Origin of the sequence: Paenibacillus sp. FSL H7-0357 (genome assembly GCF_000758525.1) — a bacterium.
Taxonomy (GTDB): domain Bacteria; phylum Bacillota; class Bacilli; order Paenibacillales; family Paenibacillaceae; genus Paenibacillus_AQ.
Genome location: NZ_CP009241.1, coordinates 230687 through 288357 on the forward strand (window position 1 = coordinate 230687; position 57671 = coordinate 288357).

The 57671-nt window shown below is 51.3% G+C and carries 40 protein-coding genes and 1 tRNA gene (2 of these 41 running past the window's edge); 21 read left to right on the forward strand and 20 right to left on the reverse strand.

What is annotated here, in order from left to right; all coding sequences use genetic code 11:
• Window positions 1–539: the 3' end of an alpha-L-arabinofuranosidase C-terminal domain-containing protein gene (locus H70357_RS01130; protein ID WP_038584781.1), read on the forward strand. Its footprint begins 3202 nt before the window's first position; only the last 539 of its 3741 coding nucleotides appear in the window; its start codon lies beyond the left edge, outside the window; its stop codon occupies window positions 537–539.
• Window positions 540–780: 241 nt separating this feature from the next.
• Here H70357_RS01130 and H70357_RS01135 read toward each other — a convergent pair whose 3' ends face one another.
• A complete protein-coding gene (locus H70357_RS01135; RefSeq protein ID WP_038584784.1) occupies window positions 781–1188 on the reverse strand; it encodes a DUF6855 family protein in 408 nt (135 codons plus the stop codon).
• A 130-nt stretch (window positions 1189–1318) separates the two neighbouring features.
• On the opposite strand from H70357_RS01135, the gene H70357_RS01140 reads away from it, so the two are divergent.
• On the forward strand, window positions 1319–2236 hold the full coding sequence (locus H70357_RS01140) for an AraC family transcriptional regulator (RefSeq protein WP_038584787.1): 918 nt from the start codon (window positions 1319–1321) through the stop codon (window positions 2234–2236).
• 195 nt (window positions 2237–2431) lie between these two features.
• Here H70357_RS01140 and H70357_RS36845 read toward each other — a convergent pair whose 3' ends face one another.
• The 4 genes from H70357_RS36845 to H70357_RS01160 form a co-directional block, all read right to left on the reverse strand.
• Window positions 2432–4231 (reverse strand): helix-turn-helix transcriptional regulator, encoded by a 1800-nt coding sequence (locus H70357_RS36845; RefSeq protein ID WP_052091743.1) that lies wholly within the window; start codon window positions 4229–4231, stop codon window positions 2432–2434.
• A gap of 123 nt (window positions 4232–4354) precedes the next feature.
• Entirely contained in the window at window positions 4355–5344 is a 990-nt protein-coding gene (locus tag H70357_RS01150; protein ID WP_038584790.1) for an NHL repeat-containing protein, read from the reverse strand.
• A gap of 4 nt (window positions 5345–5348) precedes the next feature.
• On the reverse strand, window positions 5349–5786 hold the full coding sequence (locus tag H70357_RS01155) for a DUF3788 domain-containing protein (RefSeq protein ID WP_038584793.1): 438 nt from the start codon (window positions 5784–5786) through the stop codon (window positions 5349–5351).
• Window positions 5783–6796: a DUF4037 domain-containing protein gene (locus H70357_RS01160; protein WP_038584796.1), complete on the reverse strand. Its 1014-nt coding sequence runs from the start codon at window positions 6794–6796 to the stop codon at window positions 5783–5785. Before H70357_RS01160 ends, H70357_RS01155 begins: the two co-directional genes overlap by 4 nt.
• A gap of 200 nt (window positions 6797–6996) precedes the next feature.
• Here H70357_RS01160 and H70357_RS01165 point away from each other — a divergent pair.
• From H70357_RS01165 to H70357_RS01175, 3 genes are all read left to right on the forward strand, one after another.
• Window positions 6997–7080, forward strand: a tRNA-Leu gene (locus H70357_RS01165).
• 129 nt (window positions 7081–7209) lie between these two features.
• Window positions 7210–7563, forward strand: coding sequence for a hypothetical protein (locus H70357_RS01170; protein WP_038584799.1), 354 nt, complete (start codon window positions 7210–7212; stop codon window positions 7561–7563).
• 89 nt (window positions 7564–7652) lie between these two features.
• Entirely contained in the window at window positions 7653–9044 is a 1392-nt protein-coding gene (locus H70357_RS01175; RefSeq protein WP_038584802.1) for an MATE family efflux transporter, read from the forward strand.
• Between the two features lie 106 nt (window positions 9045–9150).
• Here the strand turns inward: H70357_RS01175 and H70357_RS01180 are convergent, their stop codons facing one another.
• The 7 genes from H70357_RS01180 to udk all read right to left on the reverse strand — a co-directional run bounded on the left by H70357_RS01180 (window position 9151) and on the right by udk (window position 17085).
• Complete coding sequence (locus H70357_RS01180; protein WP_038584805.1) at window positions 9151–10485, reverse strand: 6-phospho-beta-glucosidase; 1335 nt, start codon at window positions 10483–10485, stop codon at window positions 9151–9153.
• Between the two features lie 6 nt (window positions 10486–10491).
• Window positions 10492–11487, reverse strand: coding sequence for an N-acetylglucosamine kinase (locus H70357_RS01185; protein WP_038584807.1), 996 nt, complete (start codon window positions 11485–11487; stop codon window positions 10492–10494).
• A 163-nt stretch (window positions 11488–11650) separates the two neighbouring features.
• Window positions 11651–12640: a LacI family DNA-binding transcriptional regulator gene (locus H70357_RS01190; protein ID WP_038584810.1), complete on the reverse strand. Its 990-nt coding sequence runs from the start codon at window positions 12638–12640 to the stop codon at window positions 11651–11653.
• An 82-nt stretch (window positions 12641–12722) separates the two neighbouring features.
• The gene (locus H70357_RS01195) at window positions 12723–14111 is read right to left on the reverse strand and encodes an ABC transporter substrate-binding protein (RefSeq protein WP_038584813.1); all 1389 of its coding nucleotides are present in this window, start codon (window positions 14109–14111) and stop codon (window positions 12723–12725) included.
• 55 nt (window positions 14112–14166) lie between these two features.
• Window positions 14167–15045, reverse strand: a complete 879-nt coding sequence (locus H70357_RS01200) for a carbohydrate ABC transporter permease (RefSeq protein ID WP_038584816.1) — start codon at window positions 15043–15045, stop codon at window positions 14167–14169.
• Entirely contained in the window at window positions 15042–15899 is an 858-nt protein-coding gene (locus H70357_RS01205; RefSeq protein ID WP_052091744.1) for a carbohydrate ABC transporter permease, read from the reverse strand. Before H70357_RS01205 ends, H70357_RS01200 begins: the two co-directional genes overlap by 4 nt.
• A gap of 544 nt (window positions 15900–16443) precedes the next feature.
• Window positions 16444–17085, reverse strand: coding sequence for a uridine kinase (gene udk, locus H70357_RS01210; protein ID WP_038584819.1), 642 nt, complete (start codon window positions 17083–17085; stop codon window positions 16444–16446).
• A 192-nt stretch (window positions 17086–17277) separates the two neighbouring features.
• On the opposite strand from udk, the gene H70357_RS01215 reads away from it, so the two are divergent.
• Window positions 17278–18369 carry a threonine aldolase family protein gene (locus H70357_RS01215; protein ID WP_038584821.1) on the forward strand — a complete coding sequence of 364 codons (1092 nt, stop codon included), beginning with the start codon at window positions 17278–17280 and terminating at the stop codon, window positions 18367–18369.
• A 158-nt stretch (window positions 18370–18527) separates the two neighbouring features.
• On the opposite strand, the gene H70357_RS34045 is transcribed toward H70357_RS01215, so the two are convergent.
• The 5 genes from H70357_RS34045 to H70357_RS01240 form a co-directional block, all read right to left on the reverse strand.
• Window positions 18528–19844 (reverse strand): glycosyltransferase family 2 protein, encoded by a 1317-nt coding sequence (locus H70357_RS34045; RefSeq protein ID WP_052091745.1) that lies wholly within the window; start codon window positions 19842–19844, stop codon window positions 18528–18530.
• Window positions 19845–20267: 423 nt separating this feature from the next.
• On the reverse strand, window positions 20268–21803 hold the full coding sequence (locus tag H70357_RS01225) for a lipopolysaccharide biosynthesis protein (protein WP_038584826.1): 1536 nt from the start codon (window positions 21801–21803) through the stop codon (window positions 20268–20270).
• A complete protein-coding gene (locus H70357_RS01230; RefSeq protein ID WP_038584828.1) occupies window positions 21793–22935 on the reverse strand; it encodes a polysaccharide pyruvyl transferase family protein in 1143 nt (380 codons plus the stop codon). The genes H70357_RS01225 and H70357_RS01230 overlap by 11 nt, the downstream gene beginning before the upstream one ends.
• Window positions 22932–23987: a glycosyltransferase family 2 protein gene (locus H70357_RS01235; protein WP_038584831.1), complete on the reverse strand. Its 1056-nt coding sequence runs from the start codon at window positions 23985–23987 to the stop codon at window positions 22932–22934. The genes H70357_RS01230 and H70357_RS01235 overlap by 4 nt, the downstream gene beginning before the upstream one ends.
• 30 nt (window positions 23988–24017) lie before the next feature.
• The gene (locus H70357_RS01240) at window positions 24018–24923 is read right to left on the reverse strand and encodes a glycosyltransferase family A protein (protein WP_038584833.1); all 906 of its coding nucleotides are present in this window, start codon (window positions 24921–24923) and stop codon (window positions 24018–24020) included.
• 336 nt (window positions 24924–25259) lie between these two features.
• On the opposite strand from H70357_RS01240, the gene H70357_RS01245 reads away from it, so the two are divergent.
• Window positions 25260–31523: a cadherin-like beta sandwich domain-containing protein gene (locus H70357_RS01245; protein WP_231578446.1), complete on the forward strand. Its 6264-nt coding sequence runs from the start codon at window positions 25260–25262 to the stop codon at window positions 31521–31523.
• A gap of 146 nt (window positions 31524–31669) precedes the next feature.
• On the opposite strand, the gene H70357_RS01250 is transcribed toward H70357_RS01245, so the two are convergent.
• Window positions 31670–32545, reverse strand: a complete 876-nt coding sequence (locus tag H70357_RS01250) for an aldose 1-epimerase family protein (protein WP_038584839.1) — start codon at window positions 32543–32545, stop codon at window positions 31670–31672.
• A gap of 215 nt (window positions 32546–32760) precedes the next feature.
• Here H70357_RS01250 and H70357_RS01255 point away from each other — a divergent pair, with 215 nt between their 5' ends.
• The 4 genes from H70357_RS01255 (at window position 32761) to H70357_RS01270 (ending at window position 37782) form a co-directional block, all read left to right on the forward strand.
• Window positions 32761–33987 carry a Zn-dependent hydrolase gene (locus tag H70357_RS01255; protein WP_038584842.1) on the forward strand — a complete coding sequence of 409 codons (1227 nt, stop codon included), beginning with the start codon at window positions 32761–32763 and terminating at the stop codon, window positions 33985–33987.
• 315 nt (window positions 33988–34302) lie between these two features.
• Window positions 34303–35436 (forward strand): alanine dehydrogenase, encoded by a 1134-nt coding sequence (gene ald, locus H70357_RS01260; protein ID WP_038584844.1) that lies wholly within the window; start codon window positions 34303–34305, stop codon window positions 35434–35436.
• Window positions 35437–35681: 245 nt separating this feature from the next.
• Window positions 35682–36950 carry a PucR family transcriptional regulator gene (locus H70357_RS01265; RefSeq protein ID WP_052091746.1) on the forward strand — a complete coding sequence of 423 codons (1269 nt, stop codon included), beginning with the start codon at window positions 35682–35684 and terminating at the stop codon, window positions 36948–36950.
• Window positions 36951–37059: 109 nt separating this feature from the next.
• Window positions 37060–37782, forward strand: a complete 723-nt coding sequence (locus H70357_RS01270) for a hypothetical protein (RefSeq protein WP_038584845.1) — start codon at window positions 37060–37062, stop codon at window positions 37780–37782.
• Between the two features lie 5 nt (window positions 37783–37787).
• On the opposite strand, the gene H70357_RS01275 is transcribed toward H70357_RS01270, so the two are convergent.
• Complete coding sequence (locus H70357_RS01275; protein ID WP_038584848.1) at window positions 37788–39413, reverse strand: response regulator; 1626 nt, start codon at window positions 39411–39413, stop codon at window positions 37788–37790.
• On the reverse strand, window positions 39388–41241 hold the full coding sequence (locus tag H70357_RS01280) for a cache domain-containing sensor histidine kinase (protein WP_038584849.1): 1854 nt from the start codon (window positions 41239–41241) through the stop codon (window positions 39388–39390). Before H70357_RS01280 ends, H70357_RS01275 begins: the two co-directional genes overlap by 26 nt.
• 148 nt (window positions 41242–41389) lie before the next feature.
• Between H70357_RS01280 and H70357_RS01285 the strand changes: the two genes are divergently transcribed.
• The 10 genes from H70357_RS01285 to H70357_RS01330 form a co-directional block, all read left to right on the forward strand.
• Window positions 41390–42856, forward strand: a complete 1467-nt coding sequence (locus H70357_RS01285) for an ABC transporter substrate-binding protein (protein ID WP_038584851.1) — start codon at window positions 41390–41392, stop codon at window positions 42854–42856.
• Between the two features lie 400 nt (window positions 42857–43256).
• Window positions 43257–45362: a collagen-like triple helix repeat-containing protein gene (locus H70357_RS01290; protein ID WP_052091747.1), complete on the forward strand. Its 2106-nt coding sequence runs from the start codon at window positions 43257–43259 to the stop codon at window positions 45360–45362.
• 211 nt (window positions 45363–45573) lie between these two features.
• Window positions 45574–46560: an ABC transporter permease gene (locus H70357_RS01295; RefSeq protein ID WP_038584853.1), complete on the forward strand. Its 987-nt coding sequence runs from the start codon at window positions 45574–45576 to the stop codon at window positions 46558–46560.
• A gap of 23 nt (window positions 46561–46583) precedes the next feature.
• The gene (locus tag H70357_RS01300) at window positions 46584–47477 is read left to right on the forward strand and encodes a carbohydrate ABC transporter permease (RefSeq protein WP_038584856.1); all 894 of its coding nucleotides are present in this window, start codon (window positions 46584–46586) and stop codon (window positions 47475–47477) included.
• A gap of 55 nt (window positions 47478–47532) precedes the next feature.
• Window positions 47533–49083, forward strand: coding sequence for an ABC transporter substrate-binding protein (locus H70357_RS01305; RefSeq protein ID WP_052091748.1), 1551 nt, complete (start codon window positions 47533–47535; stop codon window positions 49081–49083).
• Window positions 49084–49223: 140 nt separating this feature from the next.
• Window positions 49224–52745: a carbohydrate-binding domain-containing protein gene (locus H70357_RS01310; RefSeq protein WP_038584858.1), complete on the forward strand. Its 3522-nt coding sequence runs from the start codon at window positions 49224–49226 to the stop codon at window positions 52743–52745.
• Window positions 52746–52930: 185 nt separating this feature from the next.
• Entirely contained in the window at window positions 52931–54658 is a 1728-nt protein-coding gene (locus tag H70357_RS01315) for a glycoside hydrolase family 3 protein (protein WP_038584861.1), read from the forward strand.
• Window positions 54645–55715: a glycoside hydrolase family 88/105 protein gene (locus H70357_RS01320; RefSeq protein ID WP_052091749.1), complete on the forward strand. Its 1071-nt coding sequence runs from the start codon at window positions 54645–54647 to the stop codon at window positions 55713–55715. Before H70357_RS01315 ends, H70357_RS01320 begins: the two co-directional genes overlap by 14 nt.
• Window positions 55716–55775: 60 nt before the next feature.
• Window positions 55776–57491 carry a DUF8769 domain-containing protein gene (locus H70357_RS01325; RefSeq protein ID WP_038584864.1) on the forward strand — a complete coding sequence of 572 codons (1716 nt, stop codon included), beginning with the start codon at window positions 55776–55778 and terminating at the stop codon, window positions 57489–57491.
• A 40-nt stretch (window positions 57492–57531) separates the two neighbouring features.
• Window positions 57532–57671: the start of an alpha-mannosidase gene (locus tag H70357_RS01330; protein WP_038584867.1), read on the forward strand. Its footprint extends 2659 nt past the window's final position; only the first 140 of its 2799 coding nucleotides appear in the window; it begins with the start codon at window positions 57532–57534; its stop codon lies off the right edge, out of view.

Consider the following 57671-nt stretch of genomic DNA (forward strand, 5'->3'; position numbering starts at 1 on the left):
GCGGCAACGCTACCGGTGTGAAGGTATACAAGCAAGGCGTGGAAGCCTATACCTTGGGCGACTACTCTTCCAGCACGGCGGCAGGCAATCTTAGAGCAGCCAGCTATGAAGAGATTTCCGACAACACGGAATACACGATTACAGTGAATTACGGTGGTGAAACCGGAGAGAGCCTGATCTGTTCGTATACGGACGGCAGAGCAGCCAGCAAGGTGCTGGACTACAAGCTGGAGGCCTACAACAGAGAGATCTTCAACTCGGTTACAAAAGATGCGAAGCATGTGTATGTAAAGCTTGTGAATGCCGATGATGTAGACAAAATAACGCAGCTGCAGCTTGAAGATTTGAAGGTCGGGGCAGCCGCGAAGCTGATCACCTTGACTGGCGAAGCCCAGCTTGTACATGTGCCTAATGTAAACCAGAAAAACAATGAGCAAATCGTGCCTGACGAGCGGGAGATTACACTGAACAGCAGCAATATTGTTCTTAATCTGCCTGCTAACTCGGTGAGTGTGCTGGTGCTGAATCTTAAGGCATAAAGAAGCGTCTGCTCTGTACTATGCAGGCTTTAGCAGCAGCAGGTGCAAAATAATATGCAGTACTGCACAGAAGACACCCTTAGGGGTGTCTTCTGCTATATCTCATGCCAGTATCAAATGCAAACATCACAGCCCAAGAATAGCTGATTAATGAATAATGTGTTCATACGGAATGCAGCGTGCTGTTTAGTCGGATCGTGTTGAAGGGCTTGATTCGGGTAAAAGGTAGGGATTCCATCCCTTACAGTGCCTTCATACGGTTGTTCCTTGGCTGATGCTCGACTTCTGCAAGTCCTAATGCCTCCATTAAGGGAGGGATATACATACCGAATCTGCCGCGCAGACCCTTTTTCAAGCCGTACCAGCCGCCGACCGGGTTGTCAGGAGAACGCCCCCAGGCTTCGACCGTGCCTGCTTTTGCCGGCTTCTGCTCATCAGCGCTGCCCAGCTCCATCCACTCCCCATGCTCCTTAAGCATGGCGTACAAGTCATTGATGCAGCGATAGTCGTAATGCAGCACGGTTTTACCTACCGTGCAGACGATAATGGGTTTGCCGTCTTTTTCATCTTTATACATTTCATATTCAGAGGTTAGCGGAGGCGTCTTTAATTTCCAAGGATTTTCTTTTGTCCCTGCATCTGTTGGCATATCGTTTCTCCTTTGCGCTGCAATATTAGCTTCCGTGTATTATAAAGAATACAAATACTGATTGCAATTCAGGTCAAATATACAAGCGCTGCCTTTGCTAAGATCATCAATGAGAGGAAGGGAACCTTCAATGGTGGAATGGAATGAAATGGTTCAGCTCATGATTGATTGGATTGATGCTGATCTTACAGCAGCGCCAACACTGCTGAGAATGTCGGAACAGCTTGGGTATTCCCCTTATTACTGCACCAAGCAGTTTCACGCGCTGACCGGGACGACACTCAGGGATTATATCTGGATGCGCAGAATCAGCCGTGCCGCCCTGGAGCTGCGCGACACGGATACGCGAATTCTGGATATTGCCGTAAAGTTCGGGTTTTCGTCGCAGGAGGCATTCTCCCGGGCTTTTTCGAAGGCTTTTAACACGACCCCGTCTGCCCACCGGAAAGCACCCTGTCCCATTCCACTGACCATTCGTGCCGAAGTGTTCACTCCTTATCATTATCTGATCAAGGAGCGGGATAAAATGAGAGAAGTGCATTTGCAGGAAGCGGAGATTAAGCTCGAAGTCATACCGGCCCATAAATTCATCGGGATCTGGGACCTTGCTTCCCATAACTACGCCGGGTTCTGGGAGAACGGGCATGATTGCGATGAAATCTCCGGAACGCTGGAGAGCATGTCTCATCATACGTTAGCTGGACAACTGGGCCAGACGGCCGGATGGTTCTATAAGAACGGCCAAAAAGGTTACTTGTACGGAATCCCTGTTTCATCGGATTACAACGGGAAGATCCCTGAGGGGATGGAGTGCAGGGATATTCCGGAATCGGAGTATCTGGTCTTTTTTCACCCGCCATTTGATTACCTGAAGGATAATGGTCAAGTGATGCGGACTGTTGAGCAAGTGGCCTGGAACTACGATCCCAAGGTCATGGGTTATGCCTGGGATGAAGAAACGAAGCAGGACTATCAGCGCCATTTCCCCGAGGGCTATGGCTATGCGGTGCTGCGGCCAGTGAGAAAGTTAACTGGAAACGAGGAGTAAGCAGCGGGCTGATCTCGAAGAGAATTTTCCCCGATAGGTGCATAGTGCAAAGAAACAGTCTACAGTGCAGGCTTTCGCCAGGATTTGCCCACGTGATCCCTCCAAATAAGCTGAACAAAAGAACCTGTCACCCAGTTCAAGGGCCACAGGTTCTTTTATCATTTGTTCCTATACTTCAATTTATGAAGAAAGTCTTTAAGCCTCTGCATGGCGCTGGCTGTTCTCCAGTATCTCTTTAGCCAGCCCATCTCCACGGTGTTCGAGCATGCTTACGGTTTGCAGTAGCTCCGCCTGCCGGCTTCGGTGCTCATTCGTCCAGAACGGGCGGGGGGAAACGCCCGGCTCTATAGAAGCTGGATCGGTCATTCCCTTGTAAAAACCTTCAAGTAAGGCGTCGATCTGTTCATACACCCCGGCCATCTCAGCCAGCGCGCCGGCTTCGGCAGGATGCTGCAACAGCGGCAGCGATGCTTTTAAGTAAGCTGCGGCGCTTCTACGGGCATCGGTTAGTGCCATCATGCAAAAGTAGTTTACGCTGAACCTGCGTTCAAAATCAGAGGTTTCTGCATCTTGGTACCACCGGTTGCTGAGCAGACCTTCGCACCAGGTATCCAAAGCCTTATAGCCGAGCTGGTAACCTCTATTGTCATCCGCCCTCATGGAGTCCAGCTTGACCCTGAGTGAAGCATAGAAGTTGTCCAGAGCTGACGGTACATGAGCCTGGCTGTCAAAGCGCATTAGCATATAAGGCCAATGGTCCACATATAAATAGCCCTTGCTGACCTTCATATCGCTCTGAAACTCTGGATCGTCGTGCAGACTCTCGAAGGTTTCGCCGTCAAAATAGCTGCGGCACAGCAGGGTATCCCCATTGTCCAAGTACCCTGTAATTACGCCCCACTCGGGGGCAACCCTGAGGTTGATCGCTATCGGCAGCTGATGCTTTCGAATGCTGTCCATTAGTTTTTGCTTCTCCTGTTTGCGCTCTTCCGGTGTAAGCCGGTTCGCCCGGCTGGCTGTAAGACCATAGGCTTTATGGGCAGCAGCTGAATAATCATAGGCTACGAGCGCATCGGCTGAGCTATAATCCCACATAGGTGTAAAAGAAATTCTCCAGCATGCCCCGGACACCCCCATTACCTGCTCATAGGTAGTCTCAATCCCCCTTGTGCTCAAAGACAGATAGAAGGCTCCTGCCCATGAGCAGTCCATTCCTTGGCCGAAGCCAAGTCGGCCTACATTCTCAACAATATAATGCTGCCGGGACGGTTGGATGGCGAAGAGGCGGGTCCGGTCCGGGCTGTAGTGAATCTGCTCACCTTCGGCACAGCTTACCGCATGAATACCCTCGGCATTCAAGTAGAGGAGCAGCAGATAATCGTTGCCATCATTGTCGATAAGGCTTGGGAAAAGCTCGTGGCTGACCGTGAAATGCTCCCACTGAAAGAACTCATAATGCTGCATCTTCTTCAAAACATTCCGGTGGATCAGCTCATTTCCATAGGAGGCGTACACAAATTCCAGTCCGCTTTTGCCGGAGGTATACCCTTTGGAATGGACATCAATCGTCAGAAGCTGTTCTTTCAGCGCATAGGCTGAATAGATTCCCGCAGGCGTCTCATATCTGACAATCAGCACCTTGGAGCGGTCGCCGGACAGACAGCCGGGGAAGATATGATCGCTGACGGTGAAGGACAGTTTGTTGCCGGCCACGAACTGGTTCACAAAGTGGGTGACATCATGGGAATCCCGGCCATCTGTGTATACGGCGGAAAGTACGACTAATTCCTGGGGCAGCAAAATACCGTCAATGGGGTGGCCTAGTACACTGGACAGCAAAGGCAGGGTGGCGGTTTCGGGCAGGGACTTCCCCGTTTCCCATTTGGAGACGGCTTGAGCCGTGACATTGAGCTGTTCGGCCAATTGTTCTTGGGACAGCTGTTTTTCTTTACGGAGCATGGCGATGCGTTTGCCGACTTTTTCGCTACTGATCATAGTTACCTCTCCCGAAATTGAATTCGACGTCGTAATTTCATTATAATCCCGGACTATGGAATAACCATGGATTCAAGGAGGGGAGAGGGGCGGCGTTTTCCAACCGGCAGTTGAGCCGGACAGTCATGGGCATTTTTCCAGAACAATCAGCTCCCCGTCCCATTCAGGAACAAACAGCTGACCGTCATAATAATCGAGGCTGCATATTCTCGGCAGCTGAAGGCTGAAGGGATCTGGAGTATCCAGAACATGCTCCGCTGGAGAAACGATGTGCGGGGTTCCGGCAATGGTGGTGATGATCCCGGAGCGATGGTCAACCCTGCGGACGACATGATTTTGCGTGTCTCCGATATACAGATTGGAGGCTTCGTCGAGAGATAATGACCATGGCCCGTCAAAATGTTCTCCGCTGCTTGAACCGAAGGTAGCCTGGATCGCAGATCCCCCATCTCCGGTGTAACCGCCGCGGCCCGTTCCCGCAATCACCGTGACTTCTTCATTAACGGGATCAATCTTGCGCACACAGTAGTTTTTGCTGTCCAGCACATACAGGTTTCCATCCGCTCCCCGTCTTAAATCATAAATCCAGTTAAACTGCACCTGTGTAAAAGATACTGTGCCCGCCTGAAATCCTGGTTCACCCGTTCCTAGCGTAGTCATTAAATTACCTTTCAGATCAAATTTATGGACCCGGCATCCGGTCACTTCATTGATCCACAAGAAGCCGGCAGAATCATACTCACAATTCCCAATATCCTTAAATCCACAAGCCGCTCCGTCTATCAGCAACCGGGCTTCTCCGGCAGCAGGGTTAATTGCGAATACTTTGTTATTCCCGCTGCTGGCGACGATAACGGTCTCCTTATCCGGAAAGGTAATATAAGTAGGGTTGAGGATATCCGCATAGATATGCCTCACATGCTCTCTGACGATCTGATTACCGGCCGTCCAGTTCAGAGTGTCCGTATCCGTCGCGATTTCCCCAACCCAGTGCGTATCATGGTCTAGAATATAGCGGGTACCCTGTGGATTATGAAAGCCAAAGTGGCAGTAGCCGTCGATAAGCTTCAGTTCTTTCCCGAATTGCAGCCGCTCTTTAATTCTCCAGTTCATCCAATCACCCCCGCTTCTTGGGTTTTTTCTTGATCAGGATCATTTGCACAATATCTTTAAGTTCATCTATAGAATGCACTTTAATCCATAGCCATCGTCCATCGTGGAATTGAGCAGCAGCTTCATACACCGACTTAAAATATGCCCCGAACTCTTCCATCTTGCCCGTATACGCTTCGATCTCCTTTTTCCCGAGTACAAGCAGAACGGTAAAGCCCTCTTTTTCCGGAAACATAGCAAATAAGGTCTTCCCGCTCTTGCGGTATCTCACATTCCAGCCATAATTTTTTCCGCCAAAATTGAGTTCTGGCTGGTGATCGTAATTTTGTTCGGCAAAGCGGCTGAGTTCGATCCATGCTTGCTTGGCCTCTGCGCCAATAAACGTATAGATCTGTTCTTCCGTAGGAACAACTTCTTTATCACATAATCGCTGGCTATTCACTCTGACTCCTCCTTAATTTGTTCTACTAAGGCCGCAAACCACGAGTCTAGTTCCTCCGGTTGAATGGATAGAAGTTTGTGCTTATCTACAATGATTTGGTCTTTGGTGACGGAGGTAAAGCGGACAAAAGGTTCTCGCGACAACATGGATAAACCCATGCGATCCGTCCATTCCTTGATGGGGAGACTGTCTTTAGGCAGCAGAAATTTCAGCAGATCATAGAAGGTTTTGTGCATTACATTCAAGTTGTAGCCCGGACATTCCTTGCTGATGATATAAGAATCGACTTCCCGCCAAAGATGCTCGATTATGGCCTGTCTTACAATCAGACTCTCCTTGGAGAGGTCCCCGGTGCTCATCATCTCCTTGAGTCTTGTTTCCCAGCAGGCCGGAGTCCATGGCAGCGTTCTGCTCATGTGGACCAGCCATTTCTCATGCGGCACATATTCACGGTTGGCAATAAATAAGGCCTCCAGCAAGCGGGTCGCTGCCATATTGAGCATGGAGTGGCCCTGCACGGGATCACCTCTGTGAATCCAGATATCCCCGGCCAGCCGAAAATACCACCAGCAATTGAATAACAAGCCTTCGGCATGCAGCGGCTCTGGTGTATGCGCCAGCTTTTCTGACATCATTTTGGCGATTTGCCCCGTGGGATCGTACAGGACTTTTGCATAGGATAAATCCCACAGCGCCACGCTCTCCCATGACCGCTGCAGCTCTTCTTCCAGATCTGAGATCTTGATGTCATACAGATAGCTGCCGATCCTGGTAATACCTAGGGGGATAGGGGATTGTCCGCTGTTCCACAGCTCATACGGGGAGGACTCCAAGTAGAAAACCAAATCGATCTCCGATAACTCGTCGGCATACCCGCGGGATAATCCGCCGTTCAAGGTGATGCCCTGGACGCCGTCCAGAGATTCAAAATCCTTCATTCTGCTATCCAGTTCCGCGAGGAATAAATGAAGCTTGTTGGTGCTTGTTGCCGTTACATAAGGCCTGCTCATACAAAATCACCTCGTTATTGATCTGTGACCAAATGGGAAATCGTTAGTAATAATATATAGCTATGAAAACGGTCTACCTATGATATTAGTCTTAAACGCCAGGCCTTACATTGGAGAATTTAAATGCTAAATAAAAATTAACTTGCCCTATTGTTAAAATCATGATATATTAATTCCTGCACTGCAATAAACAATACTTTGCGGTCATGGCGGAATTGGCAGACGCGCTGGCTTCAGGTGCCAGTGGTAGCAATATCGTGGAGGTTCGAGTCCTCTTGACCGCATACCAAGAAAGAAAGCTTCTGAATTGTCCCTACGGACAGCTCAGGAGCTTTTTTTCATTGGGTTCAGCTGCTCAAATGAGCTTCAGCTTAGTAGGACAACAGGGTTGAGCTTGGACTGGACGAGGCCTGATGCTTACGGAACGCGGACGGAGACATGCCGCTAAGCTTATTGAATACGCGGTTGAACTGGGAGAAGCTGTTGAATCCGCACAGCTGTCCTTCATTTTTGGACAGGAAGGAAAATTCACTTCAGGAGAGCTTCAGACTGTAGAAGAGGACTGCTATCTCTGGAGCGGCGGCGACCTTCGTTATACCTGTAGTGAGGACTGGATTGAACTAACGGGGGGCGAGTCGGGCCATCTGGCGACTTCGGTACGCGAGGCGAAACTGCAGAACAACTGCAAGGCGGTGCTGGTTAACATTATGACCCCGTTCGATAAGACGTTCACTCTGACTCTCTCTCCTTCTATGATAAGAGGATAACAGCTGCAACAATCGGCAGCTTCCTTGACTTCTGTACTTCATATGTTAGAATTACGAGGCCCAAATTCTAATATAAAGAAGTGAAGTTTATGCTAGAGCCTAAGGTAAAGGTGAAACAGGGCAGCCTGTTTCTCGACAAGCATTTTTCCGGAGAATCCATTGACTATCGCCAGATCATCTCACTATTTATTCCTCTTCTGGTTGATCAGGCATTTGTAGTTGGTCTGAATCTAGTGAATACGGCGATGATCAGCTCGTCCGGTGTGGCGGCGATCAGCGCTGTGAATATGATAGACTCGCTTAATATTTTTCTGATCAGTGTATTTATTGCAGTTTCAACAGGGGGGACCGTTGTGGTCGCCCAGTATAAGGGGAGCGGTAACGAGCTTATGGTCTCCAAGGCCACTGCAGGTGCGGTATCCTCCGTATCTATGATGGCCTTTTTCATCGGCCTGTTCGGGATTGTATTTCACGGTCCGCTGCTGAATGTACTGTTCGGTGCAGCTTCGCCGGAAGTTATGGACAATGCGAGAACGTACCTGATCGGGAGCAGCTTGTCCTATTTGGGCATTGCTGTTGTAGAAGCCGTATGCGGCGCCCTGCGCGGAATCGGAAGGACGAGGGCGTCGCTGGTGCTTTCGCTGATTATGAACCTGGTCTATGTGCTGCTGAACTTTGTATTTATCAACGGACTGCATATGGGTGTATTCGGCATGACCGTTGCGATTAATATATCCAGATATTTGGCGGCCGTCTGCGCGCTGGTCTATCTGTTCCGGCTGGATAGCAGCCTGCATGTGAAGATCCGCGATCTGCTGGCCTTGAACTGGACGATGCTCAAAAGAATCATGTCGATCGGCCTGCCGTTTGCCGCAGAGCAGATGTTTTTTAACGGGGGGAAGATTCTGACCCAGATCTTCATTGTCAGCCTGGGCACCTATGCGATTGCTACGAATGCCATCTCATCTACCTTGGCCGGGGTCATGCAGATTCCCGCCAATGCCTTGTCTCTGACGCTCATTACGGTGGTGGGTCAATGTATGGGCAGCAGGAATGTAAAAGACGCCCGGAAATTCGTCAAATCGTTTCTCTGGTTGTCTTCGGCATCCTTTGTCCTGATGGCCTTGCTTATTTTTCCGTTTTTTCATCCGCTGGTGTCGTTGTTTCATCCACCCGCCGAGATTGTCGGGGATATCTTCCTTGTCTTTCTGATTAATTCGCTGGCGCAGATCCCGCTGTGGTCGGTCAGCTTCATTACGCCTTCGGCGCTTAGAGCGGCAGGAGACTCGAAATTCACCTCCATGGTGTCGATGCTGTCCATGTGGCTGTTCCGCGTAGTGCTGGGATATGTCCTGGGTATCGTACTGAATATGGGCATAGTCGGGGTATGGCTGGCGATGAACTGCGAGTGGGGCGTGCGGGGCTTCATCTTCCTGCGGCGTTTCCTTGGAGAGAAGTGGGTGAAGCACCGGGTCATCTAGATAGACATTGAAACCCTGCTTCCATCTTAAAAAAATGAAGAGACTGCTTCACCCGCTGCATCATACGCGGGCGGAGCAGTCTCTTCTGAGTTAGGGGAGGAGTTGCTTATTGCGCCGGAGCGGGAACCGCTGCAGAGGGGAAGAAGTTGGGCAGATACTCCTTATTCGCTTCCAGCATTTCATCGAGCATAGCGATAGCTACCTCGACCGAAGGGACCAGCGGATGGTGAGCCATCGCCTGGATAGCCAGGCTGCGGTCACCGCTTACGGCGGCATCAATTGCAAGCTGCTCGTAGGTTTTGACGGCATGGATGAGCCCTTTGGCCATCTGCGGAATTCTGGTCAGCGGCAGCGGCAGCGGTCCGGTCTTGGTCACGACACAGTTGACCTCGATACTGGCATCCTCCGGAAGAAAGTCAAGGATACCGCGGTTGGCGACATTAAGGGTCTGGATGTCATTCGTGCCGTTGTGCAGCGAACGCATCAGGTTCACCGCCGCCTCGGAGTAAAAGGATCCGCCGCGCTGCTCCAGCTGCTTCGGCTTCTCCTTCAGCTCCAGATTGCTGTAGATCTCAAACAGCTCTTCTTCCACACGTTTTACCACTTCGGCGCGATTTCCGCCTTCCTTGAACGATTTCTGCTGCTCTTCAAGCATCGCATCGGTCATATAGAAATATTTCAGATAATAAGAGGGCACGGCGCGCAGCGATTGCAGGAATTCGGGATTCCACTCCCGTGCGGGCACATTCTTTGCACTGTAGCCGGCGGTGTCGGCCAGCATGTCATCCAGCTTGTCTTCGCCTTCGACATCAATGCGGGTGATCCAGTGCAGATGATTCAAGCCGACAAATTCGGCATAGATCCGGTCAGGTGCGGCGTTATATTTGGCCGATACCTCCTTGATCAGCCCGATGGGGGCATTGCAGAGGCCGATGCTCTTCACGTTCGAATATCTCAGTACGGCTTCGGTCACCATTCCTGCCGGGTTGGTGAAATTCAGCAGCCAGGCGTCAGGCGCTAGCTCTTCGATATCCCGGCAGATGTCCAGGATGACGGGGATCGTGCGCAGCGCTTTCAGCATTCCGCCGGGGCCGGTCGTTTCCTGGCCGATGACGCCGTATTTCAGCGGTATGGATTCGTCGCGTCCCCGGGCATCCAGCATGCCGACGCGGATTTGTGTGCTGACGAAGTCCGCGCCTTCTATGGCTTTGCGGCGGTCGGTGGTGAGATGGACTTCAATCGGCAGGCCGGACTTTTCGACCATGCGTTTAGCCAGACTGCCGACAATGTTCAGCTTGCGTTGTCCTTGTTCAATATCCACGAGCCAGAGCTCGCGGACCGGGAGCTCCTTGTAATGCAGAATGAATCCTTCTACCAGTTCCGGTGTATACGAAGAGCCTCCGCCGATAACGGCGATTTTCAGTCCTTGCTTAGCTGTCAAGATAAATCACTCCTGTCCTGTTGTGATAGGGATAAGTTCGAAATCCTGAAACACACGCATCTTCTCATAAATATCGCTGGTAATGGTGAGGCCGTCACTTTCCAGGGCTGACCAGACAGCACCGACCACAGGCTCAGTGGATAGGGTGACTACAGCGGCAAGAGGAGCCGCTTCTTGTACGGCCTGGTTGATAGGTCCACGGATCCAGCCGCGGTCGCCCCGGGTGAGCAGGCTTCCTACAAGCACTACGTCGAAGGTGTCATTCTCCATGCCCAGCTTGTGAATGACTGCTGCGGCAGCTTTGCCCAGCTCCATGCCTTGGTGCTGCAGAATCGCTAGCGCCGCAGCATCTCCTTCGGCGGCCGCCGGGAACAACAGGCGGGCAGCGTCAAGTGGCACATGCTTGCCGTGATCAAGAAAGTCATTGTACATATCTTCCACTTGCTGATAGCCGAGCAGCTTCAGCAGCGGCGCAGTCAGAAGGGTGGGGGATTCCCGGCCGTCCCAGGCGCGGATAACGGTGCGGAACACTTCGATATTCAGCGAGCCGCCGCCGCCGAAATCGCCGTACATATAATCGAAGCCGCCGCATTGATAATGCTGGCCCTGCGGATTGCGTCCGGCGGCGTTGGTGCCTGTGCCGCAGATCAGCGCGACCCCGTAAGGCCGGCCTGTACCCGCCCTTAGTCCAATCATCGGGTCGCCGCTGAGTGTATAATTTGTAAATCCGATCCCGCATATCATCGGGTGGAGGATATAATAATCCGTCTTCCGGTCGGCGCCGGCAAGCCCGAGATAAGCATGCTTGATATCGCCTAGCTGCAGCCCGGCTTCCGCCAGTGCGGCGAAGGAGGCTTCGCGAATGCTCGCAGCGGCTTCCGTAGCGCTAATCTGGTGATTGCCGTTGCCGCTCCTGCCCTTGCCAAGCACATTGCCGTGCTCATCGCAGAGCAGGGCATAGGTTTTGCTTCCTCCCCCATCGATCCCCAAGTAGTAAGTCAATGGTCGTCACTCCTAAAGTTTTGTGAGCATCACTTCTCTGAATCTCTTCGTACAAAACTGGCTTCGAAAGCATTTGCTTAGTTTTGTGAGCATCACTTCTCTGAATCTCTTCGTACAAAACTGGCTTCGAAAGCCCGCAGGCGGAATGATTGCAGGTGCGGTTCTACCTGGAAGAGGTGGAGTCACGTACAATCAGCTCCGGATCAATCCGGATGTTAGCACCGCGTTTCATATTTCCGTTGATGCGTCTGAGCAGCATATCGGCGGCGGCAAGCCCGATCTTATCCGCCGGCTGGCGCAAAGTTGTCAGATGCGGGCGCAGCTGTGAGGCGATATAGTGGTCGTCATATCCGACGATGGCCACCTCTTCCGGCACAGAGATGCCGGCCTCCATCAGCGCGTTGATCAATCCCAACGCGATATTGTCATCCCCGGCGAATACAGCCGTGGGCAGCTTGCCCGCCTGCAGCCAGCGTTTGCCGGTGTCATAGCCCATGCCGATATCGAAATCGCCATGGACAATCTCAAACGGCTCCAGCCCTTTCTCCTGCAGGGCCTGCAGGAAGCCGCCGCGCCGCTCCCGTGTGCTGCGGAACATCTCATTGCCGCAGAGGTGGGCGATGGACGTATGGCCAAGCTCAAGCAGATGGCTGCCCGCCGCATAGCCGCCCTTGAAGTTATCAATGGTGATGGAATAGGCGTCATTCCCCTCCTGCTGATTATCAATCAGCACATAGGGGATTCCGCGCCGTTTCAATTCCACAATATAATTGTCTTCTTGCATCGGGGAGAGCAGAATCAGGCCATCTACCCGGTCCTCCTGAATCAGATAGTGGTTCTCATTGAAGTCGATGCCTGTCGAGATGGAGATGGCCAGGTAGTAGCCGTGCAGGGCAAGCACGTCATTCAGCTCCTTGACCACGGCATCGAAGAAGGAATCCTGCAGTGTCGTTACGATAAGGCCGATAATCCCGGTCTTGCCGCTGGCAAGGCTGCGCGCAGCCGCATTGGGCCGATAATCCAGCTCCTTGATTGCATCCAGCACCTTCTGGCGGTTATTCTCCCGCACCGTCCCGGCACCATTCAGCACCCGGGAGACGGTGACAACGGACAATCCTGATTTTTTGGCTACATCAAAAATACTTACTTTCATCGCTAGCGCTCCTTGCGGCGGATTTTCCGAAGCTATATTCTATCTCCAGTATACAAGGCTTACGGAATATCCGCTAAACGTCTTATCTCTTAATAATTTCGGTAACTTTCTTCTGAATGACCGGCATCACCTCTTCAAGGGTTTTGTGTCCGGTCTCGACAGGCTGCAGCTCATTGATGAACATATCATTGATCTGCGAATATTTAGTGATGAGGTGGTTGTAGGATTCATAGCCATATTTAACAGCGCCTTCGTATACCTTCTTCACATCCTCGGGATCAATGCCGTCAAAATGTTTGTAGTAGGCTTCTGCTGCTTCGGTGTTCACAGGCGGGTTGCCGCCGCTCAGCTCAATCGATTTCTCCTGAACTTCAGTCGTCAGCAGGAATTGAATCCATTCAAAAGCTTCCTTCGGATGTTCGGAGTCCTTCAGAATCATTAGCGGGTCGACGAACAGGGTGCTGCGCACCTTGTCATTGCCGCCCCATGGCACTGCGGCCACGCCGATGTTGAACGGGAAATCATTGGCTCCCGCGAGGTTCCACGAGCCGCCGATCGACATGCCGATTTTGCCTGCGACGAATGGATCGCCGTTCTGGCCGGCTACGCTTTTGCTCCACTCGGAGTTCGGTGAGACTTTATCCTTGAAGATCAGATCGAACAGCTTTTGGTATGCGGCAATAACCTCCGGAGAATCAAAATGAGTTTCGGAAGGAACGCCGCCATTGGTCCAGGTGTCCTCGGAGTAAGGCTCCGCCCCAAAATACAGCGGCCGCATATCCCGCTCGGCCCAGGTAAAGTCGACACCGTATTGTGTTTTAGCGATATCGTCGGAGATGAGCGTCATTTTTTTTGCTTCCTCGACCATCTTTTCAAACGTCCAGCTCTTATCTTCATAGTCGCTTGGCGGATAGGACAGCTTCGCAGCATCGAACATATCTTTGTTATAGAGCATCAGGGTGACATACATATTGACCGGGATGCCGTAGGTACGGTTGTTTACGGTGTAGATCTTCATCAGGTTATCCGGTATGTGGTAATCTCCGGCTTTGAAGCCTTCCTCCGCGATCAGGTCGGTCAGATCAAGCAGCATGTCTTTGTTGTAATATTCTGCGAACCCGCCGTAGCCGTAGTGGCTGGTGACATCGGGAGATTTGCCTCCGGCAATCAGCGTCTGGAGCTTGCTGTCAAACTGCTCATACGGCGCTTTTTCCACCTTGACCTTGATGTTCGGGTGCTCCTTCTCGAAATCGGGAATCAGCTTTTCGATAAAGGTGCGGTCTTCCGAATCAATCGTGTAATGGGTAATGGTCACTTGTTTCTCTGAACCGCCGGAGTCTCCGGTATTTTTGTTTCCCGGGGCCACATTGCTTGCCGACTTGCCTCCTCCGCAGCCTGACAGCATCACCATCAAGGCCATGGACGCTGCAAGCAGCAGTGCGAATGACTTCCTTGTACTGTTCCTTTTCATGAGCGAATCCCTCCATCATTTCAAGTATATTTGGCCGCCAAAAGTACAGCGGAGATTACTTGATGCCTGTCAGTACTATGCCTTCCACGAACTGCTTCTGGGCCACGGCGAACAGGGTGACGATTGGAACCATAGCCAGCACGGAGGCGACCATCAGCAGATGCCAAGGCGGGATGCGGAACCGCGACGAGGTGAGCGAGGCCATGCCGACCGGCAGTGTGAATTTGTCCGAGGAGCTTAAGTAGAGCACCGGTGTGAGCAGATCGTTCCAGCTGTAAATAAAAGCGAAGATGGCGACGGTCGCCAGTGCCGGTGCGGACAGCGGCAGCGCAATGGTACGCCACATCTTCAGTTCGCCGCAGCCGTCGATTCGTCCGGCGTCGAACAGCTCTTCGGGCAGCGTAGAGAAGAATTGCCGCAAGAGGAAGATGTTGTAGGCGGAACCGAAGAATGCAGGCACGACCAGCGGCAGGAAGGTATCGATCCAGTTCATTTTGGAGAAGAGCACGAACTGCGGGATCATGATCGCCGGATAAGGCAGCATCATCGTGCTCAGCAGCAGGGCGAACCAGAGCTGGTTGCCCCGGCCTCTGTATCTGGCGAAGCCGTAGGCCACCAGTGCCGAGGAGAGCAGGGTGCCAATGACGGTGAGTCCGGCGATGATCAGGCTGTTCTTATACAGTGTACCGAACTGCAGCGTATCAAAAATCTCCGTGTAATTGCTCCAGGCCCAGCTCTCCGGGAGAAAGGTCGGCGGAAATTTCAGCATTTCCCGCTTCGATTTCAGGGAAGTCGAGACCATGAAGAAGAGCGGAAGCAGCATAAGGAAGGTTGTAATCAGCAAGGTAATGAAGCTGGCGATCTTTACGGGATCCGCTTTCCGCCGGGAATGGGAAGTTGGCACCCGGGGACTGGTGGCCTTGACGGTACTCATCGGCGTTCCCCTCCTTCGTAATGAACATAACGGTTGGACAGCTTCATAATGATGGCCGTGAACACCAGAACGACGATCAGCAGCACCCAAGCCAGAGCTGACGAGTACCCTGCCCGGTATTCCTTAAAGGCGGTGTTGTACAGATTGTAAACATAGAACCAGGTGGAATAATTGGGACCGCCCTGCGTCATGACGAACGCTTGGGTAAAGACCTGGAAGGAGTCGATCAGGCCCATAATCAGCTGGAAGAGCAGCACGGGAGAGATCATCGGCAGCGTAATGTTCTTGAAAATTCTAAAGCGGCCCGCGCCGTCCAGTCTGGCGGCTTCAATTAGGCTGGACGGCACGCCCTGCAGCCCTGCAAGGAAGAGAATCATACCGGATCCGGCTGTCCAGAAGGACATGATGATCAGGGCATACAGTGCGGTGTCCGGACTCATCAGCCAGGCCGGGCCGTGAATGCCAAACCAGGAGAGCATGTAGTTGAAGAGGCCGATCTGTGGATTGAAGATCCAGTACCAGAGTAGAGACATCGCGACGCCTGACACCATGCTGGGAAAATACATTGCTGTCCGGAAGAAGCCCCGCAGGGGAATCGTCTGGTGCAGCAGCAGCGCAAAGCCGAGAGCCAGCAGCATCTGTACCGGAACACTGATAAAGGTGTATCTAAGCGTGACCGTTACCGACTTCCAGAACAGATCATTGTGAAACATTTCTGTGTAGTTGGCCAGGCCGATAAACCTGGGAGGGTGAATAATGTCGTAATCGGTGAAGCTGTAGTAAAGCGATGATATGATGGGGTACAGCGCGAAGACCAGGAAACCGATAAGCCAGGGCGAAATAAACAGATACATGTAGAACGTCCGACGCCTGCTCTCACTCTTAATCACGGACACACCAACCTTTCGATCTTAAAAGTATAAGCGCTTTAACTTTTGTCGTAAATAAATGTCGTAAAAAGGCAATATTACTGTATTTATTATTTATAAAGTTTAACCGCTTTAACTTTTAAATCCACCTGATGACATTATCATAGTGGAAGAACCAGAAATAATCAACCCTTATTTTATTGAATAAAGCGCTACCAGTCAAATAAAATAACATTCGGTATGGTTTTTTTATATTTTGTTGCTGAAAAAACATGAAAATTTCATATGAGTGTAAGGTTATATAACTCTATAGTGTGAATTGGGGGGGGGTTGTTTGATGCCGATTTGCTTTCCTGACTAGAATCCACTGTCAAAGTGGAGCTTTCATTCCATGGATTACTGATGTTACTTTAAAAAACAGGTACCCTCCCTATAAAAAGGACGGTACCTGTTACGTATCATTTCAAAATTCTATTTCTCGCCGAAACGGATACCGTCCTGTTTGAGGACGATATCCGTTTCCACTTGTTTACCGCGTGTTTCCGTTCCACTGCTCATCGCCCGAAAGATATTTCTCGGTCAATACGGACAACAATTCGATGCCAACCTGATTCTGTCCGCCTTCAGGGATGATGAGGTCGGCGTATTTCTTGGAAGGCTCGATAAACGCCTCATGCATTGGCTTTACCGTCGTCAGATATTGCGTGTGAATGGAGCGGATGGTCCGGCCGCGTTCTTCAATATCCCGCAGCACCCGGCGGAGAATACGCACATCCGGGTCTGTATCTACAAATACCTTAATGTTCAGCTGTTCCCGCAGCTTCTCATCGGAAAGCACATGCAGCCCTTCGAGAATAACAATGTTGTTGGGCGCAAGCTCAACCGTCTTGTCAGTGGAGCGGGCATGAACTGTGAAGTCATACACTGGAGCGTACGCAGCTTGTCCGGCTTTCAGACAATCCAGATGCTCAATCAGCAGTTCCGTATCGAAGGCCAGCGGATGATCGTAATTGATTGCTCCGCGCTCAGCCATGCTGAGGTAAGAATGGTCTTTATAGTAGTTATCCTGAGATATGAACGTCACTTTGTCTGTTCCCAGACGGTCAATGACGGAGCGAGCTACTGTCGTTTTGCCGGAACCGGTCCCGCCGGCGATACCAATAATAAGCATGGTGTTATAATAAACCTCCCTAAGCGATTGCCTTTGCAATTTCAATATTGTAGCACAGCGGTCAATTTATTTCATCTCGGTACGGGGAATAAAACGTGAACATTCAAAAAATTCAGGAGTTTTGGCCTGAAATGATATAATTTAAGGTATTCGATGCAGATGTAGGTATAGATGAAGGGAGAATTTACCGGGATGAGTGAGACAAAATCACTGCTTGAAGCCTTTAACGCCACGGCTATGAAGTTGGCCGGACACGGGAAACGCGAGATTGAAGTGTTGAAAGAGGCCTTTGCCGGAGTGGATGGACAGACGGACAGCGATATTTACGGAGGGGGCGGGCTGATCGAGGATTTCCAGGCCGAAATGGCGGAAGTTCTCGGGAAGGAGACGGCGGTCTTTTTTCCCAGCGGGACCATGGCCCAGCAAATTGCTCTAAGAATCTGGTGCGACCGTAAGGGAATGAAGACGGTAGCATATCATCCTTTATGCCATCTGGAGATTCATGAGCAGGACGGGCTTAAAGAGCTGCATCATATCGAGCCGCTGCTTCTTGCGGATAAGGACAGCTTAATTACACTGGATGATGTGAAGAACATCGGAAAGGACATTGCTTGTCTGCTGCTGGAGCTGCCGCAGCGCGAAATCGGCGGCCAGCTGCCCGAGTATGCCGAGCTTGAAGCCATCTCCGCCTATTGCCGCGGGCAGGGCATTATTCTGCATCTCGATGGCGCGAGATTGTTTGAGGTGCTGCCGTATTACGGGAAGACGGCGGCTGAGGTATGCAGCCTGTTTGACAGCGTATATATCTCCTTCTATAAAGGGATTGGCGGCATCGCCGGTGCCATTCTCGCGGGCAGCAGGGAGTTTACAGAGGAATCGAAGATCTGGAAACGGCGGCATGGCGGCGACTTGGTCAGCCTCTACCCGTACATCGTCCCGGCCCAATATTATTACCGGCAGAGAGCCGGCAAGATGGGACAATACTATGAGGAAGCCAAGGAGCTTGCTGCTTTGTTGGGTGGCTGCCATAAGGTGTCTACACTTCCGCAGCAGCCGGTCTCGAACATGTTCCATGTCCATTTTGCCATGGCCAAGGAGCAGCTTGAGCCGATACTGGTTACAGTGTATGAGCAAACCGGAGTGGGGCTGACTGCATCGCTGAGGGAAACAGGGGAAACCTCCTGCTTTTTTGAGATGCATATCGGTGACCGCTATGGCAGTATCCCCAAAGCAGAGCTTGGCGCAGCGGTAGAACTGCTGGATCAGCTGATAAAACAAGCGTAACAAGGTTCAAATGGCATCCTCCCGATGAAGGAGGGTGCTGTTTTTTGTCTTGCAATAGTTTGTTTTTGTCTTATACAGGGTATTGGTTACACGAAAAAAAGACACCCTGTGAGGTGTCTGGTTACTACGTTACTACATTAGTATGGGCGCAGTCGAAGTTACCGGTTGAGCAGCGAACGAACGAAGGATACCCGCAACAGCTGCTTTTTCATCAGCTTGGTGCGGAATTGGCGTTTCAGCTGGCTGTAAGCTTTGGGGGAATGGCTGCTGGCCCAGTTATACATGAACTTAAAGTCGGTATGACTTTTGGCCGAATTCATCAGGTAGTAAGAGATCGTGTCATACACATTGTGGTTGAACCACTCGTTCATTTCCTGCTTATTGTAGCCGTAGCGTTCAATCGCCATATTGCGGATAAGCCGCTTCTCCTCCAGGTTCTCGATCAGGAACGACTGGCTGAGATGAAAGGTGATGTTATTGCCATGAATCCGGTACACCCCGGCCAAACAATCAATGAACCCGGCATCGCCGATCAGCAGGGCACGCAGGTAAATCGACGCATCGTTGACCATGTTCATGCTCAGAATGTCCATGCTCATCAGCGCTTCGCGTTTGAAGACTGTGGTTAGTGTAGAGGCAGGCTTGGGATAACCCTTCTGCTCGAAATTCATGAAATAATCCTTTTTGCCGGTAATGCTGGCCAGCTGCAGGCTGGAGATCGTGAGCTTCCGGCTTTTGGAGTATTCCAGAAATACGTTTGCGGCCACAAATGATGCCTCAGGATGCGTCAGGTGAAAATTCACAGCTCTGCTTAAATAACTGGAGTCAATCAGATAGTCGTCATCATCGAGGAACAGAATATATTCACCGTCTCCATGAGCGGCAAAAGCCTTGCGCCGGTTATTCCCCGGCCCGCTGTTGGTTTCATTCTGCATGAAGATGACACGCGGGTCACCGCCAAAATTCGTGTGCATCATCTCGCCCGTGCCATCGCTGGAACAGTCGTCAATGACGGTAATTTCTTTATGGGGATAATCCTGCCGCAGAATGCTCTGAATCGCCTGATGCAGGAAGTCTTTTCTATTATAAGTAGTGATAATGACGCTGACCTTCGGATAAACAGCCGGATCGGCGGATTCAGGCAGCAGGTTCTCTGTTTCCCCGGTTCCGCTGCTGAGTCTGGCAAGCTGCGTAAGCAGTCCCTCAATCGTATTCAATTCAATATGAAATTGGCGCAATAAATAGTACTCCAGTGCATCCTCAGACGCTCTCCCCGCCAAATAAGCCTCGATCACTTCAGCCAAGGTTGCCAGATGTTCCTGGATCGCGGGTGCGCTTTCCTTGCTGCTAATCTCCCGGCCCCGGCGTACAATGGCTTCGCGTGACAGCTCTTCGGCGGAGAAATGCTGAATATCGTCATGGAGCTGATGGAGTAATCGGTAGCCGGCCTGTTGCAATTCCTCGCTGTGATCCATATTCAGCCCTCCTCAAAGTTTTGTTAGCATCTGCTTCATTGATGTACTTCGTGCAAAACTTGCTACGGAAGCATACGCTTATGTTTTGTCATAAATATCGAACCGGAGGATAATCCTGCAGCGCCGCCGCCGTCTGTATAAGTGTATTTAGTGCAACTATAGGGTGCTTACACAGGGACTTTTGAGTAATAACTGCATTTTGTGCAGTTAAAACTAGCGATGCGGTTCGTTTTACCCGAAGTCAGTCTATTTAAGTGTACGGAATACAACTACTTCTCTTTTCGCCCCAAAATACCCGATTTTAGTTGTATAAAGTGCGATTAAAGCGTGGCATTCAGTAAATTAGCGCTCATCTTACGCAACTCCCGCATCCTGCGCGCCCCCACACATCACACATCACACAGCTCATACATTCCACTCTGCTTAAGCCTGCCCGGCCGTAACTTTACGCTTCAGCTTGAGCTTCGTACGGAAGCCTTTGAGATAACCCCAGGTATAAAGGAATACCTCGCGTTCCATCAGCGATCCGACCAGGAAATAGATGGGCAGGATGATGATGCCGAGCAGCACGGCCCACAGAATCACACCGGTGTATGAGGTAATGCTGAGGTTGAGCTTGGTGGTGACAAAAACGATGGCAGCGAAGACCGCAACGTTGGTCAGCCATCTGCGGAAAGTGATCCATGGACTGCGCTCCAGCAATACCCGGCTGGCATAGACAACAATATCAATGGAACGGTACAGCAGCGCGGCGATGGTGCCCATCAGCACGCCATAAATTCCGAAGAAGATGACGAAAATGATCGAAGCCCCCAGATTGATCGCCGACTCCATAATAGAGCGGAACTGGGTGTTTCTGAAATGTCCGGCAATCGTAATGATATTGTTGGAGGTGGTGCGGGCATTGGTCAACAATTTAATCACCACGAATAGAACCGGCAGCCAGGCATTAATATAGTTCACATCGTTGACGCCGGCCGTGTACAGTTTCATGAACGGCAGGATGATGATATAGACAACGGTCAGAATGGCAAAGATGAGACCCATGAAATAGACCTCGTAAGCATCATAGAACTTCACGAAGGCCTCTTTGCCCTCATGGTAGCTTTGGCCCAAGGCGGCCTTTATGCTTCCGTTGACCGTCTGGACGATATTGTCGACAATGGTGAAGATCATGTTGTACATCACGTAGATGCTGACGATCTTCAGGTTCGTAAATATAGTCAGAATCAACACGTCCGTATTGCGGAAGATGAGATAGGAAATCTCATGCACCATAACCGAATTCTTCTGGCCAATGGCTGCAAAATCCGGCTTGTGGCTGAGGTCGATCCACTTATAATATTTCTTCGAATAGAAATAGAAGGCGACGATCTGCAGCAGGGTGAGCACGAAGAACGAAGCCTGCACGGCAATGATGTTCACGCCCTGCAGCAGCAGGATGATCCGCACGACATTGTTCAGAATATTTGCGATGGTGACGATGGACGTCTCCACATAGCTTTTACCCTCGGCGATCAGCAGAATTCTGAATTTGCCCTGGAAGTAATAGTTGATGGCTCCGCCCAGACCCGAGAATAAAATAATCGCCATGATGCTCACTTTGTTGATCTCCGAGTGGATGACCAGCGGATAAATGACTGCAAGCAATACGACGGAGATAAAATAGTACATTCCCGTTTTTTTATAATAGCTGGAGGTTGCCGCGAGAATCGAATTGATATGACCCCGGTCATTGTTGGCTATCGGCTTATACAGAGCCTGCAGCGAAGCTGCACCGACCCCGGCTTCAAGCAGGGCGAAGTAACTGATGATCTGCACGATGGATGCAATGAGACCATTGGCTTCGGAGCCGTAGTTGACCATAATCAGTCTTGGAATGAAGAAGCCGAGAATAATTGTGATCACCTGGCTGGTAAGGCCAAAGCCGAGGTTCAGCAGACTCCGTTTAGCTTTCATAGCTTCTTCTCCCTTCCATCAACGGTGCCGGTGACAGATAAGCGTCCAATTGTTCAAAATGCTTTTCTGCCTGATTTGCCTGCAGCGTCACGTCAAGCCGGTTAGTGGCCATGCTGTCATACACCTCTTCCGGCGTAAGCTCGGCCAAATGGGCGAAATCGGTGTATTTTCCGGTAAAATAGGCATCCTGCATGACATTGACCATCTTGCTGCTGTAGGCCACCGGGAACACAGGCTTGTCAAACACCCAGCCCAGAATCATCGCATGGAACCTGGAAGCGACAATACAGCTGGCACCTGCCAGCGCGGCGAGGATGTCATCTATGTTTGTTTTATAGAGGTGAACATGGGTCTGCTCCTGAAATTCTGCCGGAATCAGACCGATAATCTGCCCAATGGCTTCCTGGTCGCCTTCATGCTGGCAAAATGACATGAAATGCACGGCATAACCCTGCTTGATGAAATAGATTGCAACATCATTCATTTTTTCATAATAGAGGTTGTCAAAACCGCTTAAGTTCTTGGACGACGGCTTAATCACCGAAATCGCAATCGTTTGGCCCGCTGGAGGTTTTTGTCCGGATGAGGTTTCGTTTGCGTTATATTTCAGCTGGAAGATAATATCCGGAGCCATTCGGACATTGCCCAAATCCTTAAATAAATCATAGGAGTATTGCTCTCTGAAAGAGACGTCGGTATATTCCGGAAAAATCCGCCGGTGCACCTGGTAATACTCATCATCCGTAAAGGGACCGAAATTGGCGCCCATCAAATAATACGGCTTGCTCTTGTTGCGCATGGCTTCCGCGTTCGCCACATATTCCGCCCAGTGTTCTCCCTGCATAAAAATAGACCCGCCGATATGTACGGTTCCATCTGACTGATCACCCAGAAATCTCTGCAGAAAGTTGTTATGCAGCTTTAATTTTCTGAAGACATAATTAATTCCCCGGAACAGGACGGAGTCCGAAGCGTAGACCTTGAGGTTCTTGATGTCCTTGAATACCAGCTTGTATAGACGGGGAGCGATGATCATAAACCGGGTATCCGGATACCGTTCGCAGAGTACCTTGATAAACAAATCATCGCCCAAATTGAATTCTGTATATGCGCTTATCATCATCTTCTTCATATCTTAATTTCCTTTCTGGTGATCATGGTTTTGAGCTTATGTTTGAACTGGAGCCAGCTTCTGTCCATGTGGATCAACCGCGCATATAAAGGCGGGGAAATTAAGAAGGCTTTGATTCTAAAAGCGAGCTGTCTGTCATCCCCGCTGTAGCGTTTCATAATGAGCAGCATCTCGTGGTTCAAATGAGGGTAGGTCTTCTCAATGTCATGAAGCAGGTCACGCATGCGGATTCCCGAGGTGCCGTTCAGGCAGGTCTTGAGATTGTAAAAGTAGTTCTCCGTCATCTCCCGGGTCAGGAGGAGCTCCGAGATGGTGCTGGCCTCACTGAAGGGATGGGCTTTGAAGTATTCATCCACCCGCTTGAAGGCAGCGACGACATCAAATTTGTTCACATTATACGTGCCTGTAATGGATGACGTCCTTTGCACATAATAGGATAATACGTCGGGGATCGAGATCACCCGGGACGCTCTGGATAAGGCTTTATAGATAAATTCCTGATCCTCTCCGTTCACACAGCGCTCCGTGTAGCGGATGTCGTTCTCCAGGAGAAAGCTCCGCTTGAAGGCAATGCTTCCGGTCCAGATTCTCAGGCTTTTGTGTACAAAAATATTCTGCAGCGCCTCGCTTCCCGTAGTGTCGGACTGACCGGAAGTGAAGCTTACAATTGTCGACTGATCCTCCCGGACGAGGTTGTAGCCCCAGCAGACCACATCGGGATCCGTGGTCCGCGTGGCGCCCTCAATACTCAGCACCAGGCTGCTGTCGGCGTAATCGTCTCCGTCCAGGAACAGCACGTAATCTCCTGTAGCTGAGGCCAAACCGGTGTTTCTTGCGGCGCTCACTCCGGAATTGGGAGTGCGGATCAGCTTCGAACGCAGATCAGGATGCTTCTCCAGGAAGTCAGCGGCCACCTCATACGTCCGGTCTGTTGAGCCGTCATCGACCATAATCAGCTCGAACCTCTTCCCGCTCTGTTCCAGGAGTGAGAGCAGCAGAGGTGTTAAATAACGTTCTAAATTGTACATGGGCACTACAATGCTCACACTCATGCGGCCACTCCCTTCCTGAGGTTTGATGGATTAACCGGCGGTTTGCCTGGAAAATATTTCTCTCAGCCCTTTTTTGTAGCCGCTGATGGCAGCTGTATTCTTCTTGGGCTGTTCCCGCAAAATCAGATAGAGCGTCGTCCAGACCAGGGCGAGATAACCGACAGGTCCCGAACGTTTATCCTTGAGCAAATGCACATGGTTCAGCACTCTCATATAAGCTACATTCTCAAGATTGTCTCTGGAGGCCGGGGACTCATGATGCAGAAGTTTAAGTTCGGGATTGATATAAAGGGGGCCGGAACCTTGCGCGATCCGGGACATAAGAATGTCTTCACCGACGCTGTAGCTTTGGAGCCAGGGGACGGGTTTGAGGTCTTGAATGGCCTCTTTCTTGAAGGACATGTTGCAGCCGTGCTGGAACTCTGTCTTGAAGATCTTCCGTGCCTTATGCCAATTGTACATGGAGCCGGCCTGGCCGCTTAAGGAAAGCTTGCCGCTCGATAGAGATTGCTGGAAGGAGAGCAGACAGCGGATCGTGCCGAGGAAGCTGTTGCGCATCCCGATGGCGACCCCGCCGACACCTGCGCAGTTCGGATGGTCGAGGTAGGTTTGGATTAAAGTGGCCAGATAATGATCGGGGATTTCGACGTCGTCATCAAGGAAGAGGATCTTGTCCATAGTAGACAGCTCCACCGCCTTGATTCGGGACAGCCATAATCCCCGTTCAGTTTTGCTGTGGTACAAAAGGGGATAACCGCAACCGGCCAATAAGGCTTCGAACCCCTTGAGGGTTCCTTCGGGAATCTCTCCGTCATCAATGATAATGACCTCTATAGGATACGTCCGGCCTATGCTTTGTTTAGTTATAGAATGAATGCACCGTGTCAGGTCCTGTACCCGGTTCCTCGTGCAGATAGCCACTGACAATCCTTGCATATACTCCACTCCCTTATCCGATTCTCCCATCTATATTAATCATAATAATCTTGGGATTATAAGCTAACTTAAGCTTACTATTGGCAGAGAAAGGTTGTATATACTACTTTAGTTTACTTATTGACCACCATGGAGCAGTAACAATTATTTTGAAATTAACAATAAATTCTATAAATTCGACATAATCAGCGCTACCTAAAATTCCGATATATTAGATTATAAGCGTTTTCCAGACAAAGCCAGGGAGGGCAGAACAGACATAGTTGAACAGCAAGGACATCTTAGAAAAATGGGGCTGAATTTGTGGGAATAAAAAGAGGATCAAAACACTTGATCATGGCTTTGGTTGTCATCCTGATCATTAGCAATTTTTACGGTATACCCTATGTTGCTCAGGCACAGACTTCAATACCGCTGGATACCATTCTCGAGGACACGCTGGAACCTGCGGGGAAAAACATTTCAGATTTAAATCAAAGCGGAGTTGGCATCACCGAGGTGGATAACACCAACGGGCAATGGCAGTACAAAAACAACTCGGGCGTATGGCTGTCGATTGTAGCTCCTGATCCGGGCAAGATTGTTGTGTTAGGCAGCGGTGTAATGATCCGGTTTGTTCCGAAGAAGGATTGGAACGGAACTGTAGGCATCAAGTACCGCGACTGGTTGATTCCAGCGGAATCCAGCGGAAATCCTCCAAACTATGTAAATGTGAATGAGGCCTATACAGGAAAAGAATCGGCTTTTGGGGAATTTGAGGAAACCGCGCAGGTCAAAGTGCTGCCTGTTAACGATACTCCTTATATTTCCGAGTCTGGGGGCAATGATTACCTTGATTTTGACGGAAGGGGATACGTAACCCTTCCGGATCTGGACATATATGCTAATTCCCTCACGATTGAAACGTGGGTGAACGCCAGCAGTGCTCCGTCATGGGGGCGTATCTTTGATACCTCTCACGGTCCTGATAACTTTAATTTGCATTTTACGTTTGAAGGAAATACAGGGAGAATAGCACTTGAAGCGTTGCCGCAAAAGGGTACCAGAGTTAAAGCTTACCTGGTGCGGACAACGGAGCGATTGCCCTTGAATCAATGGGTCCATGTGGCCGCCGTATATAATCATGTGGAGAAAAAGGCTTATATTTACTGGAACGGGATTCTGAAAGGCAGCGGATTTATGGATCTGACGGACATGGCTAAAGCCAAGGCGCAGAATTCCAATCTGCCGAGAGCTTATAACTATATAGGTGAGAGTACATGGTCCCAGGATGCCAATTATACGGGGGGCATGAGAGACTACCGGATATGGAATAAGGCAAAGACCCAGGCGGAGATTGAAAGTCAGATGAACACCAGTCTGAGCGGATCTGAAGCGGGTCTGATGGCCAACTACAAATTCAATAATCCAAGTGATGGAGCGGTCGCCAAGGATTCCTCCACGGGAGCAAGAAATGGCAGCATCGTAAGTGGCAGATGGCAGTCCGACACAGGGTTCAACACCAACGTGGTAACACCGGTGAATACCCCTGTATCCAAGCCGTTTAAAGTGACCGATGTGGATGACGGCGACATGCTGACGCTTTCTGCGGTCTCGTCGAATACGGCCCTTTTGACGAATGGCAATATTACCTTTTCAGGGGAAGGCCCGGAAAGAAGTATCCATCTTACTCCGGCAGCAAACATGACAGGCACCTCCACCATCAAAGTCACAGTAAACGATGGAACTACTTCAAGCAACAGCAGCTTTTTGTTGAGTGTTGTGGCCGGGAAATTTGATCTTAAATTCATTTCGCCCTCTGTGGGTGTGATGGCACCTGCTTTTAACCGGGGGATTATCTACAATAAAGTGCATGTTCCCAACAAAAGTGGAAGCAGTCCGAACAACAGTATCGATATAAATGTAGGAGCGGTGAATCCCGCTGATGTAAATGTAACAGCGTACGCAGACAATGGATCTGGCGTCACGGTAACGGGCTCCTACCCTACGTTTACTGTCAGCGGCCTGACTGTGGGTGTATATAAGCCCATAAAGATTAAAGTAGCCGATAAATTCTCATCCAATTTCAAGGAATATCAGCTTGATATCATCCGTTATCCGGGAAATGATGCCAATCTGGCTGCGGTGAATGGACTGGCCTTGTCCAGCGGCGGACAAGCCATTGCGCTGTCCCCAAGCTACAGCAGTAATACGTCCAACTATACCGCTACCGTCGAAAATGATGTAAGTTCGGTTAAAGTGGACGTGAAAAAGTCGAATCTGTTCTCTACAGCGACATTAAACGGTGGAGCTATTGGTTCTACGGAATCTGTTGATGCCACTGGGAATGTCAGCTTGGCCTACGGGAAGAATCTGATTTCCGTTGTAGTAACGTCAGAGGACGGGAAAACAAAGAAAACCTATGACGTTGTGATTGTGAGAAAGCTGTTGGGGGATGCTTCTCTGACTAATCTGACCGCTTCGCCGGGCGGACCGTCGCCAGTCTTCGATACCAATCAGGCGGACTACACAATGGAAGTCGCAAACGCAGTAACGACTGCGGAATTTACTCCGACAGCCGCATTAGGTGCAAGCATTAAGGTGAATGGCATGGATCATCCGAGCGGTACGCCTTTTCTCATTACGGGTCTTGCAGCAGGAAATAACAAGTACTTGATCGAGGTAACGGCACAGGATGGAGTGACGAAGAAGTCTTACAGTCTGGTTATTCTGCGTGCACCTTCGGATGTGGCAGATCTTTCGGGATTGACCGTCTCTTCGGGAACGTTGTCGTCTGCCTTTAATAACAATGAGACGGGGTATTCGGTTGAGGTTGCTAATGAGGTGTCCTCGCTGGAGCTTACTCCGAAGCTTTTGGATGCTGCGGCAAGCCTCGTAGTGGACGGCAATATTCATATCGATGATACTGCCTATACTAAGAACTTAAATGTTGGTTTGAACACGGTTGAGATCGTGGTTACTTCACAGAGCGGTGTCCGTGTAAAAACAACCCTCGTAAATATTATCAGAAAGGCTTCTTCCAATGCCGATCTATCCAGCTTGGTCCTTTCAGAAGGAATAGTCGATCCTTCTTTTGACAAAAATCAAACCGGATATGGTGTGACCGTGGCTAACAGTATCTCTCAGCTTACGATTACTCCTACTCCTGAGGATGCAAACGCAGAGGTCAGCCTGAGTGGAAATGTAGCGGCGAATGCTCAGCCAAGACTGGTAAATCTACAGGTTGGTGTCAACGAATTTAATATTTTGGTCAGGGCTCAGGATGGGATAACGTCAAAGAATTATGTATTGACGATTGTCCGTGAAGCTTCCTCCGATGCGGATTTGACCAATATCACTTTGTCCGGCAAAACATTATCGGGAGGTTTCGACCGCGGAACTTCAACCTATTATGAGTATGTGCCGAACAATGTTACCAGCATGGCAGTTGCAGCAATTACAAGTGATGAACAGGCAACCTATACCATCAATGGGCTGGAGTCGGCAGGGGGAGTGCCTATTCCTTTGAATGTAGGAGAAAATGTAGTTACAGTAGTTGTTACGGCCGCTGATAAAGTGACTACCAAGGAATACACGGTAACTATCGTCCGTGCAGCTTCGTCAAATGCGAATTTGCTCGAGTTGACGATGACTGACTTATCGGATAATGCGATCACCCTTACATCCGTTCCGGGTACTTTCAATTATAGCGGCACGGTCGAGGATGAAGTTTCTGTAGCTAAGCTAAGTGCAGTTGTTGATGATGCAAATGCAAGCACCTCCGTATTTGTGAATGGGGTTTGGATCGAAGACCTGAACGCTGTGCCTCTGACCACAGGCTTGAATGTTATTGAAGTTAAGGTCACGGCTCAAGACGGAAGCATGCAGGTATACACCATTAATCTGGTGCGAAATCCAAGTAAAGATGCAACTCTGCTGAATATGACGATTTTCCCTGGCGAATTAACACCGGTTTTCCAGGCAGGCATCAGTGATTATTCAGTCAATGTGGACAACAATGTAAGTGACGTCGATTTTTTAATTAGGACTAATAATGAGCTGGCAACCTACATCTTGAAGAAGAATGGAACCTCTATCGGCGTAACAGGCGACCGCGTAGCACTGGATGAGGGCACGAATCAAATTACAGTAGAGGTTACGGCTGGTGATGCCAGCACTAAAAAAACCTATTCCGTTACTGTGAATCGTGCCGTTCTGCCGAAGGATTCCTCTCTTACTGATTTGACCGTCAGCTCTGCAAGAGGAACAGAAGCTCTGAATCCCCAGTTCTCCGCTGAAGTCTTCAAGTACTTCTTGTCGGTACCCTATGAAGTGGATCGGGTTGAACTGGATGCTGCCAAAGGGGATATGAATGCACAGATAACCGTAAATGGTGTCACGGTAGATAGTCCGATGCCTATTTCGCTGGTGGAAGGGCTGAACATCGTAAACCTGAAGGTTACAGCACAGGATGGAAAGACAGAAAGTGTGTACACGGTGGAAATCACCCGACAATCACGTTCGTCCGATGCTACTTTAGGGAGTATTAGTGTAGATGTCGGAGCTTTGGACCCGGCTTTTGATCCTGCCGTTTCCGATTATACGGTAGAGGTAGGAAATGATGTGAACTCCATCGTCCTGAGTCCGATAGTGGCTGATGGAAAGGCGAAAAGCCAAATCACTGGAAGAGACGGGGCCTCTCTAGATAATCTGATTGAAGGGGACAACGTATTTGATATTCAGGTCACTGCTGAGGATGGGACTGTAAAGATATACACAGTTAAAGTTGTTAAGGCCCAGCCTGTAGCTACACCAACACCAACGGCAGAACCGACGGCGACGCCAACGGCAGAACCGACGGCGACGCCAACGGCAGAACCGACGGCCACGCCAACGGCAGAACCAACAGCAACGCCAACGGCAGAACCGACAGCAACGCCAACGGCAGAGCCGACAGCTACGCCAACGGCAGAACCGATAGCAACGCCAACGGTAGAACCGACGGCGACGCCAACGGTAGAACCGACAGCTACGCCAACGGCAGAACCAACGGCTACGCCAACGGCAGAACCAACGGCAACGCCAACGGCAGAACCGACAGCTACGCCAACGGCAGAACCGACGGCCACGCCAACGGTAGAACCAACGGCAGAACCAACGGCAGAACCAACGGCTACGCCAACACCGGCCACGCCAACAGCTGAACCGGCGGTACCTGTCGCACCAATTGCGACAGCGTCGACAGAGCGGATAACCGTGAAGGTAGAATCAGGACAACTGGGCCAAGGTTCTGTGCTGGCTGAAACGGTTATCCAACGCACGCGGGATTCAAGTGGAATCCTGCATGATGTAGTCAACTTCACCACGGATCGGGTAGAGGAGGTTGTCCGGAAAATTGCCGGATCCTTGGATAATACGGCCCGGATCATGATCCCTGATGAGAAGGATCAGGTTGCGGATATTAATGTAAATGTTCCTAAAGATGCGATTAAGACGCTCGGCGGCTCCAATGTGAACATGGAGATCTTCACGGAGAACGTAAGAATTCTCATATCACAATTATCACTGGATAATTTCACTGAAGATCTATATTTCCATGTAGTACCGATTAAAGACCAGACGTTGCGCAAAGAGGTTGAAGACCGGGCAAGAATCGAGCGGATTGTCAGAGAAATAGCAGCTGACAAACAAATTGATGTCGTCGCCCGTCCGATGACAATCGAGACTAATATGCAGAGCAGACCGGTTACATTAACGCTCCCTCTGCGTGACGTGCAGCTGCCAGCCAATCTCTCGGAAAGAGAAGACTTCCTGTCCAATCTGGTCATCTTTATCGAGCATAGTGATGGCGACAAGGAACTGAAGAAGGCAAAGGTTGTTGATTACAAATCCGGCGAACTTGGCTTGCAGTTCGAGGTGAACAAATTCAGTACCTTCACCATTCTGAACATGGAAGGCTGGGAGCAGTATTTGGCGGCAACAGAGGCAGCGCAGCAGCAACAGCAGCAGCTGAACCAACACAAAGCCTTCATCAACGGCTTTACAGATGGAACCTTCAAGCCGAACCATTCCATTACCCGTGCGGAAATGGCCGCGATTCTGGCGAGAAACCTTGGCTATGACGCCGCTGCGCCGGCTGCTTCCACTTACCCGGATGTGAAGGACAGTCACTGGGCGAAGGGTGCGATTCAATTCGTCAAGGAGGCAGGGTTGATGCAGGGTAACGATAAAGGCCTATTCCTTCCGGATGCCCCTATCAGCCGCGGAGAAATAGCTGCCGTTGCATCGAGATACAAGAAGCTGGACACTACGGCTATTACATCCGGCGGATTCAAGGATACGGCTAGCCACTGGGCCGCCAGAGAAATTGAGGCCGCAAACAAGGCTGGTATTCTCAATGGCTATGAGGACGGTACGTACCGTCCAACCGGCAGCCTGACACGCGCTGAAGCCGTAAAGGTTGTCAATCGTCTGTTCGGACGCGGACCGTTATACGGTGTCACCACACCAAGCTGGCCTGACGTACCAACGACACACTGGGCTTATACTGAAATTGAGGAAGCCTCCAATAACCACACGTTCACTGTGTGGATTGAAGGTGGAGAAACGCTTAGTCAATAAAAACATGTAAGTACGAAGAAGGCCGTAGCCCATCATGGGCTAACGGCCTTCTTTTTTTAAAATATAGAATTTATATGCTTCACGCTATAAATTATCCTTCTATTTCTTGCTGAAAATACGGAAAGGTGTTATGAAGCATGCGGGTATTAATTAATTTCTATCGTCAGGGAGCTGGCGAAATGTTCTCCTGGCGACAGGGTGACAATGCCTTCTTTTTCCGAAAGCTCGCCTTCGAAGACATCCCTGTCTGCGAATCCCTGCCAAGGCTCGATGCAGACAAAAGGTGCATTCAGCGGCTGCCAGATGCCGAGATCCGGGAAGCCTTCGAAGGATACAGCAACGCTTTTTCCGGTAAGTCTGCTTTTCAGCGAGATCTGCCGGGAGGTCACATTCTGGAAAATAAGCGCGCCGTCCTTGAACATTTCATGGGATAATGGAAGGCTGCGCTCTTCCCTCAGCACAGGCTCCGATTTACCGCTGATCCGAAGTCCGGCGTCATTCAGGAACTCCCGGTCGAGGTTTTCGGCCTCGGAGAACTCGAGCACATAGTCGCTGAGGCTTCCGTTCTGATCCAGCGGGCAGTTGAATGCAGGATGTGTGCCGAGCTGGAAGGAAATGTTGCCTCCATCAATGTTCTCCACCCGGTAATCCAGCTTAAGAGTGCTATCGTTCAGCGTGTATGTAATATACAGGTTGAACTGAAACGGATAGCTGGACAGGGTATGCTCGCTGCTGGTGAGAAGGAAGACCGCACGGGACTCGTCCGCTTCAACGACTGTAAATTCGCTGCGTCTGGCAAAGCCGTGGTTGGCAAGCTTATACACTTGTCCACCAACCTTGATCTCTCCGTTCCGGACAGCTCCGATAATCGGGAACAACACCGGAGAACGGCCTGTCCAATAGGCGGCATCGCCGCTCCATATATATTCAGTGCCTGTGTCTTTTCTGGTGAAGCTGACAAGCTCCGCTCCGAGGGTACTGATCTCAGCCTGTGCTGAGCCGCTGCGCAAAATGGTGTTCATAAGATTACTCCCCTTTCACAATGGTTGGCCAGCCCGTCTTCCTTGCTGACAGCTCATATTCTAACAGACTTCCTTAGCGGCGTTGTAACACATCGTGAACAATTCAGAAAAATAATTATTACAGTGTGTAAAATGACAATCTGACGCAATGGTATAACATATATAGAAAGCAATGAATCTGTATAAGTATGCGTTCAAAATGGAGGGATAGGCCCATGCAGCTTAAGCAAATATTCGTGAACGGTGAGAGATTGAAGGATACGATTGAGGCCTTTGCCGATTTTGGGCGTACGGACAGTAACGGAGTTACCCGGTTGTCGTTGTCGGAGCAGGATGTGAAGGTGCGGAATTACTTCGCTGCGTGTTGTGAAGAGCTGGGTATGTCGGTCAAAGTGGATGATATGGGCAACATGTACGCCACGCTCGCAGGAACGGAAGCGGGGCCGCCTGTGGTGATTGGCTCGCATCTGGACACGGTCAAGAAGGGCGGCCGCTTCGATGGTGTGCTTGGCGTCATAGCCGGCCTGGAAGTGGTGCGGACCCTGGTTGACCATGGCATCAAGCCCCGGCTGCCGGTGACGGTGATGAATTTCACCAATGAGGAGGGTGCACGCTTTGAGCCTTCGATGATGGCCTCCGGCGTATTGTCCGGGAAGTTCGGCAAGACGGAAATGCTGAAGAAAAAGGACCCGGAGGGGGTGACCTTCGGAGAGGCATTGGAAGCGAGCAGCTATGCGGGAGAGGCTGCGAACCGGATCAAGGAAGCGGCTGCATATTTGGAGCTGCATATCGAGCAGGGACCTGTGCTGGAGAGAGAAAATCTCGCCATTGGCCTGGTCGACTGTGTCGTAGGCATGGCCTGCTATGAGATTGAAGTGACGGGTGAATCGGATCACGCCGGAACTACGCCGATGGATATGCGCAAGGATGCCTTGTTTGCCGCCACCGACCTGATTGCGGAGCTGCGGAGCAAGCTGGGTGTGCTGGATTCGGAGCTAGTCTATACGATGGGCAGAATGAACGTGCTGCCTAATATTCATACGGTCATTCCTAATAAGGTGATTTTTACCGTCGAGGCTAGACATAAGGATATGGATATTGTTCGTGAGGTTGAGCATATTATAGGCGGCCTGCCCGAAGAGCTGCTGGAGTGTTCGGTGTCCAAGACCAAGCTATGGGGACGCGATACCGTGTGGTTCGATCCGGAGATCTGCGCTTTGACTCAGCAGGCAGCATCGAGGCTGGGTTACAGCAGTAAAAAGATGGCCAGCGGAGCAGGGCATGACGCGCAGTTTGTGGCCGGATTTCTGCCATCGGCAATGATTTTTGTGCCCAGCGTGAACGGGAAAAGCCACTGCGAAGAAGAGCTTACCTCCTATGAAGATTGCGAAAAAGGAGTGAATGTTGTACTGGAAACGGTACTGGCTGTATTATCTAAGTAACTAATGTCATTAAACATAACATTAAATTTGGATTTCTCTTAAATCCATCCTATGACCGGCATGTTACCCATCTTCTTATCAAAATAATTCAGTACGAAAGACACCTGAGCTGGTGTCTTTTTTTGTGCGCGGTATTCCCCGGTTTGCTATATACACCAATGCTTTGGTAAAATGATCAACGGGTGTCCATCACCTCCATTGTGTAAAAACACAATCATGGCAGATAAAGTTTTTATTTTTCACCAAATTGTCTTAAGAAATCAGATGTTATAATTCTTTACATAAGAGAAACGCATAAGATGGGAGCGATTAAAGATGATTATTGGTGTACCCAAAGAGATTAAAAACAATGAGAACCGCGTAGCCATTACCCCTGCCGGAGTAGTCAGCCTGGTAGCCGAAGGACATAAAGTGCTGGTGGAAGCCGGAGCTGGAGCAGGCAGCGGATTTCTGAATGAAGAATATGCTTCCGCCGGAGCGGAGCTGATCACCGAAGCTTCTGCCGTATGGGCAGCCGCCGAGATGGTGATGAAGGTGAAAGAACCGCTGGAAAGCGAATATGGCTACTTCCGCCCGGGCCTCATCCTTTTCACTTATTTGCACCTTGCCCCGGAACCGTCCCTCGCCGCCGCATTGAAAGATAGAGGCGTCTTCGCCATCGGCTATGAGACAGTTGTCCATGAGCGCACCTTGCCGCTGCTTACGCCAATGAGTGAAGTGGCCGGACGGATGTCCGTGCAGCTCGGAGCACAATTTCTGCAAAAGAACTACGGCGGACAAGGCATTCTGCTATCTGGTGTTCCCGGCGTCAGCAGAGGCAAGGTCAGCATTATCGGCGGTGGGGTAGTCGGCACAAACGCAGCCAAAATGGCGATTGGCCTGGGCGCGGAAGTGACGATTGTTGACCTCAGCGCGGACAGACTCCGCCAGCTGGACGATATCTTCGGCGCACAGATTAATACGCTAATCTCCAATCCTTACAACATTGCCAAGGCGGTTGCTGAAGCGGACCTGCTGGTTGGCGCAGTGCTGATCCCGGGTGCGAAAGCTCCGAAGCTGGTCACTGAAGAAATGGTAAAGTCGATGAAGGTGGGCTCGGTCATTGTTGACGTGGCGATTGACCAAGGCGGTATCGTTGAAACCATCGACCGGGTCACCACACATGATAATCCGGTATTTGAGAAATATGGCGTACTGCACTATTCGGTAGCAAATATGCCGGGCGCTGTAGCCAAAACCTCAACGATTGCATTAACCAATGTTACAGTTCCTTATGCGCTGCAAATTGCCAATAAAGGGGTATTCCAGGCGATTGAGGACGATGCCGGCCTGAAGAGCGGTGTCAACGTGGCCAATGGAAAGATCACCTGCCAGGCCGTGGCGGAAGCCCTCGGGGAAGAGTACTTTACGGTAGAGAAAGCATTAGAACAAGAGTTCACTCTGATCTAGTATATAGAACCGAAAAAAGAGCAGAAGGTTAATCTTAAGCAGTCCGGTGAAATTTCCGGGCTGTTTTTGTTGCCGGGTTTGGGCAGGAAATCAAGAATTTGAGGGGAGTTAGCGATACGCTCATCATTTACTTTAGGACATGTTAGGTTTTCTTTCATCACCCTATAGTCAGCCGCTGCCCGGAGTACTATAATGTAATCACTCTATAGCGAAAATTCGGCTATTCTTCAGGTTGGGGTGGGAATATGACAGATTCAGAGCCAATATTTGACCGTTTTTTTGACAGCATGGAATCCCTGGCGGATACCCTCAGCGAATCCCTTCAGTCCCAGGTAACGATTGAAGACAGCAACCACCATGTCATCGGCTACAGCTCCCATGAGTTTGAAAGCGACCCGGCCCGCATCTCCACCATTATCGGCAAACGTGTTCCGAACACAGTCATTATTGGCCTCCGGAAAAAAGGCGTGATGCATCAGCTGGAGAACGCCGCACATCCTATCCGTATTCCGGCGGTTATGGAGGTTGGGCTGGGGCCCCGGCTTGCTATGTGCATCAAACACCAGCAGGAAATTCTCGGTTATATCTGGGTTGTGGACCGGGGCAATCTGGCCTCAGGCCATGCGGAGAGCATCGTGGAGAAGGCTGCCGGCATCGCCGGGCGTTATCTGCTGAAGCAGCGCGGATGGAAGATGAAGCAGGACAAGACACATGAAGATTTCTTCTGGAAGCTGCTGACCTCGCACTATGAAAATGAGCCGCGCATCCGTCAGGAAGCGGAGAACGGGTCGATCCTGTTGCCGGAAAGCTATTATATTGGTGTGCTGGAGAGCAACCGGGTGATCGACGAGCATTTTCTGCTGAGGTTTCGCCAGATGATGGACACCTATGCCGGGCAGCGCCTGCTGTTTTTGACGGCGGAGCAGAACCGGCTGATTATTTTGTTTTCGTTTCTTTTTCCGGTAGAAGGGACAGAGAGGCTGGCTTCATTCGTGCACAAGCTGATCCGCGATATGGGCAAAAGCGAAAGCTGTACGCTAGCGGCAGGCTGCAGTCCGGGATACCGGGAATATACCTCGGCAGCTGTCGCCTACCGGGAGGCACTGTCCATTCTGGAGCTTAAAAAGCTGCTGCCCTATCATGCCCGCGAGCTGCTGCTGTATGAGGAAATCGGCTTCTGGGCGTATATTCCGGCCATTATGGAGCAGAAACGCAGCATGACCCGCCGAAGTGCACTGCTGTATCCGCTGAAGGAGCATGACCGTGAACACAAAAGCGATTTTCTCAAAACGATCGCCGTCTACTTGTCGTTGAACGGCAATCTGAAGGCGTCTGCCGCATTTCTGCATATCCATACCAACACATTAATGTACCGGCTGAACCGGATCGCCGAGATTACGGGCAAAAGCCTCAAGGAGACCGATTACCGGACCTCCATCTATCTGGATATTCTGACCGAAGAGACCGCACGGGTGAACCGCTGGTTTCTGGAGGAAGCCGGCAGCTCCGAATAAAGTGCCTGAAGTTTATCTCGATAATTTTCAGCTGCCCCGCACCAACCGATGTCCCGACACGTACAATAACCTATATTTTGTGAACTTAAGATGAAAGGGGCAGTGCAGAATGGGGATTGGATATGGACCCGGAGATCCGTCTTTTGAACGGAGCATGCGGGCGGGAATTATCGCGGCGGCGGAATCCATGAATGACGGCGGAACTGACTTTTCCAACTTTAAGAACTCCCGCTGCAATCCAAGGTATTGGACCCGTACGGACAACGGCGGATTTCAGTTGAAGGAAGGTGTCGCACCCTCGGCGGCAATCAATGATATTTTTGAGAACGGATCTCTCTATGCATTCGAATGCGCGATGGCTATGGTGATGATTCTTTATAAAGCGACGATCGGGGCGATCGGGGACGCCGCCTTTGACCGGCATTTCGGAGACATCTTCCTGTGGGACTGGAATTATGACAGCAATCTGCAGATGATTACTACCTTCGAGAAGTCTGATATGCTGCCGGGAGATGTGGTCTATTTCAAGAATCCCGACCATAACCCGGATAAGCCGGAATGGCAGGGGGAGAATGCGATCATGCTTGGGGATGACCGCTACTACGGGCATGGGCTGGGCATCAAAAGCTCGGCGCAAATGATTGCCGCACTCAACCGGCACAGAGTGCCGGGAAGCCGGATTTCTGCTTATTTTACCGACGAGGCGCTGCATCCCAACTTTGCCTATATTAGTGGATTAGCGATGAGGGCGGCTGTCCCTACGCCGGAGAACAAGGGTGCCAGAAACACCATTTTCTCCAGGATAGGTGTGAAATCCTATATTTATAAATAGCCGGATTACGGCGTCTCTTCCTGGTCGGACCGGTATTTGAGCGGGTGGACGCCCACGGTTTTCTTGAACACGGTGCTGAAATAATGGGGGTTCTCATAGCCTACCCTTTCGGAAATTTCCATCACTTTCAGATCTGTAGTCTGCAGCAGCTCTTTGGCTTTGCTCATACGGATCTTGGTGATGTAGTCCGTGATCGTTTCACCGGTTTCTTTTTTGAAGATCAGGCTAATATAGTTGGGGGTCAGAAAGACCTCCTCTGCAATCCTGGAGATGGACAGCTCCTGGGCATACCCCTCCTGCACGATACTCCGGATTTTGTTGATGGCTCTGCTGTTCTTTGAGGTGTTTTTGCCTGCCACATATGCGCTTAGATCATGAAAAAGAGAGAGTATATAGCTTTTGAGTCCGGCAATATTTTTCTGGATATAGAGTGTATCCATGATGGTAATCCGGTCATTCAGCACCCGTTCGATTTCCTCATCAATTTCATACAGGGCTCTTGCAGAAGTAAAGATGATCTCCGCACAGATGCTCTGTACATAACCGATTTGCAGCTTGGGCCCTTCAAGCATGGTGAACAGGGTTTCCAGCAGCTCCATTACTTTGTCCGTATGGCCTGCCTTGAGCTCATTCATTAGCTGGGCATGGAATTTATAAAAAAAAGTGCTCTGCAGCGTTTCCGTATCGGGCTGAATATCCTTGATATGGAGAATGGAGGCATGGCCGGTATAAAATTTGTAAGCCAGCGCGGCCAGCGCATCTTTATAGGAGTTCTCGATTTGTCCGGCGAGCATACAGGTTCTGCCGATGCCAATCGAGGCGTCAAGACGCAGATACTCTTTGATACTGGCGATAATCTGCTCGCAAAGGCTTGAGATGGAGTCTGATGCAGGCTCCTCCCCCGGACAAAAGATCATAATAAACTCATTCTCGCTGGCTACAAAGCCGATTCCGCAGGGGTGGCTGTTCAGACACTCGCTCATAATATTCTGGATGGAGAAATAGAGCAGCTGCTTATACTCCTCCGTGAATTTGTCTACTGCCGCCCCGTAATCGTCAAGCTGTAATACGCCTACCGTCAGTGGGTCTTCTCGTTTAAAAGGAAGGGCGAAGTAGTCGATCTTCTCCCAAATCTCCCCTTCATTGCGGTATAGTCCGGCGATCAGGTTCTGCAGGAATTTCTCGCGGATCAGCGGCATATTGTCGTGCAGCTGCTTCTTCAACTGATTCAAATTCAGCTGGTTATCTCTTTCGTGGTGAATCCGGGCAATGACTTTATGAAAGATGTCTTTGACTTCGCCCAGTTTAACCGGCTTTAGAATATAGCCTTCGGCATTAACCTTCATCGCACTTTGGGCATAGGAGAAATCCTGCGCGCCGCTGATGATGATGATTTTGGTTGGACAACCGGCGGCCTTCAGCTTCTCGGCGACCTGAAGGCCGTTCAGAAAGGGCATCATAATATCGGTGAACAGAATATCTGGAGTATGCTTCATACATAATTCATAGGCCTCCTCGCCGTCTGCCGCCTCACCGATGACCTCAAGACCGAACTCCTCCTGCCACTTGAACCCGTGGATCAGACTGCGGCGGATAAACGGCTCGTCATCCGCTATGATCATCGTCAACATCTTCAATCACCTCATCCCAAGTAGTAACGACCGGAAACCGGATCATAGCCAGTAGGCCTGCCTGATCTTCGGTGTTGGCATAATAACGGATGCCGTAGGACTCGCCAAAAAACTGCTGGATTCTCATATGCACATTGCGGATGCCATAAGACTGGTTGCCTTGCTGATCGGTAAGCAGCTGGTTCAGCCTCTCCGGGTCCGCCCCTACGCCATCGTCAAAAACTGATATGCAAAGGACATCATGTAAAGAGTCCACCCTTATGCGGATTGTACCTTTCCCCCGCCGCTGCTGGATCCCGTGAATAATCGCATTTTCTACGAGCGGCTGGATACTCAGCTTCACTACGAGGCATTCCTCCAGCAGCCGGGGGTCGGCTTTCTCCAGCTCATAGGCGAGCTTATCCTGAAAGCGGAATTGCTGGATTTCCAGATAGCTCTCCACCTGCTTCAGTTCATCCCGCAGCGGGATGATGTTCCTCCCCTTGCTGAGGCTGTACCTGAAGAAGTCGGATAAGGAGGTCACCATATGGCTGATCTCGGGGACATCATGATTGATGGCCAGCCAGTTGATCGAATCCAGGGTGTTATAAAGAAAATGGGGATTGATCTGGGCCTGCAATGTTTTTAGTTCGGCTTCTTTCTTGCGCAGCTCAGTGACATAGAGCTTGTCGATCAGTGCCTTGATTTGCTGCAGCAGCTTGTTATAACGGTTGAACAGATAGGAAAATTCGTCCTTGCGCCGGTAGCGGATAATGATGTTGAAATTACCGCTTTCGGCATGTGACATTGACTGGATAAATTTGCGTATAGGAGCAGAGATATTCTCCGACAGCAGCAGAGCCATCATCAGGGATACCAGCATGCATATGCCGATAACGACATACATCACCCGCCGGAACGAGGCCAATTCTCCATTCAGTTCGCTTATGGGCGAGATGGAAAGAATGGTCCAGCCGGTGGCTTTTATTTTTTTGTAGCTCACGAGCATATTTTCGCCCTGAATCACATGATCGAAGGAATGAAAGATGCCGGGGTCTGCGGGTTCGGCAGCCATTTTTCCGTAATAATCCTGTGTGCTGATGTTCTGCCCGATCAGGGTCTCCTCGGGGCTGATGGCAATGGTTCCAGTCTGGTCTGCAATATAAATCCTGCTGCCCGTCGTTGGCTTGTAGTGCTCCAGCAGTGTGCCGAATTCTGTCACGGGAATATCGATGGTGAGCAGCCCGACATAAGGCAGCTGGGCATGCCGTATGCCAAACAGACGCTTGGCGAATTTAAGCGTAAACCGGGAGTCCAGTGAGCTTAGGCCGACGACGGTGAAATCGGATCTGGCCGGTATGCCGAGATACCATGGCTTCAGTGAAATCTGGTCGATATTAAAGACCCGTCTGGAGAAGTTGTATTGGGTATATTCCGGGCGGTTCAGCATATACAGCATAGGGACAAAGCTGCTTCCCGAGGTCCCGTTTGCAGGGAAGTTCTCCAGCATTTTGTTCAGGGCAGCCAACTCATTGATAATGCCGGTGCTGTCGGTAGGCCGGTTGGAAGAGATCAAATCTGCGAATTCGGTATTGAGGTAAAGGGAGACCATGGAATTGTTGGCGCTCTCGAAGCGCTGTGCCAGATTATCCTGTACAAGATTAAGATTGTTCTCAATCGATGTATTGACATTTCGGGTGATGATATCCGCCGATTTATTGTAAACGGTAATGGAGATGATCGTAGTCGGGAGAAGGACAAGGAAGAGAAAGTAGAGGATGAGCCGGCTGCGGATGCTGAAATTGTACAGGAAGAGGGTTTTGGAAAGAGTATCAAATAGTTTTTTCATTTGAATCCTCCTCTGGCCCTGTGAATATTCTTTGCTTGCCATTTAACGGATATTATTGGAATATATTAAATACTGAACGAGTTTAACCCAATAGTTGGTATCCATTGTAAAACGCGATAAGTCTTGATGTCAACGCAGGAGGTGCACGGTGAAACGAATCCTCTTCCTTGGAATTGCCTTGGTCCTTTGCGGGCTTGTGGCCTATGCCATCGCTTATGACCGTCCGCTGCTGGTTGATTTCGCTTCCGAGCCTGCGCCTGAGGCAGTCCCGGTTACCCAGATCAGAATTGCACTATATGACTGGACGGAGAACCTGGAAGTGAAGAATGCGATCCATCAATACAATAAGAGTAATCCGGACCATATTGAGATTATAATCATGAATCTTTCAACGGATGTCTATGGGGATACACTGAACATGCTGATGACATCAGGCCAAGGGCCGGATGTGTTCAGCGTCGATAATGGCTGGCTGGCAACGTATGTGGAGAAGGGGTATCTGGCCGAATTATCTTCTTTTCTGAATCCCGGCGATTTAGACAGGTTCCCGGTTTGGGCGAGAGACTTTGCGGACAGTTCGCTGTATAAGGGCGGTATTTATTTTATGCCCTCCAGTATTGAGACGGTACGGTTGATTTACAACAAGCAGCTGTTCCGCAATGCCGGTCTTGATCCGGAGCAGCCGCCCGTTACGTTTGCGGATATGGAGCGGTTCGCCGGGAAGATCAGCCAGGCTGGGGTCGGCGTTAATAAATACGGATTTGGCCTCCCGGCGGGAGACAGCCAGTATAGTCTGCAGACGGGACTTGAGATGTCAAGTACCTACAGCGGGACTTATCTTTATAATTACCGCACCGGCCGTTATGATCTGAGCGGTTATGCCCCATGGCTGCAGATGCTGCTGGATATGAAGGCACAGGGCAGCCTGTATCCGGGAGAAACCCTGCTGAAGCGCAACAGTGCCTTGCGGCAGTTCGCCGATGGCAATATCGGGATGATGTATGTAACGAGCAAAGATTATGTGAAATTGCAGGAATATATGCCAAAGGATGACTGGGCAGTGGCTTTGCCGCCGGTAACATCAGCAGCCCAAAAGGGGGCCGGAGCTTTGATGATGATTCCACATTCTCCGCTCGTTGTGAACAGTGCAGCTTCTAACCGTGAGGCGGCGGTGAAGGTCTGGGAATTTCTGCAATCGAAGGAGTTTTTGACGATTTTATTCAAGCAGGCACTGGCGCTGCCGGTGGTTGACGGCATTCTGGAGCTCCCCAACATGGCTCCGGGGCTGGGGCATTTCTCGGAATTTTATCCTACCGCAGAAGATTCAATATATCCGCTCTCCCCGCAAATCATGGACCAATATGATCCGAATACGGTTTCGATCGAACCGCGGGACTCGGGCGACCGTCCGCGGATGCAGCTGTACCTGCAGATCCTCTCCGGGGAGAAGGAGCTGAAAGAGGCGCTGCGCAGCGAGACGCAGCGGCTGAACCGGATGCTGGATATCGCGGCTACCGGGTATTCTTTTAAGCATGAGGAGTATATTTATCCCGAGTTCAACCCTAAAGATCCGCTGAAGGGTGACAGTCTGGAGAATCTGTTAAGTGAGGATTAGGATGGATAGAGTAAGCTGCTGACAGAGTACACAGCAGGCCGGAATGTATGTGAACTGAAAATGTGCTGTATTGCGATAAGAGACTGTGCTAAAGCCGACTGGGGCTGCGGAACAGTCTCTTTGTGGTTTCAACCGGCAGCGCCGGAAGTCCTTATAGGCGGCTTTGGACGGACACCTGTTTCGGCGGAATGCCAAGCCCTGTTTATGAAGAGTGCAGCTTACGTCCACACCGTCAGGAGAGGGCCGGAATATTAGTATATAAATCACTCAGTATGCGCTGGATTGAATAGTCCAAGCCATAAAATTATTGGGCTGCGAGACCGGCGTATTTCTGGGAGAAGGGGGAAGCAGCGGCAGGTAGTCAGGGTGGGAAACTTATTTTATAAGGAGTGGTAGAGTAATGGTTTTATTGTCTACAGGACCGATAGAAAATAACTTGGTTGGCGGTGTGAGACCGACTCAGCGGGTTACCGTCAGAGTTGATAACCGCAGCGATGTCCAGGCTTCCACAGTGTCTGTTCAGGGTTATTACATGCTTGGTGGAGTGCGGAATCTGTATGTTAGCGAATCTATCAACGTTGCTGCAAACCAAGTGATAACTACTAGCTACTATGCTGATTTGGATGCTTTTGAATTCATTTTCATTACCCCAAGTGAAAACCCGGCGGATGATCCGATCCAGGTTTCGTTGTGGGGGAAAAACAGTGCCGGCCAATTAGTGACCGCGCACCGGCTGGTATTCGCTGAGCTGTCGGGAGGATTTGCAGGAATAACCGGAGCGACCGGGCCTGCCGGTGCGACAGGAGCTACTGGTGCCCCTGGTGCAACAGGAGCAACGGGCGCTGGCGAGACTGGGGCAACGGGTGCCACAGGGCTACCAGGAACAACCGGAGCTACCGGCGCAACAGGAGCAACGGGCGCGGGTGAGACTGGCGCGACTGGGGCAACTGGTGCGACAGGTGAGGCTGGAGAAGCTGGCGTAACAGGGGCAACGGGAGCGACAGGAGTTACCGGGGTAACTGGTGCGACAGGTGAGGCTGGAGAAGCCGGCGTAACAGGGGCAACAGGGGTAACCGGAGCAACGGGAGCGACGGGTGCCGGTGAGACTGGTGCAACGGGTGAGGCTGGAGCTACCGGAGAGACTGGAGCGACAGGGCTACCAGGAGCAACCGGAGCTACCGGCGCAACAGGAGCAACGGGCGCGGGTGAGACTGGCGCGACTGGGGCAACTGGTGCGACAGGTGAGGCTGGAGAAGCTGGCGTAACAGGGGCAACAGGGGTGACTGGAGCTACTGGGGTAACGGGAGCGACCGGAGCCACCGGGGTAACTGGTGCGACAGGTGAGGCTGGAGAAGCTGGCGTAACAGGGGCAACAGGGGCAACAGGGGTAACCGGAGCAACGGGAGCGACAGGAGTTACCGGAGAGACTGGAGCGACTGGTGTAACAGGACCGACAGGGGTAACGGGAGCAACCGGAGCAACTGGTGAGGCTGGAGCTGCTGGCGTAACAGGGGCAACAGGGGTGACTGGAGCAACAGGTGCGACAGGGGTAACAGGAGCAACGGGTGAAGCTGGAGCTGCTGGGGTAACGGGAGCGACCGGAGCCACCGGAGTAACTGGTGAGACTGGAGCGACCGGAGTAACCGGAGAGACTGGAGCGACGGGGGTAACGGGAGCAACAGGTGTTACCGGAGAGACTGGAGCGACAGGGGTAACGGGAGCAACCGGAGCAACGGGTGAGGCTGGAGCTGCTGGCGTAACAGGGGCAACAGGGGTAACCGGAGCAACGGGTGCGACTGGTGCAACGGGTGAGGCTGGAGCTGCTGGGGTAACGGGAGCGACCGGAGCCACCGGAGAGACTGGAGCGACAGGGGTAACAGGAGCAACCGGAGTTACCGGAGAGACTGGAGCGACGGGGGTAACGGGAGCGACTGGTGTAACAGGAGCAACCGGCGTAACTGGAGCAACAGGAGTCACAGGTGAGACCGGAGCTACCGGTGTAACAGGAGCAACGGGAGCGGGTGTTGCAACTGAAGGCTTCTCGGCGTTGCTGCCGGCACTTTCGGTTACGACAAGTACCCAGCTCACAGGCTGGACTGTGGCGTCGCCATATTATGATAGTCCAACATTCAATGAAACTACAGGAAACTATACCATACCGGCAACAGGCAGATATTCCATTGAAGCGACTGTCAATTATTCTACAACTGCAGCAATTTCGGTAGCTTTGGGCGCAGGAGTCGATCCGGCCTTTGTGGTACGGAGAACCTCGCCTGTAACAACAGATTTGGTAAGCGGGTTATTTCCGCTGCTGAATGTAAACATTGCACTTGTGTTGTCGCTCCGCACGATATTAGGTAACGGTACAGTAACCTTGGCAGGAGAATTCGAGTTGACGGCAGGCGATGTGATCGGCCTGTTCTATGAATCCGATGGGTTGACAGTTCCTTTGGATCTGGGCAGCACATCTTCAGGCATTGTGTGGTCTGTTCACAGACTCACTTAAGAATATCTATTTTGCAGTATTCACAAAAGAGTGGCCCAGTAGGCTGCTCTTTTTTGCATGTGTGGTTTTTCAAGCCCTCTCTTTTTCTACACAAAAGACTGTAGGATTTCGAACTTTTATTATAGATCACCTTATTTAGAAGCCGCCGCTCTCCGGCTAAACTTAAGTCATGGAAGAGAGAGACTGCTTAAGGAATCAGGAGGCGGAAGTGATGATTACTCATGAGAAGAGGAGCGCGATCAACACTGGACAAAGCTCACCGGTCCGGCCGGGAGCCAAAAAAGGGTCCGTATTTAAGCATTTGCTGAAACATAAGGTGCTGCTGCTGATGCTGCTGCCCGGTTTGATCTTTCTGCTCATCAACAATTATTTGCCGATGTTCGGAATCATCATTGCATTCAAGAATATCAACTATGTTGATGGGATCCTGAGAAGCCCGTGGGTGGGGATGGATAATTTCAAATTTCTGTTCGCGACCTCGGACGCATGGATTATTACCCGAAACACGGTGCTGTACAATTTCGTGTTTATTATTCTCAATCTGGTCATTGCGGTTTCGATTGCGATTGCCCTGAACGAGCTGAGAAATAAGCTGGCCGCGAAATTTTATCAGAGTATAATGTTTTTTCCTTATTTTTTATCTATGGTCGTTGTAAGTTATCTGGTGTTCGCCTTTCTGAATGTTGAATACGGTTTCATTAATAAAGGTGTCTTGTCCCTGTTTGGATTGAATGAAATCAACTGGTATTCGGAGCCGAAATACTGGCCGTTTATTCTGCCATTGATTAACCTCTGGAAGGGTGTGGGCTACGGCTGTGTCATTTATCTTGCGGCCATCATCGGCATTGATTCCGAATACTATGAGGCAGCTCTGATCGACGGCGCCAGCAAGTGGAAGCAGATTCTTCATATCACAATTCCGCTCATCCGGCCGGTCATTATCATCACGACCATCCTGGCGATCGGCGGCATCTTCCGCTCTGACTTCGGGCTGTTCTACCAGACCACACTAAACTCCGGGGCGCTGTATCCGACAACGCTGGTCATTGATACCTATGTATACAACGCGCTTATCAATATGGGCAATCTGGGCATGTCCGCAGCGGCAGGCTTATACCAATCGGTGGTCGGCTTCTTCCTGGTCCTGGGCTCGAACTGGATCGTGCGCAAGGTCGATAAAGACCAGGCCGTTTTCTAAATTTGTGAGAGGAGGGAGAAGCTGTGACCAATAACGAAATATCCAAAGTAACGAATATGATACTCCATATTATTTTTATCATCCTGACGATAGCCTGTCTCTTGCCGATTGTGCTGGTCTTTATGATCTCGATTACCGACTATGATTATATTGTGCTCAACGGTTATCAATTTTTCCCGGAAAAGCTTAGTCTGGAGGCGTATGCCTATATCTTTAAGGATTACACGATCATTGCAAAAGCCTACGGCGTATCCATCTTTGTGACGGTAGTTGGTACACTGCTCAGCGTATTTATCTCTTCACTCTATGCGTACCCGATCTCACGGACGGATTTCAAATATCGCGGCTTCTTCGCCTTTCTGATCTTCTTCACGATGCTGTTCGGCGGGGGGCTGGTGCCGTGGTACATGGTGTACACCCAGGTGCTGGATCTGAAAAACTCCATATGGTCCTTGATCATCCCGATGCTGCTGTCTCCTTTTAACGTGCTGATTATGAAAACCTACTTCCAGATGTCTGTGCCGCCTGCGCTGATTGAAGCCTCCAAAATTGACGGTGCCGGCGAGCTAAGAACCTTCTTTCGAATTGTGTTCCCGCTCTCCCTGCCGGTCTTTGCCACCATTGGATTGTTCAACACCCTGCATTACTGGAATGACTGGTTTAACAGCATGATTTTTATTACCGATACCAAGCTCTATTCCCTGCAATACCTGATGTATAAAATGATCTCGCAGGCGGATTATCTGAGCCGCAACAGCGCCTTGATTCAAGGCTCGGCCACAGAACTGGCCAAATTGCCGGGAGAAACCATCCGCATGGCGATGGCGCTGATCGGAATCGGTCCGATTGTGCTGGCGTATCCGTTCTTCCAGCGCTATTTCATCAAGGGTTTAACGCTCGGGTCCATTAAAGGCTAACCTCGGAATTCACCGATTTAGCATATATTTTCAAGTCAAAGGGAGGAAAAGAGTAATGACAGGTAAAAGAGGCACGGGTCTACTGCTTTCACTTGTACTTATGATTGGAATGACACTCAGCGGGTGCTCGGGGAATAATAATAACAATAAAACCGCCGCCCCCGAGAAAACCGCGGAAAGCACAGCAGCCCCAGCCGCCACTGAAACTGCCAAAGCAACCGAAGCAACTGAAACAACGAATGAGCTGGAGCAGGTGGAGCTGTCCCTGTATCTCCCGGGCGGTCCGGATAAGGATGTAGCATCTGTTGAGCAAGCCATCAATGCTTATTTGAAGGATAAAATTAATGCCACGATCAAGATTAACCAGCTGAGCTGGGATAAACCGGCGGATAAAGTGAATCTGATGATCCAATCCGGTGAAGTATTCGACATGGTCTTTACCTGGAACTTCATGACCAATGCTGCCAAAGGTGCGTATCTGCCGCTGGAAGAGCTGCTGGATAAATACGCCAAAGAAACCAAGGCACAGATCAACCCCGCTTATCTGCAGGCGGCTACTGTAAACGGACATTTGTATGCGGTTCCAACGGAAAAAGAGCTGGGCCAATCGGTAGGGTTCGCTTTTGACAAGGCGATTGTCGACAAGTACGGCTTCGATGTCAACAGCATCACCAAACTGGAGGATATTGAGCCGATGCTGAAGACCATTAAAGAGAAGGAGCCGACCATGTCGCCGCTGTTCATGAACCATACAGACAGCCTAAACTGGTTCACGGTGTATCCGGAAAGTGAAGATCTGGACGGAAGCAATGAAATTCCAACACTGCTTGATTACAAAACCATGAAGGTGTTCAACGAATATGACACTCCTGAAATTGTGGAAAGACTTAAGCTGATCCGCAAGTGGTATCAAGCCGGATACATTAACAAGAACGGGGCCACTGACAAGACTGAGCTTAAGGATGCGGTGAAAAGCGGCAAAGCCTGGTTCGTGTACGGCAATATGAATCCTACATCCACCAACGACTGGACCCGGCTCGCTGAGAAACCGATGATCATCAAAACGCTGCTTCCGGTTCAAGTAAGCACCAAAAGCTTGCAGGGCTCGATGCTCGCCATCTCCAGAACATCGAAGAATCCGGAACGCGCTATGATGTTTATGAACCTGATTCATACAGATCCTGTCCTCTACAACTTGCTTACCTTCGGTATTGAAGGCAAACACTACAACAAGGTTGGCGAGAACACTGTTGATTTCATTGCGGACAGCGGCTACAACTCCGTATCCTCCTGGATGATCGGGAACGTGCTGCTGAACTACCTGAACAAGAATGAAGACCCGAAACGAGTGCAGCTCTACACGGACTGGAACAAGAACTCCAAAGTTTCGCCGGTTATCGGATTTGTATTTGATTCGACGAAGGTGCAATCGCAGATTGGGGCACTGATCAATATTACGAAGCAGTATAAGAATACCTTGTACTCCGGGGAGCAAGATCCGGAGCCTATCCTCAAAGAAATGAACAGCAAGCTGAAGGCTGCAGGACTGGAAGCTGTGATTAACGAGATTCAAGCGCAAATGGATGCATTTTTGGCCGCCAAATAAGGAGCCGCAGCAGTAGCAGACCCGATATCCGGCAAACAGCCTGGCCGTAATGGCCGTTTGCCCGGATTTCGGGTATTCATATTCGCCTAGCCAGCACTTGGGGTGCCCCGAATCTACCTTATTAGAAGAGGGTGTTTATTGTGCGAATTCAAAAAAACATTGCTTTACTGCTCATTCTGGCGTTGATGCTGATGACCTTCTGGATACCGGATGGGTCAATGGGTTTGGCATCGGCCGCTGCTAAAGATGAAATTGCTACAAGTCAGGTGATTGGACAACAGGCTGATTCACAAGAAGCGGCCGCGGATTCCGTACACAATAGCACGGTGACTGCATCAACCTATGAACCTCCGATGACCTTGTTATGGCAGGTCGGCGATTCGGATAATAGCTCCGCAGAATTTACTGTCTTTAACAATGTCTACAGCAAAACTCTCCAAGTCCCCGTACCCCCGGGCCACTGGGATAACGTCCCCAAGGGCATGAAGGCCGATGCCAACGGATTCATGAATCTTTCCTTCCATTTGAGCCAGGTCCCAGAATATGGAGTCCAGTTTAGCCTCAAAGTTATCGATGCAAGCACAGCTATTCCCCAGCTTGCTGTATTTACAAACGGTCTCATGAGCGGGCTTATTCAGATCACCGGCCTGAATGACGGTGAGAAGACGCTGGAGAATACCTGGAAACAAACCTACAGGCTATACATTCCCAAGGAACAGCTGAAGACCGGGCGAAATGCAGTCCGGCTAATCGTGGATCGCGGATTGTACGCGGATCCGCAGGCTCCCGGTTATGACGGAGACAAATATTTATGGTTCGAGTGGGATTACTTCAAGCTGGAGTCACTGAATGCACCGGCTGTCGAGCCGATCCATGGACGGTATGTCCATCTGGGAAGTACAATTGCCGCGGCAACCTTCAAATACGACGAGCATGCGATCCGCCATTTAGGGCCTATGGCCAAGTGGATGGGCATTGCCTACAGCGGCAACTGGATGCGGGCCTCTTTCTGGTCTGACACCAGCGCTGGCTGGGACCCGCAGGGGCGAAACTACCTGGCAACGCTGCGTGATCTGAACCTTGAGCCGATGGTCAACATCATCGGAGGCAACTGGAGGAATAACAGCGAGCTAAGCAGCGGCACAGTCCCGGCAGCACTCCGGAGTTATTACACTAACTTTGTCAGCAAGTTCGGTGATTTGTACCAGTATGCCGAAACCGGTAATGAACCGGGGCTGTTCGGCTGGGCCCAGAAAGCCGTGGTAGCCACGCATGAGCTGATGGATGAAGAACGGGCAACGAACAGTCAGCCCTATCTCAAGATTGTTGCGCCGGGTTGGGCGTATTGGCCTTATAACGGCATCCCTGACGGCTGGGAGCGGGATGCGGAGCAGCGCAGGGAGATCGAGGAGCTGTCCGATGTGACGAATGGGCACAGCTATGGCGGAACGGGAGTCCAGCCGCTGCCGGGCGGCAGCCTGTATGAGAATCTGCGGGTCTATGGCGACGCGGATGACGGCTTCGGCAAAGAGATGGCGATGAGCGAAACAGGCACCAATGACAACCATTCCGACAACACGAAGTATGGAACCTATGCCTACAGGTTCGCCGCTGCTTTTGACCGGGAGATGCGCGGAAATATTGGATATGTAGACCATATTATGCAGCATGCGGCGTTCTTTAACGACGGCACTGAATTTGGGTTGTTTGCTTCCGGCATCAATTGGAATACGCACCGTTATGAAGATACAGTTGCGGTACCGGCCAATAGCAGCGAGGCAGGAGAGACGCGGCTGAAGACATTCCGCAGGCTGGCTGCCGCGTACGCTACCCATGGCCGTCCGCTGAGCTACGAGGTGCTGAATACATGTGGATGCAGCTCGAACATGAAAAAGGTATACTTCCGCGCGGTAGATACATCGGCACTGGGTACCTCGGCTATCGGGGCGAAATCGGATAAAATCCTGCTGAACTTCGTCAATTTCGAGAAAAAGCCGATGACGATGAAGGTTCGGGTAACGATGCCTGGCAGCGGGCAATATGCCGGAGAAGTGTTCGGAGCGGGCAATTCCTATGCTGCCGCACATTCCACCGTGCAGCTTACGGCAACGCCGCATATCACCCTCACGGTTACCCTGGGAGCCGGCGAAACGGTCCAGTATATTCTGGATAAGCTGGAGACAGAAGCGCCATCTGTACCCGGAAGTCCTGCAGCGGTGGCGCTCAGCCATGAGCAGATCAAGGTGACCTGGAATGCCTCAACCGATAATGATGCGGTAGTCAGCTACAACGTGTACCGTGACGGCGGGGTTACTCCGGTGATGACGGTTCCGGGCCGGATAACCTTTTTCAGCGACTATAGTGTGGCCCCGGAAACGCAGTACAGCTACAGGGTTCAAGCCGTGGATGACTTCGGCAATATTTCGGCATTAAGCTCAGCCGTATCGGCAACTACATCAGCCATGCCGATCACGCCGCATGTCCCGGGAGATCCCACCAAGTTTGAAGCGGAAGCTGCCTCCTTTGCCCTGCCTCTGCGAATCGGCAACAACAGCAGTGCATCGGGAGGAAAGGTTGTGGAGCAGACCCATGGCGGCGGCATTTCGATTCAGGGATTGTATTCGGAATTGGGCGGAAGCTATACCCTGACTATTGCATACGCTTCCAATCAGGACTCGAAGAAAAATATCGTCGTGAATGGACAAAGGCTGTCCACGGTTACCTTGCCTTCAACGGGCAGCTGGAACAGCAACATTACTGCCAGACAGTTCGGCGTTACGCTTCAGCCGGGCTATAACACGATCAGCTTCACTTCCGCTGGCAACGGAGCGAATCTCGATTATTTCAAGCTGGAGGAAGGGCTTTATGTTCCGGTGTCCGCCTGGTACACGGTAGAGCATGACCATGCCTACATTGACTATACCGGGTTTGAAACGGCGCCGAACGGGGTGTCCCATGTAACCTACTCACCGGATTCGTCGGCGGTGTTTAACTTTAACGGAATCGGTGTCCGCTGGAGATCGGATATTAAGAGCAATATGGGCAGCGCGGATGTGTACGTCGACGGGCAATATAAGGAGACCGTTGTCATTCCCCAGGCCGGGCTGGAAGGCGAAAACAAGATCGTCTATGAGCTGACGGGTCTGGACTATGGGCTGCACCGGATCGAGGTCGTCCATAACACCGGAACGATAATGGTCCACGGCTTCGAGTTCGAGGGCTATGAGTCTACACTCCCGGCTCCGATGGCGGATCTAACCGTCACGGAGGTCGGCTGGAATATCGTAAACAGCGACGGCACACCTTCCAGTCATGTGACCCCCGAGCTGGGTGATTCCTTAATCTTCTGGGCCAAGGTTAAAAATATCGGCGTGCGTCCTACCCCGCTGAACACTTCCACCGGGCTGGGACAGATTACAGGCGGTGCCTTCTCCGTCAACGGCGGGGTCGTATCCTGGTCGGACACCAATAACACGGTCATCCAGCCGGGCGAGGAGATTACCCTTACGGCCAACAGCAGTGCCCAGGGAACGCCAAGGTGGACAGTGCCGACCATCGGAAACTTCACTATCAGCTTTTTTGTCAACGATATCTGGCGATATGAGGAGATGAACAAGGAGAATAACAAGTTAAACAAGACCCTTCAAATCAGCCTGAATTGACCGAAGGATCGGCCAGCCTCCCCCCGCAGCTTTGGATCACGAAGCTGCGGGATTTTTCAGTTTGCTAATTGTAGAAGATTCTAGATGTTTATAGAATTTTGAACTTATTTTGTAGTTGCCTTTATTTAGAGTGGCGCCGGGTTTCGTTACACTGGGGTTAGAAACTACCGGGAGGAATCGTGACCATGCGAAAGGCATTAGCTAAGGAAGAGCGGGACTGGGTAGAGCGCACCTTACGATCCATGAGCCTGCGTGAAAAGATCGGGCAGACGATGCAGGATCATGCGGGCAGGCTGCCATTCCAAGGGATGGACGAAGGGACTATAAGGGCGTATTTGGAGAAATATCCGGTGGGCAGCTTCTTTATCGGCGGAGAGGTGATTCAAAAGGCTGCCGGAAAAGCGGAGGAATACCGCGAGTGGGTGGAGCTGCTTCAGAAGGTCAGCAAATATCCGCTGCTGTTCTCGGGCGACCTGGAGTTCGGGGCTGGCTCTGCAGTCAAAAGCTTAACCGCTTTTCCTCCGCTGCTTGCGCTTGCCGCAGCAGATGATGAAGCGCTGGCCTACGAGTACGGCAAGTATACAGCAATCGAAGGACGTGCGGCCGGGTTTACCTGGGCGCTGGCGCCAGGTACGGATCTTTTGCTGAACTGGATGAATCCGGTGATTACGACCCGCTGTCTGGGTGATGATGCGGAGCGGGCACTGCGCCTGTCCAGCGCCGTGATGCGGGGAATGCAGGATTACGGTATTGCCGCTTGTGCCAAGCATTTTCCGGGAGACGGGGTGGATTACAGGGATCAGCATATCATTACCACCATCAACGGTTTGTCCGAAGAGGAATGGTTCGCCACTTATGGCCGGGTGTCCCAGCAGATGATTGATCAGGGCGTGATGTCGTATATGACAGGACATATCGCCCTTCCCTGGCTGGAGGCGAATGTGCAGGGGAATAAGCCTGTTCCGGCTACAGTCTCGGCACGCATTACAACGGAGCTTCTGCGGAACCGCATGGGGTTTGAGGGAGTTGTCCTGTCGGATGCGCTGGATATGGGCGGATTTCTGGCCTGGGGCGATTATGAGACGCGGATCGTGGATTGTTTCAACTGCGGGACCGATGTGCTGCTGTGGCCGGGTGTGAACTATTTTGAAGTCATGGAACGGGCAGTCGCCAGCGGCAAGGTAACGATGGAACGGCTGGACGCAAGTGTCCGGCGGGTTCTGGAGATGAAGGCAGAGCTGGGTATGCAGCATCTGGATGCCGAGGGCCGGGATCACTCCGCTGCGCCGCTGCTGAATGACAAATTGCATCCTGAGCTGGACCGGGAGGCTAGAGAACTAAGCACGACACTCGCCGGGCGGTGTATTACGCTGGTCCGCAACCGGAGAAATCTCCTGCCCCTGAATCCGCAGACGACCCGCAGAGTTCTCGTCATTATGCTGAACAAAGTGACAGAGGGACGCAAATATGACCGCATGGAGCTGTTTGTCGGGCACTTGAAGGCCAGAGGGCTGCAGGTGGATATTCTGGATGAATTCGAACCGCTGAATACGCTGCAGAAGTGGGAACAATCCGGGATTCGCTGGGATGCTGCGTTTACGCCTTATTTTCTGCCGCTCCACGGCATGATGAACACGGCTCGTCCAGTGGGGGAAGCGGCCAAGGCGATCTGGGCGATGCAGCATGCGGAGACGATCCACCCGATCGGGATCTCTTTTGCCACGCCGTACCTGCTCCGGGATATACCGTTTCTCGACACGCTGGTAAATGCGTATTCACTGCATGAAGATACGGTGGCGTTGACAGTTAAGGCGTTGTTCGGGGAGATTCCGTTTCAAGGGGGATCACCGGTGCAGGCAGATCCTGAGGGAATGAACACCCTTCCAAGGGGGCTTCAGCATGCCCGATACTAAGCAGTTATTGGAGGGAAAGCTGGATCTGCTGTTCGAATGCATGATTTCCCCCCGGCACCAGGGAAATTGGGGAATGGACATGGATCACTGGGACTGGGTCCCCGGGGTCGGACTGATTTCCATACTGGATTATGGAACGGCTGGCGGACAGGACAAGGCCATGAATTACCTGCTGCAATGGGTGGAGCGGAATAAGCAGAAGGCAGAAGGCGTGAAAGTCATTAATTCCATGGCTCCTTATGCTGTGTTCCCCGAATTGTTCCGGCGGACTGGGGATAAATGGTTTCTGCACAAAGCGCAGGAAACCGCCGCCTGGATGCTGGAGGATGCACCGAGGACCCGGGAAGGCGCGCTGGAGCATACCGTCACTGAAGCGGCCCTGTTCCCTGAGCAGGTATGGGCAGATACGGTATATATGGCTGTGCTTTTTCTGGCGCGGCTCGCCAGTCTGACCGGAGACCGCGGCATGGCCGAGGCTGCGCTGCAGCAGACTCTGCTTCATCTGCGACTGCTGCAGGACCCGGAGACGGGCCTGCTGTTCCACGGCTGGAACTGCCGGGAGGGCAGCCATATGTCGGCTGTCCGCTGGGCGCGGGCCAACGCCTGGATTACCCTTGCTGTCCCGCAAATTGTAGCCGGGATCAAGGGACTTGTACCGGTCCCCGAAGAGCTGTACAGCCGCTATTCGGAGCTTGCTTCAGCGCTGAGGTCCTGCCAGGGCACAGGCGGACTCTGGCATACGGTGCTCGACAGGCCGGACTATTACCAGGAAACATCGGGAAGCGCGGGCATCGCCTGCGGCTTCATTCAGGCAGTCAGGCACGGTATGCTCGAACCTTCTTATCTCGGCAGCGCCCGGGTCACCCTTGAAGGCATCCTCCCGCTTATCCAGGATAACGGTGAAGTGCAGGGTGTGTCGGGAGGCACCCCCGTCATGCCGTCGGAGGAGGCGTATAACGAAATTGCGCTGTACCCGTCGCTGTACGGGCAGGGGCTGGTCATGCAATTGCTGGCGCAGGCACTGAATCTGGATCTGAATTTGGATCTGGGTCAGTGATCCGGCCTTGGCCCAGTAGGATCAGCCAAACCGTTTTACCAGAGAAAGGCAGGGAGATCGATGAACAAGAGGACCGGCAATACCAATCAAGGGATAGACCAGCAGCAAATGCTGATCCGTAAAATGCGCATGCTGGAGTCCCGTTATGATCCGGAAATTTGCATGCTGCGCTCGCCGTTCAGCAGCCCGGGTTATCATACAACTCTGAAGCAGGCGGAGTTTATCCATTCCACCAGAGATTCGCTTTCGTATGCACTCGGGCTGCTGGATACCGAACTGGCTGAGATGGAGCAGCGGGCCTTTGATATTATCAGGCAGGTGATTTCCCTGCAGGATACGGACCGAAGCCATGCTACCTTCGGAATCTGGTCATGGTTCTACGAAGAGCCGCTTGCGCAAATGTCGCCTCCGGACTGGAACTGGGCCGATTTCTGCGGCAGCCGGCTGATTCAGGCGTTGTCGCGCCATGGCTGGCGCTTTCCGGAGGCTCTGCGTGAAGATGTCATACGCTCCATTGATTATGCCTGCGAGGCGATTATGAAGCGGAATGTCGGTCCGGATTACACCAATATTGCCATTATTGGAGCCTTCGTTACGAGAATTGCCGGGGAGCAATTGGGCCGTGAGGATTATGCCGAGTACGGCCTGAAGCGCCTGGAAAAATTGTATGCGTATACACAGCAGCGCGGGGCCTTTCAGGAGTACAACAGCCCGGTCTATACCTATATTGCTATTCTGGAGCTGTCCAAGCTGCGTTCCGAGACTACAGACAGCACGGTAAAAAGGCTCAGCGATGAGCTGATCGAGCTGACCTGGCAGACGGTCGCCGGGTATTATCATCCTGCGACCGCCCAGTGGTCCGGGCCGCATTCACGCTCCTATCAGACGCTTCTGAATGATCAGAGCAAGGCTTTTCTGCAGGTCGCAACTCAAGGGGAGGTTATGTTTTTTCCTTGGGAGGAGCTGCCTTATGAAGAGGAGTGGTACAAGAGCGGATTCTATTGCCCGGCCGCTTATCTGGATGCATTTAAGGTTAGGGGGACCAAAGAAGTGCGGCAGCTCTACGAAGGAAATGCGGGCGACGGCAGCGGCAAATGGGCGGTCACCTTTATGAACCCGCAGGTTAGCATCGGTTCCTTTACAGACAGTGACCTGTGGAATCAGAGAAGACCGCTGGTGGCTTATGTGGATAATAACGGTTCACCCTCCTATATTCAGCTCCGCTGTCTGCATGACGGCTATGACTATTGTTCCGCCCGTTTCAAAGCAAGACAGGATCAGGGGCATCTCCTGTTTGGAGTGGATTTTCTGACCAATGGGGGAGATACCCACCCCAACCTGGACCGCATCGACGGTGAGATTGAAGCCGGGGATTTCCGGCTGAGACTGGAGATCGGGGGCAGCCTGGACGGCATCTTTACCGAAACTGTAGAAGACGGGGCTGTGATCAAGATAGGAGAGACCGTCTTGCGTCTAACCACATGGTTCGCGGCATTCACGGGACATTCAGGAGCCAAGCGGAGCTGGGGCTGGGAGATTCACACGGGCGAGGATGCCATCCTGGTGGATATGGTGCTGTATTCCGGCCTGCGTAAAAGCATTAATTTCACCCATCTGCGGCAAGCGGCGTTTGTATTCTCTCTGGATATTCAGGAGGGCGGGGACATTCCAAGGCCGCTGGTGGAGATGACCAGCAGCGGCAGGCTGCGGATCAGCGGGAGCATAGAGGAGCCTGAAGCTTTCTCCCTGACCCTGCGCCCGGGTCCCGCAGAATGAAGTTCCCCGAGACTGGAATGACAAAGGAGATAGGAAGCTCATGAAACCAGACACCTCCCATATCAAACAAATCAAGGTTGTCTCTAATACACACTGGGACCGGGAATTCCGGCGGTCGTTTGAGCGGACCCGCCGGAATCTGCTGACCATGCTGGATACGACACTGGATATTCTCGCCGC

What these genes read in the sequence shown, in the direction of transcription:
- H70357_RS01135 (WP_038584784.1), bottom strand. Translation starts at nt 1,188, where the DNA reads ATGCCAACAGATGCAGGGACAAAAGAAAATCCTTGGAAATTAAAGACG.
- H70357_RS01140 (WP_038584787.1), top strand. Translation starts at nt 1,319, where the DNA reads ATGGTGGAATGGAATGAAATGGTTCAGCTCATGATTGATTGGATTGAT.
- H70357_RS36845 (WP_052091743.1), bottom strand. Translation starts at nt 4,231, where the DNA reads ATGATCAGTAGCGAAAAAGTCGGCAAACGCATCGCCATGCTCCGTAAA.
- H70357_RS01150 (WP_038584790.1), bottom strand. Translation starts at nt 5,344, where the DNA reads ATGAACTGGAGAATTAAAGAGCGGCTGCAATTCGGGAAAGAACTGAAG.
- H70357_RS01160 (WP_038584796.1), bottom strand. Translation starts at nt 6,796, where the DNA reads ATGAGCAGGCCTTATGTAACGGCAACAAGCACCAACAAGCTTCATTTA.
- H70357_RS01170 (WP_038584799.1), top strand. Translation starts at nt 7,210, where the DNA reads ATGCTTACGGAACGCGGACGGAGACATGCCGCTAAGCTTATTGAATAC.
- H70357_RS01175 (WP_038584802.1), top strand. Translation starts at nt 7,653, where the DNA reads ATGCTAGAGCCTAAGGTAAAGGTGAAACAGGGCAGCCTGTTTCTCGAC.
- H70357_RS01190 (WP_038584810.1), bottom strand. Translation starts at nt 12,640, where the DNA reads ATGAAAGTAAGTATTTTTGATGTAGCCAAAAAATCAGGATTGTCCGTT.
- H70357_RS01195 (WP_038584813.1), bottom strand. Translation starts at nt 14,111, where the DNA reads ATGAAAAGGAACAGTACAAGGAAGTCATTCGCACTGCTGCTTGCAGCG.
- H70357_RS01200 (WP_038584816.1), bottom strand. Translation starts at nt 15,045, where the DNA reads ATGAGTACCGTCAAGGCCACCAGTCCCCGGGTGCCAACTTCCCATTCC.
- H70357_RS01205 (WP_052091744.1), bottom strand. Translation starts at nt 15,899, where the DNA reads ATGTATCTGTTTATTTCGCCCTGGCTTATCGGTTTCCTGGTCTTCGCG.
- udk (WP_038584819.1), bottom strand. Translation starts at nt 17,085, where the DNA reads ATGCTTATTATTGGTATCGCCGGCGGGACCGGTTCCGGCAAAACGACA.
- H70357_RS01215 (WP_038584821.1), top strand. Translation starts at nt 17,278, where the DNA reads ATGAGTGAGACAAAATCACTGCTTGAAGCCTTTAACGCCACGGCTATG.
- H70357_RS34045 (WP_052091745.1), bottom strand. Translation starts at nt 19,844, where the DNA reads ATGGATCACAGCGAGGAATTGCAACAGGCCGGCTACCGATTACTCCAT.
- H70357_RS01225 (WP_038584826.1), bottom strand. Translation starts at nt 21,803, where the DNA reads ATGAAAGCTAAACGGAGTCTGCTGAACCTCGGCTTTGGCCTTACCAGC.
- H70357_RS01230 (WP_038584828.1), bottom strand. Translation starts at nt 22,935, where the DNA reads ATGAAGAAGATGATGATAAGCGCATATACAGAATTCAATTTGGGCGAT.
- H70357_RS01235 (WP_038584831.1), bottom strand. Translation starts at nt 23,987, where the DNA reads ATGAGTGTGAGCATTGTAGTGCCCATGTACAATTTAGAACGTTATTTA.
- H70357_RS01240 (WP_038584833.1), bottom strand. Translation starts at nt 24,923, where the DNA reads ATGCAAGGATTGTCAGTGGCTATCTGCACGAGGAACCGGGTACAGGAC.
- H70357_RS01245 (WP_231578446.1), top strand. Translation starts at nt 25,260, where the DNA reads ATGGCTTTGGTTGTCATCCTGATCATTAGCAATTTTTACGGTATACCC.
- H70357_RS01250 (WP_038584839.1), bottom strand. Translation starts at nt 32,545, where the DNA reads ATGAACACCATTTTGCGCAGCGGCTCAGCACAGGCTGAGATCAGTACC.
- H70357_RS01255 (WP_038584842.1), top strand. Translation starts at nt 32,761, where the DNA reads ATGCAGCTTAAGCAAATATTCGTGAACGGTGAGAGATTGAAGGATACG.
- ald (WP_038584844.1), top strand. Translation starts at nt 34,303, where the DNA reads ATGATTATTGGTGTACCCAAAGAGATTAAAAACAATGAGAACCGCGTA.
- H70357_RS01265 (WP_052091746.1), top strand. Translation starts at nt 35,682, where the DNA reads ATGACAGATTCAGAGCCAATATTTGACCGTTTTTTTGACAGCATGGAA.
- H70357_RS01270 (WP_038584845.1), top strand. Translation starts at nt 37,060, where the DNA reads ATGGGGATTGGATATGGACCCGGAGATCCGTCTTTTGAACGGAGCATG.
- H70357_RS01275 (WP_038584848.1), bottom strand. Translation starts at nt 39,413, where the DNA reads ATGTTGACGATGATCATAGCGGATGACGAGCCGTTTATCCGCCGCAGT.
- H70357_RS01280 (WP_038584849.1), bottom strand. Translation starts at nt 41,241, where the DNA reads ATGAAAAAACTATTTGATACTCTTTCCAAAACCCTCTTCCTGTACAAT.
- H70357_RS01290 (WP_052091747.1), top strand. Translation starts at nt 43,257, where the DNA reads ATGGTTTTATTGTCTACAGGACCGATAGAAAATAACTTGGTTGGCGGT.
- H70357_RS01295 (WP_038584853.1), top strand. Translation starts at nt 45,574, where the DNA reads ATGATTACTCATGAGAAGAGGAGCGCGATCAACACTGGACAAAGCTCA.
- H70357_RS01305 (WP_052091748.1), top strand. Translation starts at nt 47,533, where the DNA reads ATGACAGGTAAAAGAGGCACGGGTCTACTGCTTTCACTTGTACTTATG.
- H70357_RS01315 (WP_038584861.1), top strand. Translation starts at nt 52,931, where the DNA reads ATGCGAAAGGCATTAGCTAAGGAAGAGCGGGACTGGGTAGAGCGCACC.
- H70357_RS01320 (WP_052091749.1), top strand. Translation starts at nt 54,645, where the DNA reads ATGCCCGATACTAAGCAGTTATTGGAGGGAAAGCTGGATCTGCTGTTC.
- H70357_RS01325 (WP_038584864.1), top strand. Translation starts at nt 55,776, where the DNA reads ATGAACAAGAGGACCGGCAATACCAATCAAGGGATAGACCAGCAGCAA.